Origin of the sequence: Bariatricus sp. SGI.154, assembly GCF_050313795.1 — a bacterium.
Classification (GTDB): Bacteria; Bacillota; Clostridia; order Lachnospirales; family Lachnospiraceae; genus CAMBRQ01.
In genome coordinates this window covers 1-57671 of record NZ_JBNPMC010000006.1, presented here as the reverse complement: position 1 = coordinate 57671, position 57671 = coordinate 1, and the positions used below count along the sequence as shown (strand labels likewise).

Here is a 57671-nt window from a genome sequence, read left to right as displayed (position 1 = left end):
CCGTATCATCAATTCTTGACACCATCCCCGTCAGTTTCAGATATTCATCTTTACAATAATACACCACTGTTACGATATCATTTTTCTTCACCTGACGTAACTTTCTGTCCAGTTCTTCCTGATACTCTTCTGAGAACTCCACTTTCGGCACCACGATCTTCTCTTTCTTGCGAAGTGCATCCGGATATCCCTTTAATGCAGCAAACGGCATGAATTGCTTCGCCCGATCTTCCCGGCTCATCTTATACACCACTTTTATGTCCTCCAATCTGACGATTTCTCTCCACCGTTGTTGCGCCCTCCTGCAGATTCATTCCCTTAAGGATTGCATTTTTCCCAAACTTCTCTTTGATATCCAGCATGGCTTTCTGCATCCGGTGCTCCCGCTCCATCTCTGCCGGATCTGTAAACAGATCATACTGTTGATACCTCTCATCCATTACATGATTAAATGACAGATTCACCCGGTGGATTGGCGCATACCTGTCTACAATTCGTTCATATAATTCCATTGCATACGAGATAATCCTCTTCGCCGAACTTGTTGTAACCGACATTGTCGCCGTTCCATGCACCGGCTTCTTATCAATCCGATTGGAATACCCAACATAAAGTGTAATGGAATCCGTAACCAGCCCCTTATCAACCAACTCCAGACAAAGCAGATCCACCATCTCTTTCACAACTAATCTTCCTTTCTCATATGAATAATCACACCCTAATACCTGACCACTGGAGATAGAATTCTCCTTTGGCTTATATGCTTTAATATCTGCCATCGTCGTAGTCTCTCTTCCCCAGGCATGATCAATCAAAAGTTCTGCATCAATTCCGAATAATTTATATAAAAGTGCTTCCTCCGCCTGGGCGATTTCACCCATTGTATGGATTCCTACTTGCTCTAACCGCCTGGCGATACCTGCTCCTATTCTCCAAAAATCCGTAAGAGGCTTGTGATTCCACAGACTTTTCCTGTAGGTCTCTTCATCCAGTATACCAATATGATCCTCCACATGCTTGGCAGTGATATCCAGGGCTATCTTGGCAAGATACAGATTCGTCCCGATTCCGCAGGTTGCCGTAATGCCAGTCGATTGCAGGACATCCTCCATAATTCTTATACTTAATTCCTTTGCCGTCATCTGATACATGGCAAGATAATCCGTCACATCCATGAACACCTCGTCAATCGAATAAACATGGATATCTTCTTTTGCAATGTATTTTAAATAAATAGCATAGATATTCGCTGAATAATCAATATATAACTGCATTCTCGGCGGCGCCATAATATATTCCATATTCTTCGGAATCTGGAATACCCGGCATCTGCCTGGAACTCCTTTTGCTTTCATGGCAGGTGATACCGCAAGGCAGATTGTCTTCTCTGTACGCTCCGGATCTGCAACTACAAGATTCGTTGTCATAGGATTCATTCTGCGTTCCACACATTCTACAGATGCGTAGAATGACTTTAAATCTATACATATATAGGTACGATTCTCCACTTGGTCTCACCTTCTATTCAAACTTATAACTTTCTATATAAATATTTTATCAGAACATACGTTCTTTTTCAAGGGGGGGTTTTTATACTACTTTCGTATATGCAGAAAAGCAGGTAAACATACGGTTCACCTGCTTCTGTTCATTAGACGTTCGATCTTAATTCTTCATTTTTTTCATAATATGCCAATAGTTTACAACAATTTCCCATAGTCCTCATCAGACACAGATTCGCACCATTCCGTTTTCGTCTCTTCCCCCGGAACCTCAATTGCAAGATGCTGGAACCAACTGTCTCCTGCTGCGCCGTGCCAATGTTTCACACCTGATGGGATATTTACGACATCACCTGCGTGCAATTCCTGCGCCGGTTTGCCCCATTCCTGATACCAGCCTCTTCCACCGGTTACCAGAAGGATCTGTCCGCCGCCTGATTTAGCATGATGGACGTGCCAGTTGTTACGGCAGCCTGGTTCGAACGTTACGTTTCCTACACCAACTCCTTCTGTCGTCAGCATCTTCAGATAACTTTCTCCTACGAAGAACTGTCCATATGGATTAACCTCGCCCATGTCAAATACGGCGCCACCGCCCAAATCCTGTTTTATCTGTTCTATACTCATAATCTGATACCTCCTGAAAATATAGTGTATAATGGATTTTTTTCTTTCTGTTGATATTATATTCCTAATATATCATATATGTCTAATACTTAGGTTGAATGGTTCTTCATGCCTTTTACGCATAGAAAATGAAGACTCTCCCACACGGGAGTTTGACAATTGAATATTAGGAAAAACACTTGCTTTGTACACAACTACGTATCGATTTAATCTGTCGAAAAGTGAAGGCTCAACATAAGTTCTTGAAGAATATCGCATGATTATTTACACAATGTTTGACTTTTGTTTGAGTTTTATTAATTTGCATATTCTCGATGCCACTGACAGTTCCCTCCGGATGCTATGGCAACAAAAAGCGCACCTGCCGTGAGACAAATGCACTTAGCCGTAGGCTAATACAACTATTCCAACTTCGATACCGCCTTCAGATACAACAAGACAGATACAATAATAGCAACCGTTACGATTCCATAATATACATATACAATATGAATCGCATTGATATCACTTCCTGCCAATGTATAAATCAATACCGAAAGCGTAGATGCCAATGAACTGGAAATCTGACGTATCGTGTTGAAAACCGCGCTTCCGTCTATACGGATATTTCCGGTAAGTTTGCTAAGCGCCATAGTCGTAGCAGGGGAATTCAACACAGACATCGCAATCGTCTGAAGTGCAAAGGTTACTGCAATGTATATAATTCCTGTATTTTCCGAGAAGCAGATTCCCATGACAGAGTATACTGCAAATAGAATAATACCAGCGAAAAACATAGGCTTAATCCCCATTTTATCATAGATTCTGCCTGCATACAGCGTCGTAAATACGGCCAGAATTGATCCAACAAGCGTTGCATATCCATAAGCCGAATCAGAGAAGCCACAGATAGATTTTGTAAAAATCGGCAGAATCACTCCCGTTCCCATGGCAATCAAATACAGACAAATGCTGATTACAACTGCAATCAGAAAAGAAGCTTTTTTAAATACTCGCAGATTCAACATCGGCTTTTTTGAGGTAAGCTGAAGCCTCGAAAATATAGCAAGGGAAATAACACCTATCAACATCAGTCCGCCACTTGTTAGTTTCAGAACTGAACCGCTTCCCATGTTGCTGACACCAATTAGCAGAGTGGTAAAGCCGACAGCCGAAAGAAGAACATAACCTACATTTAATTCGGCATCTGTCCGCGGGATGATATTTTTCATAAAGATACTTCCAACAACAATGAGCACAAGTCCAAACACAAACAAGGACGCAAACACACCGCGCCACCCGACTGCTTCCAGCATCAGCCCCGCATAAGTCGGACCTACCACAGTAGATACCATAGACGCCATGGAAAATGCCGCCATAACCCTTCCGTGCTTCTCAGCTGGATAGAGATTCAAAAGCATAATCTGCCCGAAAGGAATCATCATGCCGCATCCAACTGCCTGAACCAAACGACTGACAAGCAATACCGGGAAAGCCTGCGCCAAAAATGCAAATAGAGAACCCAACGTATATGCTAACATTGTCGCAAAAAAATAAATCTTGTTCGGCACCTTCTTAAGCAGAAATGCCGTAACAGGAATAATAATTCCTGATATTAATGTTGCACCGCTTGTCAGCCATTGAGCGAGATTGGCAGACACCCCAAAATATTCCGTAAAGTTCGGAATCATATTTGCCGTAACCGTAGTAGACATCGCTGTAACAAAAGTTCCAACAATCAAAGTAAGAAAAATACCCGTTCGCTGCTTTGGCGAGATTGTATTGTTTTCCAAGTTTATTCCTCCAATCTGTATCATACTTTTTGGCAATCTAAAACTTAATCGTCACGTTAAAAGCCCTATCCGGATCTGCCGCAGTCTGAATCGCCTCGGAGATCTGCTCCAACGGAAATTCCTGTGTAATAATAGATTCCAGATTCCATTTTCCACTTGCCATGATTGCCATAACATCCCGCACATCTTCTGGGAAATAACCGCCAGATCCAATAATGCTTTTTTGTGCATAAGTCATATGCAGAAGATCAAGCTGGCGTGGTTTATTGTTCACAGCCACTGCTACGAAACGACTAATGATCTTTCCATGCTGCATGAAAGAATCCAGAATGTTTTCCGCACCTGCAGCATCAATCCAGCAATCAATATTTGGTACCATGCCGGTCAGAGAAGGGGCAGTTCCAAAGTATTCCGCTGCCCTTTCCACAAAATCCTCTTTTCCCGTGTTGCAAACAGCAAATCCCAACTCCTCTGCAATCCCCAAGCGGAAATCCGATACATCACAAAGCATAACCTTATCCATTCCGAAATATTTCAAAGCAACAGCGGCAGCAATGCCAATCGTTCCGCAGCCAAACACTACGGCACTCTCTCCCTTTTGCGGCTGTCCACGGCGGGCAGCGCGGCATCCTACTGTAAAAGGTTCAATCAAACATGCCAGCCGATCTGATATTTCCTCCGGGACGGCATAAAGAGAATGGTCACGCCTGGCTTCCGGCACAAGAATATACTCTGAAAATCCGCCAATCGTACCTGCACGTTTCGTATCATTTTTCGCATTGCGGGGGTATGGATAAACACGCTCTCCCACCTTAAATCCGGTTACATTCTTACCTACTTCCACGACACGGGAAACGGTTTCATGTCCAAACTCACCTCCCACCTTGATTCGATGACCTGTGTTCGGACCTTTCACATAAACTGCCACATCAGTTCCACAGATACTGGAATAAATGTTTTGAATAATCACATCATTATCGCCGCAAACGGGATCTGGTAATTCCCGAACTTCTACATTTTCCTGTCCTAAATAAATTGTCACTTTCATCTGCATACCTCCTGATTTTTATTCTTTACTCCCAATATTACGATTCCTCCATTCTGTGCCATACCTTTTGATTGATGTTTTCCATCATCTGTTCCATCGTGCGTTCCGTCAACTGTATATCCTTTGATGAAATACCGGAACACAATGTATTGTAGAAATCACTGTGTATTTCTTTGATACGATTTACTGCCGGAATACCTTTCTCCGTAAGATACAAATGCCTGATGCGCCTGTCCTTTTCATCACTGGCTGTTTCCACATATCCGATTTCTACCAGTTTTTTAATAATCTTAGTCAATGTTGCCTTATCAACCCGTATATACTCTACCATTTCCTGCGCAGATGTCCCCGGGTGGTCGTAGATATATTCCACATAAAATTGCTGTCCCCAGCCGATTTCAAAATCCGCCAATCCGTGATCATAATACATCTTCATCAGACGGTCCAGAATAGAGATGCAGCGTCCGATATTTGGAAAAATATTATTCATGTAATTTTCACCTCCATTTTCCGCATTATAGTATAGCACAAAATAGTAGCGTTCGCCACTATTTTTGCTCCTGGACAATAAGCTGCATAAAACATTAGGGTTAAAGGTAATTGCCCCTGACGATGTTATGCTTAGTCCAAACCTCTTGAAATAAAATAGTTTAAGTACAGGCAGATTTCACTGCACCAGAATTTAGCCTTACACATAAGACATGTGTAATTTAGTCTCGCACACTATTTTCAGATGCCCGTTTTGCATGAGTAAAATTTAGTTTTTCATTTAAGTGTAGAAAAGCAGGTAAACATACGGTTCACCTGCTTCTGTTCATTAGACGTTCGATTTTAATTCTTCATTTTATTCCATAATACGCCAATAGTTTACAACAATTTCCCATAGTCCTCATCAGACACCGATTCGCACCATTCCTGATACCAGCCTCTTCCACCGGTTACCAGAAGGATCTGTCCGCTGCCTGATTTTGCATGGTGGATGTGCCACTTGTTACGGCAGCCTGGTTCGAACGTTACGTTTCTTACACCAACTCCTTCTGTCGTCAGCATCTTCAGATAACTTTCTCCTACGAAGAACTGTCCATATGGATTTTTTCTTTCTGTTGATATTATATTCCCAATGTATCATATATGTCTAATACTTAGGTTGAATGGTTTTTCATGCCTTTTATGCATAGAAAAAGGAGGATTCAAAGATCCTCCTCAATAATAAACCATGTGCAAAAAGATAGAATCGTTTAGGTTTCGCAGGCTTCTATCTCCTTAATATTTGTCTCATTCCCCTGAATCAGATACGTATTTCCTCCTCCGCAATACGGACAAGTCCTTCCATATTCAACCGTGCTGTATGTCCTCTCACAATCCTCGCAATAAGTAACTGCGGGAATCTTCTCAACGATCAATTCTGCTCCTTTTAGTAACTCCGTCCGGTCGACTGCCCATTTCCAGCACTCTGTCAGATAGTCCGATAACACCGCAGACACCTCGCCGATTTCCAGCGTAACACTGGAAATCTTACTTAAGGAGTTCTCTTTCCCCACTTCGGTCAGGCTGTCAATAATATGAAATACAATTCCAAGTTCATGCATCGGCTATTTCTCCTTCTTACCGAACCGAATCTTCAATTCTCGCTTCAGCATGTATGGCAGGATTGCTTTCATCTTATCTTCTGTCTTCACCATCTTACTGCATTCCGGATGCTCTCTGTGAAGGTGGATTGCATCGAATTCGCACTTTGTCGTACACAAACCGCAGCCAATACATTTGTTCTCATCTACCACAGACGCACCACATCCCAGGCATCTCGCAGTCTCAATCTTCACTTGTTCTTCTGTAAACGTCTTCTTCGCATCTCGGAACGAATACTTAGAATCAATCGTACGATCTAAATTTACCGTTTGACGCTCAGAATGATCATAACTGTTCACATTAATCGCAAGATTCTTCTTATCAAGTTCCACAAACTGTCGGCGATTACGTCCGATCGTCAGGCTTGCATTCTCATGTACGAAGCGATGGATCGATTCTGCTCCCTGCTTTCCTGCCGCAATAGCATCAATTGCGAATTTCGGTCCGGTGTACACATCTCCGCCAACGAAGATATCCGGTTCCGCCGTCTGATAAGTAAGCGCATCCGCTTTCGCGCCATTTCCTCTTCCCAGTTCAACCTTAGACCCTTGAAGCAAATCTCCCCACTGGATACTCTGACCAATACTTAAGAATACATGATCACATGCAACTGTAATGGTGTCACTCTCATCATATTTCGGACTGAATCTATGTTCCTCATCAAAAACAGAGAGACATCTCTTTAATACAATTCCTGTCACCTTGCCATCTTCTGTCAGGATCTCTTTCGGTCCCCATCCACAATGGATCACAACATTTTCTTCCTCTGCCTCCATGATCTCTTCCGCAGATGCCGGCATCTCTTCTCTGGACTCCAGACAATACATGGACACCTCTTCCGAACCACAGCGTCTTCCCGTACGTGCCACATCGATGGCAACATTGCCGCCTCCGATTATCACAGACCTGCCTGTCACCTTATATGTATCGTCCTCTGCCACGGTATGCAGGAACTCCACAGCACTCATAACACCTTTTGCATCCTCACCATGGATTCCGGCACTTCGACTTCCCTGACATCCGATTGCAAGATAGAATGCCTCATACCCCTGAAATCGCAATTCTTCCAGCGTAATATCTTTTCCGACTTCCACGCCGCACTTAATTTCTACACCTAATTCACGGATAATCTCTATCTCCGCATCCACCACATCTTTTTCCAATTTAAAAGATGGGATGCCATATACCAGCATACCCCCCGGACGATCATTCTTCTCAAACACGGTTGGATGATATCCTTTGGTCGCCAGATAGAACGCACAGCTTAAGCCCGCCGGTCCGGCACCAATAATCGCAATCTTCTGCGGAAATGGTCCCCGAAGTGTAGGAGTAACTACCGGAGGTATATATCTGGTCTCTGCTTTTAGATCCTGCTCTGCGATATCCCTGTACTGCAATATGTGCAGGACAGGCAGTCTTACACGGAGCGGTTCCGGTATCATAACAGTTGATTCGGTTATTGTCACGGTAATCTACATCCCATTTCTCCGGTCCCCACTTTACTCTATCCGGCAGTTCATGCTTTGGATATTCTACCGGTCCATCTTTGGTACAGAGTTTCTGACCTAATTTTACCGCGCCGGCAGGACAATATTCTACGCAGCGCCCACACGCCACACAGTTCTCCTTCTCCACTCTGGCAACATAAGCAGAACGGGACATGTTCGGTGTATTGAATAACTGTGAGGTACGAAGCGCATTACAGATTTCTACATTGCAATTACAAATACCGATAATCTTATCCTCACCGTCAATATTCGTGATCTGATGAACGAATCCATTATCTTCTGCCTTCTGGAAGATCTCAAGAACTTCTTCTCTTGTAATATATCTGCCTTTTTGTACTTCCACCATGAAGTCCGCCATATCCCCTACACCGATGCACCAGTCCTCCGGGTCATCCGCACAGCCTTCTCCCAGGACAGTGCGAGAATAGCGGCAGGAACATGGGGTTGCTGCATACTTGCCGTCGTATTTATCCAGCCAATGCGAGATGTGCTCAATACTGATAGATTTATTTTCCGCCTCGATTGCCTTCTCCACCGGGATTACATGCATCCCGATACCGGCACCTCCGGGCGGTACCATCGGAGTAATCTTTTCAAGTGGCAGGAAGGTCATACGCTCAAAGAATTTTGCCACTTCCGGATGCTCTCTGATCTGCTCCATATTCATATTCAGATATTCCGCACTACCCGGAACAAACATAGGCAGGATATACTGTTTCTCATGTCTGGGATTCTCCCATCCGAATTCAATAATTCCGATCTCACCCATTCGCTGCAGCAGATCTTTCAGATACTCTCGTTCCATCCCTGTCAGTTTTACCATCTCATCCAGGGTCTTAGGCTTACGAACACCCATCTTCAATGCAACCTCTGCCATCTCATCCGTTACGACTCCTGCCAGCCCCCAATATTCCGGATCATCTGCCGTCACTTTTACCCCGATTCGGTCAGTGATCATTTGCCCGAGTTTTAGAATCGGTTCACGGCCTTCTACTTTTTTCTTTGCCATATCTTCACTCCTCCTGCCTCTTCTACGCGTTCCACTGCGCTACTTCTCTTCGAAGCCAGTCGAACCACTGTTCCATCCCCTCGCCAGTCTTTGCACAGATAGGGATTACCGTTGCTTTCGGATTACGCATGTGCACGTACTCTTTACATTTCTCCATATCAAAGTCAAAATATGGCAGAACGTCCATTTTATTTACCAGTACCACATCACACACGCTGAACATCAGCGGATACTTAAGCGGCTTATCATGCCCTTCCGGAACGGAAAGAACCATAGCATTTTTAGAAGCTCCAGTATCAAATTCTGCCGGACAGACCAGATTGCCCACATTCTCAAGAATCACCAGGTCCAGTCCGTCCACGCCAAAGTTCTCAATTCCTTGTCTAGTCATATCAGCATCCAGATGGCACATACCTCCAGTATGCAGTTGGATTGCCTTCGCTCCCAGTTGTTCTATAGTACGTGCATCTACATCGGAATCGATATCCGCTTCCATGACTCCAATCTTCATCTCATCCCGAAGTGCCTCTATGGTTCGGCTAAGTGTCGTCGTCTTACCGGAGCCAGGACTTGACATCAGATTCAGAAGATAGACTCCCTGCTCTTTTAATTCCTTGCGAAGTTCCTCCGCCTGTTTGTCATTGTTCTCAAATATACTCTGCTTTACTTCAATTACTCTGAATTTGTCCATCTTATTCTCCTTCCTCCCTTAATATGCTTCAATACTTTTAATCGTCATGTCTGTTCCTGATATCGGCGCCAGTTTTACACTCCCGCATAACGGGCATCTGAGATTGCATGTAACCGCCCTGCATTCCTCTCCACAGTCCAAACACCGAGCAATCCCTGGAACCATCTCGATCTGGAGTTCTGTATCTTCGTATTTCGTCCGAGCAGTTACTGCTATCCAGCTATCTTCCATAAAATGTGCTTCTACACCGCTTAATTCCCCAATCTCCAGTACAATCTTATTCGCACCTTCCATACGTTCTTGCTCAAGAATGCCATCCATCATCTTGACAATGGCATCGCATAATCCTAATTCATGCATAACTTTGCCTCTTACCGTTTTACATTCTTTGCAATCATCTTGCCTGCTTTCTTTACCACATGCTCTGCCACCTTGATCGGCATCGTCTCAAAACTACCTGCCTGTACCGGACGCATTTCTCTGGTCTTTTCTAACTTGATCGCATCAAATTCACACTTTGTGGTACATAGTCCACAGCCAACACATAGATACGAATCCACCTTCGTAGCACCACAACTTAAGCATCGTGCCGTCTCCTTCTTTACCTGCTCTTCGGTAAATGTAACACGGGTATCTCCAAAACTCTTTGCCTTAGCAGAATTATAACCTGGAATCTGGCGCCTGCAGTTATCAAATGACTCAATCGGAATCAGAACATTCTTCTTATCCAGCGCACGATAATTCCTCCTGTCACGTCCCATCGTCAGAGTCTGTCCCGGCTGAACATAACGGTGCAATGATATTGCCGCTTCTTTGCCGGCTGCAATCGCATCAATCGCAAATTTCGGTCCTGTATATACATCACCTCCGGCAAAGATATCCGGTTCTGTCGTCTGGTAAGTAAGTGCATCTGCCTTCACGGTGCCATTCCGATTCAATTCCACTTTTGTCCCTGCAAGAAGGTCTCCCCACTCAATGGACTGTCCAACGGACATCAGGATATTCTCACATTCTACCGTAAGAAGGTCACTCTCGTCATACTGCGGTGCAAACCGATGATTCGCATCGAATACTGCCGTGCATTTTTTAAGGACAATTCCCTTTACTTTTCCATCTTCTGTCAGAATCTCTTTTGGTCCCCAGCCATTCTGTACCTGGATACCTTCTTCTTCTGCCTCTTTCACTTCATCTTCCGCTGCCGGCATAATATCTCTGGACTCCAGACAGAACATGGAAACAGTATCAGATCCCACACGGGCTGCCGTTCTTGCCACATCCACAGCCACATTGCCGCCACCGATTACAACTGTCCTTCCTGTCAGTGTGATATCTTTTCCAAGATTCACATCTGTCATAAACTTGACACCTGCCAGGACACCGTCTGCCTCTTCGCCAGGCACACCGACACTGCGACCTCCCTGTGCGCCAATCGCAAGATAGAAGGCCTTAAATCCTTGTGTCCTCAGTTCTTCTATCGTAATATCTTTGCCAACTTTAACTCCACATCTGAATTCCACGCCCATCTCACGCAGGATATCAATCTCTGCCTCTACCACATCCTTCTCTAACCGGAAAGACGGGATTCCATTCATCAGCATACCACCCGGACGCATAGCCTTATCGAATACTACCGGAGAATAGCCCTTTTGTGCCAGGTAAAACGCACAACTCATACCAGCAGGACCTGCTCCGATAATCGCGATCTTCTGCGGATAAGGTCTCCCAATCTGATTCACCATCGGAGGAATGTATCTGGTCTCTGCATATAGGTCATGATCTGCTATAAACCGCTTTACTTCATCAATGGCAACCGCTTCGTCCACATTTCCACGTGTACATTCCGTCTCACAGCGATGGTTACAGATGCGGCCGCATACTGCCGGAAATGGATTTTCTTTCTTAATCAAAGCCAATGCATCCTTGTATCTTCCTTCTGCTGCCAGCCTGAGATATCCCTGTACTGCAATATGTGCCGGACAGGCAGTCTTACACGGTGCAGTTCCGGTTGGCACAACATCTTCTCTATTTTCTCTGTAATCTACATTCCAGTCTTTCTTACTCCACAGGCTGTCACTCATCTTTTTATATTCCACATGTGGGAGCGGAGTTTCCGTACATAATTTCTGTCCCAGTTTCAGCGCATTGCCCGGACAGTTCTCCACACATTGTCCACATGCCACACATTTGCTCTCATCAATAACAGCCGTATAATTAGAACGGATCAAGTCTCTGGCGCCATACATCATACCGACACGAAGTCCAAAACAGGAACATGCACAACAGTTACAGATTGCCGCGCTCTCTCCTGCTTCTTCCACATTCGGAATATCATGCATCAGTCCATTGTCTTCTGCGCGTTTGATAATCTCATACACTTCTTCCCGAGATATCTGGCGAGCCCGTCCGGTCCGGATGTAATGTTCTGCACCTTTTCCCATCTGGATACACATATCTTCTTCCAGATGCCCGCAGCTATCCCCAAGAACACGTCTGGATGCACGGCAGGAACAAGGCGATACAGAGAAAATATCGTATTTATCGATATAATAGCTTAACCGGTCATATTTATGGACTCCTTTTACATTCTTTAAAGCGCTCTCCACGGGAATCACCCTCATAAGTCCATAGCCGTTCGGCATCATCGGTGCCATATTCGCCATACGAATCCGAGTGTATTCTTCAAATGCTCTTGCCACCTCCGGATGCGTCTTTAGAAGATCCTGATTATTCACCAGCATCTCCATAATTCCCGGTGCGAATATCTGCATATAATACCGGTCCTTCTTATCTATCGGATCTGTCGTCACCCGGAATACGCCAATCCATGCCAAATGCTCTGCCAGTCTATGTACTTCCTCCTCCGATTTCCCTACCTTTTTTGCAAGATACTCCACCGTACGCTCTTTTCTAAGTCCACAGGCAATGGCTACATCCGCTTCATCATCCGTTAGAATCGAGGCCAGAGAATAATATTCCGGTGCATTCTCATCAATCTTATTGACCACTCCGGTTAAGCCTCCCACGATTTTACACAATTTTACAATCTTGGGTCTCAGTTCCTGTTTTTTCATCTGTATTTCCTCCTTTACGTTATATGTGATTCCGCTCTTTACTGGAATTACCAGTAATTATATTTTGTTAAATACTTATCTAAGTTATAACATTTTTCACAAAATACAGTCAATAAAACCTACTTGTTTTGTATGATCTTTCATCCTTTTATTGCGTTTTTTTTATATTTATGCTAGACTCTGATTATCTGGTATTACCAGAGCGCCAACATAACAGGAGTGCTACTATGGGATTCAAGAAAATATCTGCCCCTTCTCTAAAAGGGCTTTTTGTAAAAGAATTAGAAAGTATGATTTTATCAGGGGAACTTCAGGTTGGAGAGAAACTGCCCTCAGAACGTATCCTTGCCGAGCAGATGGGGGTCAGCCGTACCATTGTGAATGCCGGGCTGGCAGAGATGGAAGGAAAAGGATTCCTTGAGATCCGTCCGCGTATTGGAGTCTTTGTCGCAGACTATCGGCGCAGCGGTTCCCTGACTACCCTCGTATCTATCATGAGTTATAACGGCAGAATGCTTCGTAGGGACGAGGTAAAGGCTTTGCTGGAAGTCCGGTCGGCTCTGGAAACCCTGATTTTAAAACTGGTAGTCCCGAAGATCACTATGAAAGAATTCCTGACGATGGAACAGATTCTGGAGGATATCCGTAACTGCCAGAACGGCACAGAATTCGCTGACTGCTGTTTTAGATTCGACCATGAATTATGTATTATCAGCGGGAATATCCTTCTGCCTCTGTATTACGGCTCTTTCCGGGAACCATGCTGTAATCTGTGGCTTCGGTATTATCAACTCTATGGAAAAGAACCGCTCATCCAATATAACGAGCAACTCCTTGCATTTATTCGCAGTGGAGATCTTACAAAGGCACTGAAATTGTCAGAATATCGATTGAAAGAGACGATTGATGGGGAGAGACAACTATATTATTAAAAAAAGGAGGGGAATCCCTCCTTGTAATCTCAGTTTTCTTCCTGCTTCAGACATCTCTCCAAATCCTGCTTCATATCCGCCATCGTGATAGACGCAAGTTCACGCTCCATCGCATTCTGCACTCGCACCAGCTTATCATCCAGAATATTATGGATATTCCTTCCTACTGGGCATGCCGGATTCGGATTCTCATGAAAATGAAATAATGTATTATCCTCTACACAGTCTCTCACCTCGGGGTGTTATGTTCATTGCACACCATTTTTATTCCTGCAATAGCCAATCAACTATATCGTAAATTTCAATACCTTCGTAACTGTATTTCGAATGTCGTGTCCTGGCAATGATTTTTTTGGGATAAGCATCTCGAATTTGCAGCAACGGTGAACATTCTCTTTCCAGCGTTTTCTGCTCCGAAATGTTATCACTGACCTGGATATAAATTTTCTCGCTCCCTTTTTGTGCTACAAAATCGATTTCCTTCTGATATAGTTTTCCGACATACACATCATATCCCCGGCGAAGCAGTTCAATGCAAACTATATTCTCGTATACCCTGCCGTAATCAATATTCCGGCTTCCCAGAACTGCATATCGGATGCCCGTATCACACAGATAAAATTTCTCAGAACTTTCCAGATACTTTTTTCCGCGAATATCATAGCGCTTCGTGTCATAAAAAACAAAGGCGTTACACAAATATTTGATATACCTGCCAACGGTTACATGATTGGTTGTTGTCTTGTTCGCCGTCAAAAGCTGACTTACCTTATTCGGAGACGTCAGATTACTGATGTTGTCCATGAGAAATTCACTCAATCGCTGTAAAACCAAAGTATCCGGCAGAGAATATTTCTGCACAAGATCTCTTGTGACAATCGTTTCATAAACTTCTTTAATATAATTAATTCTGTCCTGTTCCGTTCTGTAAATGTAAGAGCCTGCCAGGCCTCCCTTCATGGAATATTCATCAAAAAGTTTCTCTTTGTCACCAGTTTCACTATAATATTGGCAGTATTCCCGGAAACTAAATGGGAATACATGAATCTCTATATAACGTCCGGTAAAAAGAGTTGCCAGATCAGCACTCAATAAAAAAGCATTAGAACCTGTAACATAAATATCATATTTTTCTTTGGAGTAAAGACTGTTGATTGCCAACTCAAATTGGGGACACATCTGGACTTCATCCACGAAAAGGTAGTTCATTCTTTCCGTCTGGTAATGCTCCTCCACATAAGCATGGAGCGCGTGATATTCTTTGAGTTCTTCATATGCCAGATCCATAAAATCAACAAAAATGATATTGATATTTTCAAAATGACTTTTCAGATACTCAATATATGCCCGCATCAATTCTGACTTTCCCGAACGGCGAATACCTGTAATAATTTTAATATCCGGGGTTTGGTTTAGTTCCACGATTCTGTTCAGATACTCTGTTCTCACTATTCTTTTCATATTCTCACTCACTTTCAAAAAATGAAAATTTTTGTTTTTTTGAAACTCTCTCTTAGGATCTATTATACTATCATAAAATAGTATATGCAAGCGACCGGTTTCAAAACTATATTTTTTTTGATTTTTTGAAAGTAATTTGGCTTCTCGTGGGATACCACTCTATCCTTCTTATGCTCTCCCAGGAAAGAGGCATATTGCGCAGCCGCCTCATTCCAGTGTTCATCCTCCACAAAATACTGGTCACACCGCAGATGAGCAGGAAAAACAGATGGCTGGTAAATAACAAGTGAAACACCACCGCCAGGGTTTGTTGCAGACGCAAAATTCTAGACACAGACTTTTTTATCGTCATATGATCTCGCAGCCTCCAGGGTTCTTTTCTTGGACGCCACAATCGTCGCAGCCTTGCCTTCTCTAACCTGCTCTTCCAATAAAAGTTTACTTTGATTTGTTTTGAATAAACAACATGAATTTGTTATATTATAAGTAGTTAATTTCCAGCCCCAAGCGGTAAATCTACCGGACCTGCCACTACACAATGTACGTCTTCGGCGCGGCAGTTCCTTACGGATGCTTTGGCAACGAAAAGTTAGCACATTAGAAAAGAGGCAGGTGAATATATGCAAATCTATGTTCAGGTAAAGGCACTGGGAAAACGCCGCCCAATACTTAACAAACTCCCAAGAGAAATCCCTGACAACCTAACTTCACTTCAGGAGTTCCTGACAGAAATCGTCCGACAGGAAGTGGAAAGTTACAACCGCAAAGGCAAAGATGTACAGTTGATCCCATTTCTGACAAAAGAGGAATTGGAGAATCAGACCGAGACCGGCAAAGTAGGGTTCGGAAGAATCTATTCCGACAGAAAGGCTGATTTGGCAAAAGCCACCGAGAATGCCATTCAATGCTACAAGGACGGTCTGGTCCGAGTCTTCAGAAATGAGGACGAATTGACAGATCTGGAAGGACCACTGACCATACAGGCGGAAGATAGTTTTACATTTATACGTCTGACCTTTTTAGCCGGGCGCATGTGGTAATAACGGAGGGTGTGAAGAATGAACAAGGAAACGTTAAATATAAACCAGGATAAATGGAAAGAAGTACAGAAAAATGCAAAACGGCGCGCGCTGACAGATGGCGGTCTGGCAGATGCATTATGCAATCTGGCGGCAAACTACTATGGCGGAAATGCATTTCAATCTGTGTGGCAAATTCTGATGCGGATATATGGAAAGGCACCAAACCAAGTTAAAACCATCGAAGAATTCTGGGCATCGTCTTTGAAGAATGCGGTCATATTTCTGGTGGGGAAAGACAGACAGGCAGATATGGAAGCAATGTCGCAAATACGGCTTGAATGCCAGTTCTCAGATTCCATGTGGCGGCGCAGCTACCGGACTCAGGATGTGGGATATCACGCTGTCAATTTGATCTATTCCGTATGCCATTGGATTTACTGGACTTTCTATGAGAAATCTGTCAAAGAGATGCTGTTTTATCAGCACGACTGGATTCGCGGCTATGATATGTATCTGGCACTGGAGATCAGAAACGGGAACCTGGACATCATAGACCTGATGAAAGAAGCCATGTATGGTGATAATCAAGAAATTCTGCTGTCAAGAGTGATGATTGTTGCAATCGTCATCAGCGGTAATGAAGAATTGATCGATCTGCTGCTCAGACTCCTGGTGGCGGCAAGGCTTCAGGAGGGACTTCGTCAGCAGATTCTGGAAAGCGCCGATGCCGGAAGCACCGAAACGCTGATCAAATTCTTGAAAGTGTGTATCGAAGAAGATTTCTTCCGTTACAGCAGCACAATCCGTGCCTTTGACACATGGACAGGCCTTGGATATGGGGATGCTAAGCCTGCGGTCGTGAAGAAATGTGCCGCGTTAGCCTATGAATGCCTGACTGATAGGCAAACCAGGGAACGATATCTGAACAGCGCTAATAATCAGGAAGCCTATTTCGCATTGTGGAGTACAGGATGTTACGACATCGAGAAAACCGATTGGATGGCTTGCAGACTTCTGGAAGACGAGAAGAAATATCGCCGTATTCTCGGATGGCTGTTTGTAAGCCGCACCGACAGTTCCTCCTATCAGATGAAAATGGCAGAACGATATATCGAAGAAAGAGAGGAAGAAATTCTGGCATGGGTTACCAGTAATCTATCCGTGACACAGAAATTAATGAGCAGTTATACATACAGCCGTGACAAATGGGAATGCCTTCCTGTAGAGAATTCTAACCTGCCTTCCGACGCCAGAGAGCGTCAAAAACTTTTCTATCAGTTAAAAAGCGTGGCAGAATTTATCGGTGGCAAAAGCAAGACATTTACGGGCAATCCTTTTGAATTTACAAGCATCACGCTTGAAAATACCCGGGTAATCAGCTGCATGATGAGCCTGGCGGGTTATGATATGAATCAGCTGCTTGTAGATGAACTGGCAGCCTTAAGACAACATATGAATACGAATCAACGTCAGGCATTTTACACGAATTTCCTTGCCCCGGGGAAGAACTTCAAGCATCGGGAATATCTGCGAAGTGCTTTGGAGGACAAAAGCATCTATGTAAAAGAACTGGCAGTAAAACGACTGGCAAAATGCAATCTGCTGGATGAAGATATGGAGGTTCTTGCGGATAGCCTGCGCTCAAAAAGCAGCAGTCTGCGAAAAGGAGTTATCTTGATTCTACAGGCGCAGAGTCCTTCGAAACTGAATCCTCTTATCGGGAAGATGCTCGCTTCTGATGAAGAATACCAGATTCAGGCGGGAATCGAACTGCTTCTGTCGTTGAAAAAGGAACATCCTGAAATTCAGAATGCTCAGGAAGCGCAACTGGCAAAACTGTATGATTCAAAATTATCTACGCAAACCTCAATACTGCTGGAGCAGCTAAGATACCAGACCAAACACCTGGAAGAATCTTATACAGAAGAAAACGGATTCGGACTTTATGACCCGCAGGTGGCTGTAACACAAATAACACGCTCAAATATTCAGGAAGTTCCAGCCCAGAAACCCGGACTTCTTACCCGATTATTTGGAAAACGAAATGAGAAAGCCAGCATTTATTCTGAAAAAGAATTGAAACAAACCTTCCCGTCACAGGCGGAATTCGAAGATCTGATAGACCGTATGAATGCGGTCTTTGTAAGGCACGCAGATTACGAATATGAAGTGATTAACTGGGATAGTTCCAAAACAAAGATTTTATTTGGAGACTCCAATAACTCAACGATCCGTATCCCGGCGAAGTTTGGACGATTTCATTTTTCAGCAGAGCGGGGAGCGCTGAAACTTGAGATGATTCCGTTCTATCAAGAGTTTATTGAGGCAGCAGGCGTCTATGCCACGGATATTGAAAAACTGATGGGAATGCGTTATGTAACCTACCGCTGGAGAGGCGACAATATGTACGGACTGGAATATCTCCCGTGGTTTGAAGCGTTCCTGAAAAGGGGGCTTACTGTCAATTACAATCCGGCAGGCTATGAGAAATATAAAGGCCGATACTGGCAGATTAATGACATATTGAAACTGCTGCTTCAACTGTTTGATCCCCATGAATGCTTTACGCTTGCCATGAAATTTTACCGGAGTATGCTGCAGGTTCTTGGCGAAGAAAATCTGGGGAAAAGTTATGTGACAAAGAAAGACGACCGTACGGTTTTCTATCACAATTACAATCAATATCCTGTCAATCATAAGGTTATCGCATTCTGGAGGCAGATGATGCGAGAATCTGCCACGCAGGAGAAAGATTTTGAAGAATGGTTTCTGGAGGAGCATTGGCTGGAACGCCAGTTAACGGATCACATTGTAATAACCGGACCTGACATGGGAGATTATTTCCGGGCCGTGGATATACAACTGATACCGAAAGATGCGCTGTATAAAAAACTTTTGCTTGGGAACAACGCCGCCACCAATATCCGTATGCTGACGAACCCCACTCGCTGGCAACAGGGGCGAATCATCTATGAGACCTACCCATGGGCGAAAGACTTCGTGAACCAGATTGTGCTTCGTATTGTAGAAGTTGAGGAAAAGAGAGGCGAACTGCCGACAGCACTGACACCCGTGGCTCAGGCAATTGAACGTTTTGAAGGTGCGGAATATTTCTGCCATCTGCTTGCTGCCCTTGGCAAAGAGAATTTCTTCCGTGGCTACGAGTATTCTTCCAATACGACTAAGAAAGCCGTTTTAAGCCGCCTGCTGAAACGTTGTTATCCGTCAAAGAACGATACACCTGATAAACTGAAGCAATATCTGGCACAGACGGATATTAAAGAAAAGCGTCTTGCCGAAGCAGTCATGTATGCGCCTCAATGGGCAGGCTTTGCCGAGGAGATTCTTGGATGGCCGGGGCTGAAATGTGCAGTATGGTTCTTCCATGCTCATATTAACGAGACCTTCTCAGCTGAGAAAGAAACAGAAACAGCCATCTACTCTCCAATCTCGCCGCAGCAGTTTAATGACGGTGCCTTTGATAAGAACTGGTTTTTTAACGCATACAATAAACTGGGTGAAAAGCATTTCATGATATTATACAAATCAGCCAAATACATCACCGCCGGAAGCAACCAGCACCGCCGTTCCCAGCTTTATGCGGATGCGGTATTAGGACATCTGGATGCAGATACATTAAAGGCGGAAATAATCGCAAAACGCAATCAGGAAAAACTGCGCTGTTATCCTCTGATTCCAATTCCTGAAGATCATACAGATGAAGCATTGCACCGATATGAATTCATCCAGAAATTCCTAAAAGAAAGCAAGCAATTCGGCGCACAGCGTCGGGCAAGCGAGAAGAAAGCCTGCGATACTGCCTTAGAAAATCTGGCGATTACTACCGGTTTCATGGATGTGAACCGGATGACCTGGTACCTGGAAAGCGAGAAATTAGAAGAAATCCGCCCGCTTATGGAGCCACAGGAATTAGACGGGGTTCGTATCTGGCTGGAAATTGATGAAGATGGTACAGCAAAACTGGCGATTGAAAAGAATGGGAAACGGCAGAAGACACTTCCAAAGACTTTGAATAAGAATGAGACTGTTCTAACATTAAAAGATACAATCAAGGAATTAAAAGAACAGAAACGACGCGCAAAAGAGAGTCTGGAACGTGCCATGGTTGAAAGCACGGATTTTTCCTTAAGGGAACTTGATAAGATCAGCGATAACCCTGTACTGTTTCCGATGCTGAATGCTTTAGTATGGACAAATGGTGCAATAAATGGATTCCTGGAAAAAGAAAATGAGAAACTTGTTCTTAAGGATCTCCAAGGAAAAAAGCAACTGCTGCACTGTGAGGAACCGCTTCGGGCGGCTCATCCGTACGATCTGATGAAAGCCGGAGAATGGGCGGAGTTCATGCATTTCTTCTATGAACATAAGATTGTGCAGCCATTTAAACAGGTATTCCGGGAGTATTATCCGATGATAGACGATGAACGCCAGGAAAAGAATATTTCCAGAAGATATGCCGGACATCAGGTACAGCCTCAGAAGACGGTAGCACTTCTTAAGGGACGCGGCTGGACCGTTGACTATGAAGAAGGCTTGCAGAAAGTCTACTATAAGGAGAATCTCATTGTCCGCATGTATGCCCTTGCAGACTGGTTTTCCCCTGCCGATATCGAGGCACCCACACTGGAAACCATCCGCTTCTTTGATCGGAATACGGAGGATATAGTAAATCTAGAAGAAATCCCACCAATCCTCTTCTCCGAAGCCATGCGGGACATGGATCTGGTTGTCAGCGTTGCCCATGTAGGCGGCGTCGACCCGGAAGCAAGTCACTCTACGGTAGAGATGCGTACTGCGATTGCAGCGGAACTGGTGAAACTCTTAAAACTTACCAACGTGTCCTTTATCGGCTCTCATGCAAAGATTCAGGGAAGCCTGAACAACTATTCTGTTCATATGGGATCGGGAATTGTTCATGGAGAAGGCATTGGCATGATTGCAATTCTCCCGATCCATTCTCAGGCAAGAGGACGTATCTTCCTGCCATTTGCAGATGAAGATCCGAAGACGGCAGAGATCATGTCGAAGATTATTCTGCTGTCGGAGGATAAGAAGATCAAAGATCCTAGTATATTGAATCAGATTAGAGATTGAATCATCTTAATGCTTTCTGACAGATACTTATTCTTATGCATGATCAGATGAATCTCTCTAATTGCAGTAATCCCTTCTAAAGGCAGGATGACTAGTTCTCCTGCCTTCCATTCTTTCTCTACAACTCTTCTTGAGAAAACAGCGATGCCACGCCCTCGAATAACAGCATTCTTAATTGCCTCCGTATTGGTACTGCAAAAAGTCCTTTTCAGATGTATTCCATGCTCTTCAAATATCTTCTCTATTTGATTACGTTCTGTACTACCTCTCTCCCTACTGATATAATCCTGCCCATCCAGCATATCTAATGTGACTTTTCTCTTATCAGCAAGTCCATGATCCTTCCCACATACAACAACCAGTTCATCATCACATACCGGCATTATGTTCAGATCTTTGCTCTTAACAATTCCTTCCACAATCCCCAGATCCACTTCATTATTCAAAACAGCCTGCTCAATGTCAGCCGAATTATCAACCAGAACACTGATCTCACATTCCGGCATCCTTTCTCTGGCTTCATCCAATATATCATTGATGAGACATGTTCCAACAGTCACACTGCACCCTATGCGCAGGCTGGTCTTCTTCGAAGCATCATCCATCGCCCGTTCCATTTGCTCAAAAGAGTCCAAAATATGACGGGAAAAGGAGAGCATCAGTTCCCCTTCCCTTGTTAAATATATTTTCTGCGACAGTCTTTCAAAAAGCCTGACTCCATAATATTTCTCCAATTCAGCAATCGCCTGGCTAACCGTTGGCTGGGAGATATGCAGCCGCTTTGCCGCCATGCTCATCCCGCCTTCATCAGCCACTGTAGTAAATATCTGCAAATGACGTATCGTCATACTTCCTCCAATCTTATATCGCCCCCATCAGAGCATATATCAAAGTTCCCACTACACCGCTTCCCAGGATTATCGTGATTGCATTGGTCTTAAACTTCCTGAGTAAGAATAGCGCTACAATAAAAATTCCCAATTCAACCACTCGAAGATCACCAATCACCACATCCTGTATCTCCGCCTGAAACAGCCCAAGCATAAGAATCGATGCACCCGCAGAGCCAATCAACGCTACTACCGCTGGCCGCATCGCTCCAAGCACAATCTGCACTCCGCTCACGGTACGATATTTATAATAGAAATGCGCCAAAATCAGACAGATGCAGAATGATGGGATAATGCAGCCGATCGTACATATGAGTACTCCCGGCACTCCCGCAATCCTCATTCCTACAAAGGTCGCAGAATTAATGGAGATCGGTCCCGGAGTCATCTCTGCCACCGTAATAAGATCCGAAAATTCTTCCAACGTCATCAGCCCATAGATATTCACAATCTGCTCCTGAATCAGCGGAATCGCCGCGTACCCGCCGCCTACGCTGAATAAGCCTACCTGAATAAAAGCAAAAAATAATTTGAATAATAACATCTATGCCACCTTGCCTTTCTTCCCTTTAAGAGTAACCGCCAGATCCAAAAATCCTATTCCAAGACAAGTTAGAATCACAATCATTGCACTGACATCCAAAAGATAAGTTGCAATAAATGCTACTACCATCATCACGATATATAAAGTTCTTTTTGTTTTTAATACATTTCCCGCCAGATTAATCACTACATCAAAGATAACCGCAGCCACTCCTGCTCTCATGACCTGAAGCGCTACTGCAATATACGCATTGGTACGGAATTGCTCATAGAATATGGAAATGATGGAAATAATAATCATCGGCGGCAGAATCGTTCCCAAGATTGCCGTCAGAGAACCCACAACACCAGCCATCCGATAACCAATGATTACAGATGCATTAACCGGAAGTGGTCCGGGCGATGACTGAGTGATTGCGGTCACATCCAGCATCTCATCTTCTTCCAGCCACTGCAATTCCTCGACATATCTCTTCTTCATTAAAGAAACAATTACAAATCCGCCACCAAAAGTGCAGGCACTTAAGACGAACATAGATTTGAACAATGTCCATAGTTTACTATAATCCTTTTTCATAATGACCTCCATCGATCTTTTCTTTCTAACAAGGAGATTCTATCATGAACATTATTATTTGTAAAATACATAAGTTTTATCAGTCTTATAGGTATATGCCTATTAAAAAACTGTTGATTCATGGTAATTATCCACGTACCAACAGTTTTCTATATCATCCTCTTATATGCTATTAACTTCTTGCCAAGCCGTCAACAGATAACACTACACCTGAGATATAACTTGCCATATCACTTGCCAGGAACAAGAATGCATTCGCGATATCTCTCGGCTCACCGATTCTTCCAAGCGGAATCGTCTTAATCAATGGTGCTATCATAGCCTCCGGCAATGCTGCTACCATATCTGTCTTCGTAATTCCAGGTGCCACAGCATTCACTCTTATATTGAATGGTGCCAATTCTCTTGCCAATGAAAGAGTAAATCCATTTACCGCAAACTTACTTGTCGGATACCCAACACCTGACGGCTGTCCATACTTGCTTACCATGGAACTTGTATTCAATATCACGCCATCGTGCTGTTCCTTCATAATAGGAGTCACTGCCTTTGATACATTAAACAATGCGTTCACGTTTAAATTCATAATCTTCTCAAAATCTTCAGCAGAAAGTTCTTCAATCGGTCCTTTTTGTGAGATACCCGCATTATTTACAACGATATCGATACGTCCGTACTTGTCCTTGATCTCATGAATCACACGCTCTACTTCTTCATAATTGTTCAGGTTCGGGTAGTAGCCATCTGCTTCGATGTTCTCTTCCTTCAGGGAATTAAGCGCCTTATCCACGGTCTCCTTCCTTGAACCGAACAGAATCACCTTCGCACCATTCTCACAGAATGTTTTTACCGTCTCAAAACCAATTCCTCTCGTTCCTCCGGTAACAATAGCAATTTTTCCTTTTAACATAATGTACCTCCTTTATAATTGCAATCATAACTTTACCAATGATCAGTCAATTAATTTCTTTCTAATATTTTAGCATTTCTGGTTTGAAAACGGAACCGGATTTATATAAGTAGATTATTTAACAAAAATTGTTCTCTATCCTCATTTAACTTCTTTTATACCTTCTAATTTTCATTCACGAACCATCCTTTGCAGACATCAATCCAGCATTCAGGCACTGCAAATTTCTCTAATTCCGTATCTCCGATATGCTCCCTCACAACAACCCGATCACCCAGACCTGCCTGGTCAAAATATTTTTTTACATTCTCATATGACATTTTCCTTTACCTCCTGATTTTCCTATTCTTTAAAACACTGTAACTATTGGGTATCTTCACAGTTACAAAATTTTTTTCTTCGTTACCTCATTATAGTCTCCAATATATAATAAGTAAAACAAATAATTCTAATGCTATCATTAGGAAAGGCGATTTGTCATATGGAACGTTATCTTGCGCTACAGAAAATCATTGAAATGAAAAGTTTTACGAAAGCCGCTGAAGCACTTGGGTATACGCAGTCCTCTGTCAGCCAGATGATTGCATCTCTGGAAAATGAACTGTCCATGAAACTGCTTGTCCGTTCACGTACCGGGGTCAGGCTTACTTTAGAAGGGAAAGAATTGTACCCATTTATTGAAAGGACTATCCTCCAATATCGGGCTATGCAAGAAAAAGCGATGGAGATCAAAGGGCTGGAGACCGGGATTATACGGGTGGGCACCATCACAAGCATCACCTGCCACTGGATGCCTATGCTCATAAGAGGCTTCCAGCAACTTTATCCCAATGTCCAGTTTGTTTTTCACGATGGAGATTATACATCCATACAGGAATGGATAAAAACCGGGCTTGTTGATTTTGGTTTTATCACTCCTGACGCTGTTACAGGCTTGGAGACAATCAAAATAAAAGATGGAGAAATGCTGGCAGTTCTTCCGAAAAATCATCCATTGGCAGAAAAACCGATGGTACCTCTGCATTCTCTCACAAAAGAACCTTTCATCTTGCTGGAAGAGGGGCATTATAACGAACCGCTGGAAGCATTCCATGCTGCCGGATTGGAGCCTAATATTAAATACACGATTCACGATGATTTTGCGATCATGACCATGGTGGAGGCTGGACTTGGCGTGGGGATTCTGGCAAAACTGATGCTTAGACGCACCAATTATGATATTGTGTGCCTCCCAACCGAGCCTCCAATCTATCGGAAACTGGCAATCGGCTTCAAAGAGAAAGACAGCCTTCCTATTGCCAGTAAATATTTCATCAAATACCTGTTGGAAAATGCGGACAAACTGCCTTAAAACCAAAAGTCCGCTCTTCAAAATAAATATTTTTTATAATGTTACCCAGTTCTCTTTCCTTAAGGAGTTCAAGCACTCGTACCCCCGTAATGTTTTGCGGATACATCAACATTTTTGAGAGACATATTTTATCTAAAAAACCTCCATAATATAAATGTTTTTGATTCGTTACACTTATATTATGGAGGACATCACCTTCAACATGTTGCAGATGGTTAACTTTCAAAAAGATAAAACAATTTCACCAACTCTCTTTCCAGATATAATACCTCTGTTTTGCTCTCCTCTTTTTCCTCGTGATCAGTTTTAATCACTAGAATTTGGGTTTGACACCAGACCTTTTTATTTTCATACAGCCATTTCTTGGCATCACCTTCTTCAGGATATTCCGAAAATCTAACATCGCTGCTGCTTGCATTTACCAATTGCCACATTATACCCAACGCCTGTCTTCGCCTCACTGTCATGCTTCGGCATAGCAATGCGTAATTATCCCTATTTACACTAAGGGAAATTTTTTCATATCCCTTGTTTTTCAACAATACAATCATTTCCTGCATTAATTTACTGTCAACACCCTACTGCCGAAACTCCTTTTTTACCGAAATAGCAAACTCCGGTGTATGGTCATCCACATTTTCCACTTTATTCGGAAATCTTTCCGCAAACACTCCTGCCAGAATTCCTGCACATCTCTTTTTCCATAGTATGATAGCAAAGGAAATCTCCGTTTTCTGTTTCAATTTTTTCATACGAACTAATCAAACCACTCCCTTTCTGATATTTGCGTATGAAAAAACGAGGGTAATTAAGCCCTCGTCTTTTCATGGTATTATTTTACTTTATTTTGGAAGGCAATAGTGAGTATTCTTTCCCTTGCCTTCCTGGACAATAAGCCCGCTTCCTATCATTTTCTTCAGCAGCCGTCCGCATGTTGTCTGGCCGATACCCAGCAGTATTTCAACCTCTTTTCTTGTGACAAATCCCCGTTCCTTTGCCAGTGCAATCACTTTTTCTTCTGTCGCGTTGCTTTCGGAACCAGCATTTTCCGGTTCTTTCTGTTCCGTCTTTGCGTTCAAGTTGGGAAGAATGATCTTAAACGCATTATCGGACGTTTCAATCTTTGGCGTCATCCCGGTTCCTTCATAGGCATCCATGATTTTCAGGATTCCGGTGCCATAGGCTTCAATCAGCTCCAGACGGTAAAATACATTTGCCAGTTTTACGTTCCGGCAGACGGAAATTCCCATCGTCACATCCTTTAAGGTCACGCCGCTTACCAGACCACCTATGGACGTAAATTCAATCCGATCTGTATATATATTGATAAAGGTACTGGCACGGAAGGAATATTCACGGTGTACCAGAAGGTTCAAAAGAGCCTCCCTGACAGCCACCTCCGGGTAGTCCCGCCTGTCGATACGACGAAGTTTGTTAAAAGACGAATGGGTCTGATTGCGAAAATCAATAAAATCATAAACATCATCCATCTGCTGGAACAGGGAACCGGTAAATTCTTTCCGATCCTTAAATTGCTTCTGGTTTGTACCTTCAAAAACAGCAGCCTTGATCGTATGCACGCACTGGTCGGAAAGCAACAGCCCCAGATTCGTATAAACGCCATCCTGTGTCATAATCCCAAGAGTTTTCATTTGTGCCTGCCCAAACTTTATATTCTGATCCGCAAATTCTTTTCCGGCTTTCTCAAAGGTCAAATTCTGCTCCAAAGACCGTATTTCCTCAAAGTAATCCCCATCCGTTTCCTTAATCATGTGCCGGATCGCCGTATTGGTAGCTGGCACGGAAGAATATCCCTGACGGACATAAACTCCTTCGGGACGCAGCCCTTTTTTCGCAATATAATAAGGACGCTCCGTTCCCTGCTGAATATCAACCGCAACAATTTTCTTTCCGTCTACCATCAAGGTCTCATAATGGAGAAACATAGTTAAGTCCGGTTTGATTGCATCCCGAACCATATTTCTGACCTGCAAGGAAGCACCGTCCGGGTCGTCCAGCCCCGACACAGTTCCATCATCCTGGACACCAATGTATAGTTTTCCGCCTTCGCAATTTGCAAAAGCAATGATTTCTTTTTTGATGTCATCCACCACGATTGCTTTCAGTTCAACTGTTTCGCTTTCCTGAAAAGTCATCTGATCGCCTCCCAAATTTATTCTACCCACATTCTAACCGTTCTAACCATTCTTGTCAACCCGTTTGGTTAGAATGGTTAGAATAAATCGTGAGATATGGGAAAACGGATCCGTATATGGCCTTTTCAAGACATGTCAAAAGAATATGTCCCAAATTTTGTGCAGTATTCGGGATATATTCTAGCCACCATTCTTTTCACCAGTAGTTAGTATCGAAGTTATGTCACGCATTTTATACATTATCCGTGACATCCGTTATGCACTCGGCAGATAAATCCAGTCGTGTATCAGACACACGCTGGGTTCGTCCTCCCTGGGAACCAGCCGGTAGGTACATTCCTTTTGAAAATAGGTATGAAAAAAGAGCGTCCATCTAATCAGATGAAACGCTCTGGCTTACGGCATAGATGCCAATAATATTCAATTTTGTCTCGACTAATAACTTATCTAGAATCTCTCCAATATCCCCATTGATACAGATAGATTTCTTTTTTATCTCATCAGGAGCGTATGCCTCGCCATAATTAAGACATACATACATTGCATCTTTCCAGTCATTCGTCATGCGCCAAAAACTATATTTTACTATGGTTGGCGTGTTGAAGCCGACTGCTGCCTCTAAAAACAGCACCTTCATATTCTGATGTCTCCTCAAAAAGTCCGTATAATGCTCCGAAGCACGATGCCAGCCTTCATCTTCAACAAAGGTGTTATCTGCACGGAGATTCATGCTCATTGGTTTACCACATTTCAGGCAATATGGAACAAGTTCAGAAGGAACCTCCATCTTCGGTGTTATACCTTCAGGCAAGACCAACATACCGTTCCCGTCAATCACATATCCCTGTGCCTCGACCATTTTGCAAATCGTGTCCTCATTTTCATAAGTAGCCGTGTGACATGGATCGCTGCACTGGAACAGGCCATAATCTCCCTGGGTATAGAATAACCGGTGTTTATCAAAGCCGGCTTTCTGGAAACAATGATCTACATTGGTTGTCAACACGAAATAGTCCTTATCCTTAACCATCTCATATAACTTGTTATAAACCGATTTGGGTGCGCTCATATATCGGTTGATATAGATATAGCGGCTCCAGTAGGCCCAATATTCTTCCAATGTATTGTATGGATAAAAACCGCCGGAGTACATATCACTGAAATGATACTTTTCAGCAAAGTCATGGAAATACTTATCAAAGCGTTCTCCCGTATAAACAAAACCAGCGGAAGTGGAAAGACCAGCCCCTGCGCCGATAACCACAGCATCCGCACCGTTCAATGCTTCTCGCAGTTTATTGACGCCATCCGGAGTATCGTCTGATTTAGGAATTCTCCAGCCAAACATTACACACACCACCTTTCCTCATCAGACAGAATCAATTCTGCCTGTAATTGTTCAATCATCACTCCGATACTCATATTTTTCCTGTTTGAGATATGATTTGGATTAAGAGAAGAGCCCCGCAGGTTCATTTTTCTGCAGGGCTTCTCTTTTTTTGCCGAATAAATCAGCATTTTCTTAAAATTCATAAGGTGGATTGCCGGAAAAATCTGCGATCACACCATCAGGATTTTCCAGATAAAATACCTCAAAAATCGGGTTATCTGCGGTCTGATACTGCCCCTTGACAATCGGGTTTGCGATGCACATTTCCTTTGCTGCCATGTTGTTTTCAAACACAGCCTTGCCATGCAGACGAATCCACGCATAGGACGGACTCGAAACAGAGATCTCAATTTCAGGATTCACCTGCATATCCTTGTAAACATCCTTTGTGTTGTTGGTGCAGAACCACAGCTTATCGTCCATTTCCCCTGCAAACATGAACGGGCGGCACTTTGCTTTTCCATCACGTCCTACGGTTGCCAGATACTGAACAGGATTCTCACGTAAAAATTCGATTACTTTCTTCATTGTACTTACCTCCAAATTTGTTTATAGCCTTTCGCTTTTGTTGATTATATTGTAGCAATCCTTCTTTTTTCTGTGAAGTACGCACAATATTGTGGTATAGTTACCTATAAGATACTATGAAAGGAGTGCATTACATGGAAACCACAAAAGAAATTGCCAGTAAACCAGCAAAGGCATTACCGGATTGTCCGGTAGAGACAACTTTATCCTTAATCAGTGATAAATGGAAAGTGCTGATTCTGCGTGATTTATTACCCGGAACTAAACGCTTCGGAGAATTAAAAAAATCCATCGGACATGTGACGCAAAAAGTTCTAACTGCACAACTTCGCCAGATGGAAGAAAGTGGTCTGGTTATCCGTACCGTTTTCCCGGAAGTTCCTCCCCATGTAGAATACACACTGACAGAACTTGGATACAGCCTCAAGCCTATTCTAGATGCCATGTGGGATTGGGGTGAAGATTACAAAGCCAAAAACTCACAGTAACCAGCATCCGGCTAAAAAAATTGACGATAGAGGATACCTTCTACTAATCATAATTCTACTTTCGTCCCGTGGTTTTCACTTTTGCCACGGAGTATAGACTTTTGCCAAAAAGTACAGGGTTTCGTCCCATGGTATTCATTTTCCCAATACCACGGAACAAAACCCTGTTTGCAACTTCCCAAGAGCGCAGGTCGCCTTTACCCATTTCATTTGTGAGGGTAGAAGGTCTAGTTCCGGTTATCACGGTTGTCACATCTGCCCTTATCCTGAAAGAAAAAGCAACCATGATGTCCGGTATTGGTACAGTCCTGGCACTGATCGGACTGTTCCTTTCTGAATACAGAGGAAAGATACAAAAATAGAAGGAGATCTGAAATGGATTTACAGAATGAAAAATGCGTCATGGGCATTGACGAAAATCTGCCGCTTGGCATTATCGCAAATACGGCGGCTATCTATGCTCATATACTAACTCTACTATCCCATTGCCGCTTCTTGTCTGAACAAAATCCAATTTTACTTCATTATCAATCTCATCAAAAAGTTTTATACCGTTTCCAAGAATCGTTGGAATAACAGAAATATGGAACCTGTCAATTAATTCTTCCTGCATGAGTTGATTGATAATATTTGCTCCACCGCATATCCAAATATCTTTTCCAGATTCTTTCTTCAGATTTTTTATCAAATCACCCGGGCTGCTATTTACAAACATGATTTCCGAATTTGATGGGATTTTGTTGTGCGTAATAACATAACTTTTTAGACCTTCATATACCCACTGTTCTGGAGACAACTCCGTCACAATCTGATGGTAAGTGTTATATCCCATTACAACTGTATCAACCTTCTTAAGAAACAAAGAATAACCGTCTGCCCCTTCCATATCCTCATCACTACCATATTCATTTAACCAATCTACTTTCCCATTTTTATCTGCAATATAACCATCAAGGCTTATGGCAATGTACAAAATAACTTTTCTCATTTTCTAACCTTTCTACAAATTCCTATCCTTCTTCTTCCTCTAATCCCTGCATTCACAGCAAATAAATTCGTTCCTCCTCGTTACTTGGTACTTTTATTATATCATGAAAATCCTTGAATTTTCTATCCCTCTTTTGTATACTATAGATGTGAATGGCGGTGCGTCTCTAAGGAGCGTACTTGGGAGAATTGGATGCGTCCGGTTCTCCTTTTAATTTGCAATAAAATTTATAAGCAACAATGACATCTCAGGGGCATTGTTTTCCGCCCCCATTTCCCCTTATGTTTCCTTCTATATCTCATTTATTTTATTTCCGCCCTTTTGTAAACCCTATATAATATAGGTTGAAAAATCAAACATACTACTGCGTAAATTGGAATAAGAACGGCCACCGATGTCATAACTTTTCCACCAATCTCTACAAGTCCGGATTCCTTAATATCCAGATATATTTCCAATAACTGATCTGGGAGAAGGAACATATTTCCGGCAATGTAATGATTCTACTCAGAAATGGAAACGCACATAATACAATGAAAGGCATAACAATTGCGGCTGGCGTAGAACGGGTAAGTGCCGATACCAGCATTGCAAGTGCAGATGCAAATACAGTTCCTATATATCCTCCCAAAATAATAAAAAGATAAGCCTGTAAAAAGGTAATATTATAAACACTTCTCCACAAATCCAACTGGATAGGGCAATTCGCGCCGTCCGTCCCTAACACAAAAAGCACAATAAAAGTGTATAAAAGTACAAAAACCACATAGAAACCCGAAACAATACAAAATCCAGCCTTTATTTTTGATAAGCTGGTGCTAGAATATAATTAGTACAAGTTAGACATGGAAATTTCTTAACATAAAAGTATAATAGAAACAGATGGAGGAAAAGGACATGGCTACACAGTACACAGAAGAATTTAAGAATGATGCAGTGAGATATTGGAAGGAGCATCCTGAGTTAGGAATCGCTAAATGCGCAAAAAACCTAGGAATCAGTAAGACTGCTCTCTCGAATTGGAGAAAACTGTATGATACAAATGAGGGGACTGTTCCAACCAGAGGGCGGGGCAATTTTGAGAGTGATGAAGCAAAGGAAATCGCACGCCTGCGTAAAGAATTGAGAGATACGCAGGATGCCTTAGATATATTAAAAAAAACAATCGGCATACTGGGAAAATGACAGAGGTCCTGTTCCTGGAGACTGCCCAGTATGAGGAGAATCTTCGGGAACAGGGGGAACGCCGGCTGAATGTCTCCGGTGTGCTGAGAATACTAGGCGTTTCAAGAAGTGGATATCTTAGTTGGAAGAAAAGGCTGCCCTCAGATAGAGAGCGGAGAAAAGAATCCTTGAAAGAAAAAATCCTCGCAATTTATGAGGAATCCCATCAGAATTACGGTGCTCCCTGCTCCACTGCTGGCTCATCCCTTAAAACATCCATAATCTTTTGCATAATATGTTCTTCTGAATCAGAAAAAGTTACAACCATTATTTTCCCATGCCATCACTCCATCATTTCCTGTCCAAAGCATATTATCCTACACTGTCATTTCTTAAAGCATCCGCCAAGTTGCAGTTCAGCATCCGTTTTCCACCGATATAATAAGCTAAAGCAACAAATCCAAAAATAGCCAGAATAAATATTACAATCGGCACAATCGGAACCTTCACCAAAAATTCCATCGGATTCAGATAACTTGCCGTTATCATAAAACCAACGGACAGTACTGTGAGTGGCAAAGTAATCAGTAATGGACGGCCAGCAATAACCAGCGCTTCAATACAGAACATTTTCCGCATACTTTCTGGTGTCATGCCAACAGACATATACTGTGCAAATTCTCTCTTTCTCTGACGCAGAAATCCCAATGTATTAGAGAATACATTTGCAATTCCAATAACAGCAAGCAAAGCACAGAACGCCCCCAAAATCAACATGGCGCCTTTCTGCATATTCTCGTTTGATACTTTTTCCTGGATACGGTTTTCGCTTTCTACCTTATATTCACGGCTAATAACCTGCACGATATCTGCCTCTAATACATTCAATTCCGTAAGTGTGATTCCCTCCTCGGCAAGTACCCGGATATAGGTATCTGCCTCTGAATTTCCAATCTGTCCAGCGATTTTTTCCCACATAGATAGGGGAATAAACTGCACCAAGGCATAATTCGCATACTCTTCCCTTAAAACCGGAGTTTCCTGTGTAAACCCAAGCACCGGAATTTCTATCGAATTTTCTACCTGCCCGGCGTTCTGCAAAATGATTGTACTCTGTTCCTCTTTGATAAAAGGAACATACTCTTTGTAACGGAAATTGCTGTTTACACTGTCCCAAATACGGTTCAATACAATACTTCCGTCACCCTCTGACGTTATGCCAATCTGCTCACAATACTCTTTAAAGCCTGCATCATCCATAATCACAATAGGAGCCGTCACCAAATAGGAATCCTCTCCCACAGTTACGGAACTGCCCGCCACTGCTCCCAGACCGCCCAGTGTATTCACTTCATCACTGATATCCGTTTCTGGAATGGAACATACTGCCTCAGCTTTCTGATACACAATACTGCTCTTTACTCCCTGCACTCCCTTGATTTCTTCCGCCTGCTCTATGTTCTCTATTCCTGTGTCTTTCACTGTTACCATCACGTCCCATGCGTCCTGATATCTTTCAAAATAGGTGTGGTTTGTGCTGATACCGGAAAGGGTAAAAAAGCACAGCATAACTGTAAAGCCCAGGAATGAGAGGGTTAAAGATAGTGTGGATGTACGCAGGGCTTTCTTCTGTGCTTTCAATGCATTGCCGGCCAGTTCACCTTCCATTCCAAACAGCAATGACAGGATATGGGAATGTTTCTTCTTTTTCAACCGCAGTTCACCCATATTCCGTATCGCCTCAAGCGGCGTCAGTCTGCTTAACTTCCTTGCTGGTAACCATACAGAAATAAGTACAGTCAGAACGGATACAAAAATGGTAGCCATAAATATCAGAGGATGGTACTGGAAAACTGCTTCATGCCGTCCGGCCACATCTGCCGCCAATAGATTGATTGCCTGAATCACTCCAAAACTAAGAGCAATCCCGCCGATGCTCCCAACCAGTATCGGCACTGCACAAAGCGCTGCTGCCTCCTGCATCAGACAGGTGCGGATTTGTCCCGGTGTAGCCCCAATGCTGGAAAAAATCCCGAACTGGTGAATTCTCGCATTCATGGTCACCGCAAAAGAATTGTGGATAATCAAGATCAAGGCCAGAGACATGATAATCAGTATAACCAGATAAAACGCCATCAGAAGCGGCGGTTCTTCATCCTGCGGATCGTGGATCAGATATCTGGATAGCAGCAGTTCATGATAGGATGCCGCGTCTGCATCCAAACCAAGTTTCTCTGTTATGAGCGGCATATCCTGATAAATGGTTCTGTTATTTTGAAAATACACATCTACCACAATTTCTGGTTCTTCTGATAGTTCCTCATTGACCACCGCTTTCTCCACGTTCGCAAAATTCTGTATCATGGTCAAATCATCTTCATCAATCTCATCCGTGATACGTCCCTGCCAGTCACCTTCTTCTAAAACAATCTTTTCCACGTCATAGTTCCAGAAATTGAAAAACAAACTGCACAATAAAGACAAAAACAACGCCGAAATAAATGCCGCAACCATAATAGATACACTGGAAGCGCGGTTCTTTTTCATAAAACTTGCTGAGTAATCTTTCCACATTTTGCTTACCCCCGTTTCCCCTGAAGGATACCATGATGCCATTCGGCAGAACTGCGGAAATGATCGCTAATGATGCGCCCGTCCTCTATCGTTACAATACGGTCTGCTTCCAGTGCAATCTTTTCATCATGAGTAATCAGCAGGATTGTCTGGTTCAAATTACGGTTAGACAATTTCAGCATATCAATGATTTCCTTTGAGTTTTTCTGGTCCAGGTTCCCGGTTGGCTCATCAGCAAGTAAAAGTGCCGGACGGTAAATCAAAGACCTTGCTATGGCGGCACGCTGCTGCTGTCCGCCGGATAACTGGTTTGGAAGAAAGTCCAGCTTATCAGCAATGCCTAATGTGTTTATGACCTGTTCAAAATACTCCTGGCTCGGTTTCCTTTTGTCCAGAGAAAGCGGCATGAGGATATTTTTCCGAATGGTAATTGTCGGAATCAGATTATAAAACTGATAGACCAGCCCCACTTTCCTTCTCCGGAAAATAGCCGACTGTGTCCGGTTCATGGTAGAAATATCCGTTCCTTCCACCACAACTTTTCCCTCTGTTGGCTGATCCACGCTTCCAAGAATATGTAAAAGCGTTGATTTTCCTGAACCGGATGCGCCTACAATAGCAACAAACTCTCCTTTATCCACAGACAGGTCAATCCTGTCTAAAGCCGTAACCTGATTATTGCCCGAACCATATACTTTTCTGATTCCTTCGCATTTTAATATTTCCATGACGTCCGCTCCTTCTTGTTATAGGCTGATATTCACTGCCACTCGAAAAAATGCTTCGCATTTTCCCTCGTTGACTTGCGAAGTATGCTTTCCAACTGCAGACTCGAGAAAATGCTTCGCATTTTCCCTCGTTAAACTATCAGCTGCTTCCGCAGCTACGCTGTTCACTCCGCTCACAGTTAAAAGATGCTTCGCATCTTTTGATAGTTTACATTATAACAAAGAAAAGTGACATCTCAGTGACTGTACATAATTTCTTCGAAATCATGTGTCTCCGACGGATACGCAGCAACTTTCTGCGGTATCGCAGAAACTGCCCTGTGCGCGTAAATTCTTATTTCAAAACACGCTCCACCTGACCGCAGATTCCGGGCAGTGATATTGCCATTCTGCAGTTCGAAAATAGAATGTGCCAGGGACAATCCAATCCCTATCCCATTTCCGGCAGCACCTTTCCCTCGATAAAACCGTTCAAAAAGGTGTGGTATATCTTCTGCCTGAAAGCCCTCTCCATCATCCCATATCAGGATTTCCGCATAAAGCGGATTGCTGGAATAATCACAATGTACTGTTCCACCATATTTAGAATGTTCCATGCAATTTTTCATCAAATTCATAAGCGCTTCCATTGTCCACTCCATGTCTCCATAGATTTCAATACACCCATGATCTGGAATATCCACAGAAACATTCTCTTTTCTCAATAGGTCATTCAGATTTTCCGCTGCAAGGTGCAAAGCAGTATAGATATCCATCTGCGAAAATTCCATATGCAAAGTACCGGCATCAATCTTAGAAAGCGTCAACAATGATTCTTCTAATCTGTTTAACCGCTCCAACTGCCTCTCAATCTGCTCTCCATAAGTATTCGGTGTTGTATTCTTCATAAGCTGCAAAGAAAGAAAGGCGGCAGTAATCGGGGTCTTTAATTGATGAGCAATATTTGCCAGATTATCTGCAAAATTCATTTTTGCCTGCACCGCTGCCTCCCTTGTCTGATACAGAGATGTAACCGTCTTATACATTTCATCCTGAAGATGGGAAAATTCATCTTCTTTCGTCTGTATGACTGTTCCGGCAGCACCAACATTGACCTGCTCCAGATAACTCGTCAGTTCCGCTATTCTCATTCGATTGCGCTTATTCAGACGCCATACAGTAAACAGAAATCCACAGATCAACAGAAATATTAAAACTACAGAAAGAATTAAAAAGTTCCACGGAACACCTTCGCAGAATTCATTATTTCGATATCCATACTGCTTCAAAAACTGATTTCCTTTCACTTCCTGCTCTGCCAGCATATGATATTGTTTCAATGCAGAAAGCACCTGCTCCTCTGCTTCCGGATGATTTTCTATGATGATTTCACAAAATTTGGACACATGTTCAAAGGCAGCCCGCCGGTATTCATACTGCCAGAAAACTGTTATGCCAATGATACTGACAACACACACCAGCACTGGCACCAAAACCGTTAGTCTTTGTTTCCTTATCTCTGTCATATGCTCTCCTCCAGTCGATAACCAAAACTGCGAATGGTTTTCAGGCAGGTTGGATTGTGTAATTTCTCCCTCAGGCGCTTCATTGTCACGGTCAATGTATTGTCATTCACATAATTTCCGTTGCTGTCCCATACCTGTTCCAATAACTGTCTTCTGGTTACCGTTTTCCCTTTGTTCTCCATCAGCAGAAGGAGCAACTGATATTCCGGCTGGCTCAACAGGATTTCTTCCTGTTCCAAAAAAACAGACATTTTATCTGTGTCCAGCAAAAGATGATCGCAGAAAAGCCGGGTTTCCTTTGTCTGTCCACTCCGGCGCAGCAATGCCAGAATACGGGAATACAACACTTCCAACTCAAACGGTTTTACCACATAATCATCCGCCCCATCCTGAAATCCCTGAACAATATCTGCTGTTTCTCCCCGAACCGTTAAGTAAAGAATTGGAAGCCTGTTTCCCCATAAGTGGCGAATCCATTTACACAATTCATCCCCATTTCCATCCGGCATATTCCGATCCACCAAAAGTAGTGCCGGACGCTTTCTCAACAACGCCTGTTTCGCATCAGCGATACTATAAAATAAAGAGACTTCCATCTGCCGGATTTTCAGATATGTTTTTACATTCTCTGCGATATCCCAATCATCCTCAACATAATATATTGTAGCCATTGATTTCCTCCTTGATGGCTTTTCTTCCATTCGACTTGATTTATCTCAAGCATCAAGTCCTCATCCACATAATTCAATAGTAATAAGTATACAAATCACAATCGACATTATCCACACCACGATTTCAAATGAGTTATTTAAAAATCTCCATGAAATAAACCATGTAATGCAACAAATGATTGAACCAATTACTGCTATTGCAAGTTTTTTATTATATATCTTTTCTAATCTACTTCCCAACTTCATATCATTATTCATTTTTCCGTCATCTTAATATCCTCCTTAAGCATTTTATCGAGGAAAATTAAAGCTATCACTGATTGCTACCAATGTTAGCAAATCAGGATAGCTTTTTTCATTCTCCCAATTTGAAACTGTTTGTCTTGTTACACGAAATAATTCTGCAAATCCTTCTTGTGTCAGATTATTATCTTTTCTAATTTGTTGTATTGTCTGACCTAATTGCATTTCATTTCCTCCTTTCAGTCTCATTGTGCTAATAGTGTATTAAAATAACAAGCAACTATGGTTTGCTAAACCACTGTTTCAACGCAAATAATCTTTGCACCCTTTATTTCAAGCCATTTTAACGGATAAAATTCTTTAGGTTAAAATCGATGATGGGGTAAACGAAAAAGCAGTTTGGGCATTCCAGTGAACTGCCCCTTCGTTTACACCATTTTCGATTTGGCCTAAAGAATTTATCGAAATTTCTCTAATCTCAATAGTCCCTCTGAATCAGGTTCTTTTATTCCATTTTTATAATCATATCCCACTTTTCTATAAAATGGTGTCCCTGTAATTGACGCAGGTATCTCAATTCTTTTTGCTCTTAAAAAGTATTCGTCCTGTTCAAGAGTTTGAATAATTTTCCTTCCAACTCCCTTACCTTGATATTCAGGCAAAACAAAAATAGTGAACAGACTGCACTCGTCTTCCTTGTTCCAATATGGACCGATTGCTCCGCATCCGATAATTTTATCGTTATCACATACAACATAAAAATGTGTCCACCTTGCTCGTTCCAATATGTTTTGAGGCTGCAGCACTTTTACATCATTTTCAATATAATCTGAAGAATAATCTTTTATATTGGTTGTCCTGAGCGTTGTTGCAATCAGGGTAGAAACTTCTTCCGCATCTTTATTGTGAAATTTCCGTATGTTCATAAGATATCATCCTCCATAACTATTGGTTTCTTTGCTTCTTTGACCCTGTAAGCAGCATAATCTCATACCAATTTTTTTCTCTATAATAAATTTAACATTTCCATTAAATCTTCTTGTTTTGCTTCTCTTACCATTTTTTTATTCTCCTGCAACATTCTTCAATGAGAAATGGCTGAATTAACGGATAGGTCCATTTTTCCGGCATTTCATCCGATATTATGATGCGTTCCATCTCACTATGTAGTTCTCCAGCAAATTTTCTGATCTCTGCATAATACAGCATTCCATATGATTCCTCACCAGATTCATTTACTCTGTTTTTCCCAATAACAGAATAAACACATATTGGCTGAATGTCGAAATCAACTGCTCCCGTTTCTTCTCTCAATTCTCTTTTCGCCGTTTCTAATATAGTTTCTCCAGTTTCTCTGTGACCACCCGGCACTTCATAAGTATTTCTTTCCTTATGCTTGCAAAATACCCATCTTCCATTTGCTTTGGATACAATCACTGCAAATTTCAGAAGGCTATCCTCTGCATTTTCATAAAACTTTACTTCCATACCCACTATACTCTACCTCAGTATTTTACTTTTAATCTCTTCGACAAAATTCAGCCTTTCGCCGAAAGTCCAATTTTTCTTACCCCACCTGCTCCAAGGAAACATATCTTCAGTCCCACCAAACAGAAAACACAGAAACATATCAACCTCTAATCGCTGAAACCCTTTGATTTAGCAGGCTTTCCGGGTGAGCAAGCAAACGGTTTCAACATGACCCGTTCGACACATTTCGACAAGCCCCTTGGCAAAACTTTTTTCATTTTTTCCCGTATTTCCGGGCTTTTTCCGTTCTCTTTTTACCCCTTTTTCGCAAGTTTCGACATTTTATAGAACACAATATATTGTGTTTTCATCGCACATTTTCTCTCAATTTATGCAAGATGTTGTGTCAGAAGCATCACAGTTTCAACATGATCACAAAACGGAAACATATCCACCGGCCGTATCCTCTTCGCCTCATACCCACACTTCACCAAATACTCCAGATCTCTCTTAAGCGTCACCGGATTGCAAGACACATACACAATCTTCTCTGCCCCCAGTTTCACCACCGAAGCCAGGAACTTCTGGTCGCTTCCAGCCCTTGGCGGATCCATGAACACCACGTCTGCCTTCTGCCCCTGCGATGCCATCTTCACCATGAACTCCCCTGCATCGCCCTGACGAAACTCTACATTCGTGATCTTGTTATCCTTGGCATTCATCCTTGCATCCCTTACGGCATCCTTATTCAACTCTACGCCAATCACCTTTTTCACATATTTTGCCGCAACCAGGCCGATCGTTCCGATTCCACAGTAAGCATCTATGACCGTTTCCTTTCCTGTAAGACCTGCGTATTCAATAGCGGTTTGGTATAACCGCTCTGTCTGCACCGGATTCACCTGATAGAACGACTTCGGCGAGATTCTGAATGTGCATCCACACAATCTGTCTTTGATATATCCTTTGCCGTAGATAGGCTTCTCCCACTCTCCCAGAACCATACTAGTCTTCTTATCATTGACATTCAGAATCACTGTGGTAATCTCCGGATGGGCTTTACGCAATGCTTTAACAAAATTATTCTTAGACGGTAGGATGGGTGAACCGAGTACAAGAATCACCATGATCTCTCCTGTCTGGAAACCTCTTCGTACCATCACATGACGCAGAAGCCCATATCCGGTATCCTCATCATACGTCTTTATCTTGAAAGACTTCAGCATCTGTCGGATGGTCCGAATAATTTCCTGACTCTTCTGATCCTCAATCAGGCAGTTTTCCACCGGAATCACATGATGAGTATTCGCTTCGTATATTCCTGAGATAACATTTCCCCGGCGGTCGCGGTCGAACACACTATGCACCTTATTTCGATAGTAATAAGGATTCTCCATCCCTATGATTGGCTCTACTTTACAAAACTTTTTCAGAAGAGTTTCTTCCTGCTTTTGTTTCCTTTTCAACTGTTCCTGATAGGGAATGCCTTGATACTGGCATCCTCCGCACTTTTTTGTAACTGTACATTTCGCTGTCATATTGTTTCCCCTATTTTCCTGAACTTTTCCATGTGATACAGCCTGTCCGCATCTAATTCTTTCTTCCCATCCTTAAAATCATACCCCAGTTTGCGATAGAATTCATATGCCGTGATTGAAGCCGACAGTTCAATTCTCTTCGCTCTCAGGAAATACTCATCCTGCTCCAGAACCTCAATTATTCTTCTTCCGATTCCTAATCCATGCAGTTGAGGCAGCACAAATACAGTCATAAGATAACTTTCCTCCAGACTGCCGTTAAAACTGGAGATTGAGCCGCAAGCCGCAATCTTCTCTTCGTTTAACGCGACATACATATGCACATTCTGTGCCGTCTCTTTCACCCACTCGGCATGATGAGACGCGCACAATTCTTCCACCGTCTCTACACCATAATCCTTAATATTTACTTCCCGGAAATTTCTGCACATGAGATTCGAAACCTCCTGTGCATCCGCCTCCCTGAATCTTCGCACCACAAGTTTTATTTCCCGATACATATTTTTCAATCCTCAACAATATATAGTCTGCTATGCTTTAATCGCCCATCTCATCTTCGTTGACCTGGCTCTTGGATTCCTTGCACACTCTTCTGCAGACGGACGAATCACATCTGTCGATATCTCGCGATATCCCCCTGCCTTCTTAAGCTGCTTAAATGATTTCTTCACAAGCCTGTCCTCTCCTGAGTGGAAGGTCAATATCGCCACTCTGCCATTTGGCGCAAGTACCTCCGGTAGTTTCTCCAGGAAAGCATATAACACTTCAAACTCGCTGTTCACATCAATCCGAAGTGCCTGAAAAGTCCTCTGGCAAGATTTCTTAACCGCTTCTTTTCTCTCCGCTGCCGGAATAAAACGAAGCGCTTCTTCAATCACATCCTTCAACTGAGTCGTCGTCTCGATCTTCTCTCCTCGTTTTAACCGCAGCATCACTTCTCTCGCAATCTCTTCCGCATAAGGCTCATCAGAATTCTCGATCAGCATTCCCTGAAGTTCTTCCTGTGTAATCTCCCTTAATCTTTCTGCGGCGCTGGTCCCCTTCTCCGGATTCATCCGAAGATCAAGCGGGCCTTCTGCTTTATAGGTAAAGCCCCGTTCAGGATTGTCAATCTGCATTGAGGAAACTCCCAGATCTGCCAGCACAAAGTCGAACTTCTTTCCCGTTTCCTCAGAAACCAGATCAATATCCTCAAAGTTCTGCAGTCGAACCGTCAGAATCTCTTCCCCATATCCTTTCTGTCTCAGCCGTTCCTTTGTCTTAGCAGACTCAATTGGATCCACATCAAGCCCGTAGATGTGCCCCTGCCCCTCCAAGCATTTTAACATCTCAAGCGTATGTCCTCCATATCCAAGTGTTGCATCTAATCCTATCTGTCCCGGCTTAATCTGAAGGAAATCCAGAATCTCCTTCACACAGATGGAGATATGCATCCCCGCCGGAGTGCTTCCTTTCTGAATCACCTTCGAAATCGTATCCGCATATTTCTCTGGCTGATGCTCCTTATATTTCTCTTTATAACTCTTCGGATGTGTGCCGGAATACCGCACACGCCGCTTATGCTCCTTCTTCTCCTGCTCCATGAATATCCTCCTTTTCTCCAGGGGGGGACGGGGGTTTTTTCAATTTCCCCCGTCCCCAATTCGATTTGCCCTGTCCCTTTTTGCTTTTCTACACTCGCTCCTGATTTTTCTCCAACATTCTAAATATATTCGCCAAGACAACAACCGCCGCAATTGCCAGCACTACCTCTGCCACGAACTGTGCATATGCAAGTCCATACAATGGGAACAGGCGATTCAATACGTACAATGCCGGAATCTCCAGGATTACCTTACGCATAATTGCGAAGAGCAATGCCTCCCTGCCTTTGCCAAGTGCCTGAAATACCCCCACTGCAAGGAAATCTATGCACAAGAATGGCAGTCCCAAACAGAATCCCCGAAGGAATCTGGTCCCATAAGCCACAATCGCTTCATTGTCCATGAATGCGCTTGTAAGTGCTCCTGACATGCAATAGTATCCGATTGCAACCACAATCATAAAACCGACTGCCACTTTTGTGGCAAATGTAGTCGTCTCTTTCATTCGTTTATAATTGCCACTGGCATAATTGTAACTGATCAGCGGCATGATTCCCTGTGACAGCCCAAGCGCTACGTATAGCGGCACCATATTGATCTTCTGCGTAATTCCCATCGCCGCCACAGCATCTGCTCCGTACACAGATGTGAAGTTGTTCAGAATTGTCATCCCTGTTACGTTCAATAGATTCTGAATCGAAGCCGGAATCCCTACGCCGCATACTCCAAGTACAACCTCTGTCTTCAATGCCAGTTTCTTTGGATTCACACATACGTAAGTGTTCTTTCGCCTTACAAATAATAGCACGAAGAAATAAATACATGCCACACAGTTTGAAAGAAATGTTGCCAATCCGGCACCTTCTGCTCCCAGATTCAATCCCCAAGGCAGAATAAAGATCGGATCAAGCAGGATGTTCAGCAGACATCCGCTCATTGTCCCGATGCTTGCATGTAAGGAATTCCCCTCAGAACGCACCATATATGCCAGGACAACATTCAGGATTGCCGGCGTTGCACCGCAATTCACCGTCCACCTCATATATGCCCCGGTTGCGGCAGCCGTTCCGGCATCTGCCCCCAGAAGAACCAGAAGCGGCTGTGCAAAAAGTGTACATAGTATTGAGAATAATACTCCACAGAACAGCGCCGAATAGAAGCCGAACGCCGAACTGCGCTTAACCGTATCATAGTCTTTTCTCCCCAAAGCACGGCTCATCATACTGGAACTTCCCACGCCAAAGAGATTGTTCACCGCATTGAATGCCAGCAATACCGGCGCCGCCAGAGTCACCGCCGCATTCTGCACCGGATCATTCACCATTCCGACAAAATATGTGTCTGCCAGATTGTAGATGACCATCACCAGGGAACTAATGATGGTCGGAATCGCCAGTTTTGCTACCGCCTTAGGTATTGGCATATATTCGAACAGTTCCACCTTCTGCTTATCTTCCATATCTGTCCTTCTTTCTCTGATTCATCATCCAAATATTACTTTTCCAAAACTACTGATTTAAAATTGCTTATCTAAGACTATTTATTATTGTAACATTGTTTCTATCCCTTGCAAAACATATTCTCTGATTTATTTTACAGATTTATTTTTCAATTTACATCCGACACTTTCTACTATATACTAAATATATTCGACACAAAACACTTTTCAAAAAATATGAGGATTATAATTATGACATTATTTCATTTTGTATACAACCTGTTATGGGGCGATCTTATAACGATTCCACTCCCTGGCGGAAGTTCCGTCGGACTCTCATTACTGGTACTTATATTAATACCAGCCGGAATCTACTTTACCATCCGCACCCATTTTCTTCCCTTTCGACTCTTTCCTGAAATGCTAAGAGTTGTCGTTGAAAAGAAAACCAATTCGCAGAAAGGCTCCATCTCAGGCGTACAGGCATTGATCATCTCAACCGCAACAAGAGTCGGTATGGGTAACTTAGTCGGCGTTGTGGCTGCCATCTCCGCCGGCGGCGCAGGCGCTGTCTTCTGGATGTGGTTTACCGCTTTACTCGGGTCTTCCACTGCATTTGTCGAGGCAACCCTGGCACAGTTATATAAAGAAAAAGATCCGCTCTACGGCGGATACCGAGGCGGTCCTGCATACTATATCCATCACTTCTTTATAAAGAAAGATAGCAAACGGAATCATTCGGTCATTGCAGTTTTATTTGCAATCTCCGGGCTCATCTGCTGGTGTGGCATCAGCCAGGTAATCGGAAATTCTGTTTCTTCTGCATTTGAAAATGCATTCCAGATTCCTCCGATCTATACAACTGCGATTCTGGTACTGATCGCCGCAGTCATTGTACTACGTAAAAATGCTACCGTGAAGGTTCTGGATATTATTGTTCCGATTATGGCAGGATGCTATTTTCTGATCACGATATTCATCATTATCAAAAATATCGGACAATTGCCTTCGGTCTTCCAACAGATATTTGCAGAAGCATTCGGGCTGAGACAGGCAGTAGCTGGAGGCTTCGGCGCAGTTCTTATGAACGGTGCCAAACGCGGACTCTTCTCCAATGAGGCCGGTTCCGGTTCTGCTCCATGTGCAGCCGCGGCTGCCGATATCAGCCATCCTGCGAAAGAAGGACTTCTGCAGGCATTTGGAGTATTCATTGATACCATTGTCATCTGTAGTTGTTCCGCAATGATTATGCTGCTGACGCCAGCCAACCTCACACAAGGCTTAGTTGGCATGGATCTTCTGCAGGAATCCATGCATTATCACCTGGGAGACTTCGGAGTGATCTTTATTGCTGCTACACTTTGGCTGTTCAGTTTCTCCACATTCATCGGTATTCTGTTCTATGCGCGTCCGAATGTGGCATATCTGTTCGGGGACAACTGGCTGTCACAGACCCTGTACAAACTTCTCGCGCTGGTGATGCTCTTCATCGGAGGTTTGGCGGCTTATACGTTCGTCTGGGATCTGGGCGATATCGGTATCGGGTTGATGACAATCTTCAATATGATCGTCCTGATTCCAATGTCACGGCAGGCAATCCAGTCTCTGAACGATTATGAAAAGAATACGATCGAATAATAAACAACTCTTGACATTCGTATGACAGAAATGTTATAGTTAACTTCGCTAAAACCTGATGTGGATTTTTCTAGAGCAATCTACTTTTCGCCACACAACTATTTTCGAATAGTTGTGTGGTTTTTTTGTACGTTATCTTAATTACGAAAGGGGTCTTTAGACATGGAACAAACATTTATGAAAGAACGTCCAATATTACCACTGATGCTGTCAATGTCGCTGCCAATGGTACTTTCGATGCTTGTAAATTCGCTTTATAATATCGTTGACAGTTTCTTTGTAGCGCAGATCAGCGAGAATGCTATGACTGCTCTTTCTCTGGTATACCCTGTCCAGAACTTTATCAATGCCATTGCCATCGGCTTCGCAGTCGGCATTAACGCAGTCATTGCACTGAATCTGGGCGCACAGAATCAAGAGAGAGCAGATGCTGCTGCCACCCAAGGGCTATTGCTGAACACCCTGCACGGTATCATCATGACCATCATCAGTATCGCCGCGATTCCTCATTTCCTTCACATGTTTACTTCCGATTCGGAGGTAATTGAACTTGGGATTAAGTATTCCCGCATTGCATTCGGGTTCGCTGCCATCATCGCAATCGAACTTTGTTTTGAAAAAATATTCCAGGCGGCAGGAAGAATGACGGCAACCATGATCGCCATGCTAAGTGGAAGCATCGCCAATATCATACTAGATCCCATCTTAATCTTCGGGCTTGGTCCGGCGCCAAAACTAGGGATAGAGGGAGCCGCTATCGCTACAGGCGCAGGTCAGATAGTAACACTGATCATTTTCCTTGCGATCTATTATTCGCAAGCGATTCCTGTCCGCGTGCGTTCCAAATATCTGGCACTTGACAAGGGACTCTGTAAGAAATTATATTCCGTCGGCATCCCGGCAACATTGAATCTGGCTCTCCCCTCCCTGCTAGTGTCTTCTCTCAATGCCATATTAGCCACCTATTCACAGGCATATGTAGTTGTACTAGGTGTCTATTACAAATTGCAGACATTCCTCTACCTGCCTGCCAACGGTATTGTTCAGGGAATGCGTCCGATTATCGGCTATAATTATGGGGCAAAAGAGACAAAGAGAGTGAAGAAAATCTATCTGACAGCCCTTCTCTTAAGCACTTCGATCATGCTTTCGGGAACTGTCTTATGCCTTGCGATACCAGGACAGTTAATTGGGTTATTTACTACGAATACACAGACAATCGAAGCCGGGACAACTGCACTTCGGATGATCAGTGCCGGATTTATCGTATCGGCAGTCTCCGTCACATCCGCCGGCGCCTTAGAAGGACTTGGAATGGGGACTCCGTCTCTAATGATATCCCTGTTCCGGTATGTAGTGGTTATTATTCCATGTGCTTTTATGTTAAGCCGCTTGATTGGGGTAACAGGCGTATGGAATGCTTTTTGGATTGCAGAACTTATCACTGCAGTTATTGCATATTTTATCTATAAAAATGCTCTATCCGCTAACTGCGGATAGAGCAAAACACCTCTTCTTCGATGGAACAGTACCTAAAAACGATTCCGATTTATTCAAATGACTGCTCAGTACGATTGATAATCTCATCCTGAAGCGGTTTATCCAGGTTACGGAAGAAATCACTGTATCCTGCTACACGAACGATCAGATCCTTATAATCCTCCGGATGATTCTGAGCATCAATCAGTGTCTGCTTATCAATAACGTTGAACTGAATATGATGTCCATCCATAGAGAAATAGGAACGAACCAGACTAGCCATATTCTCAAGACCTTCCTCGCCTGCAACAACGTTCGGTGTAAACTTCTGATTCAAAAGTGTTCCGGCTGTTGCAAGATGATCCATCTTCGCACAGGATTTGATTACTGCCGTAGGTCCGTTTGTATCAGCAGATTTCTCCGGAGAGATACCTTCGGATACTGGTTTATGTGCTTTTCTTCCATTCGGTGTTGCAAGGATAACGTCACCAAAGTATACATGACAGGTGGTAGGAAGCATATCCACACCGTATTTACCACCCTTCATATTCGGACGGCCTGTGATCGTACTTCTGTAAAGTTCGAATACATCCTGCATAATATCATCAGCGTAGTCATCATCATTACCGTATTTTGGAGTCTTGTCATGAACCATATGATAGATTGCATCATATCCTTCAAAGTCATGCTCCATAGCCTCGATCAATTCTTCCATTGTGAAGTTTTTCTTATCATATACATTGTATTTAACAGCAGCAAGACAGTCAGTAATGGTACCGATACCAACACCCTGGATGTAGTTTGTATTGTATCTTGCGCCGCCTGCATTGTAGTCTTTTGCATTAGAGATACAGTCGTTCGTTACAACAGAAAGGCATGGTGCCGGCATCTCCTGCGCATACAACTGCTCGATTACGTTATTACCACGAATCTTAATATTCACAATATGCTCAAGCTGTTTCTTGAATGCTTCCCAGAGTTCATCATATGTCTTGAAGTCTTTCGCATAGCCAAGTTTCAGTCCGATCTGTTTTCCTGAATACTGATCGAATCCATTGAACAGTGTCAACTGGAATACCTTAGGAATATTCAGATATCCTGTAAGGATATAAGCTTCGCTTCCCCATGCTCCCGTCTCTACACATCCGGAAGAACCGCCGCGTCTTGCATCCTCAAGTTTCTTACCAGCATTGATCAGTTCCATGATCTGCGCCTCTGTATTATAGAATGCAGGCTGTCCCCAACCCTTTCTGGAAATCTCGCAAGCTCTCTTTAAGAACTTAACCGGTGTCTTCTTACTGATCGTTACATTGGAGTTCGGCTGAACAAGTTTCATCTCATCCATACAATCCAAGATCAGGTAACTTACGTTATTAACACCGTTACGTCCGTCTGGTGTAACTCCACCTGTGTTAATATTTGCAAAGTCTGTATATGTGGCACTTTCCTTTAATGTAATACCAACTTTAACTGGTGCTGGCTGATTATAGAATTTCACCCACAGACACTCAAGAAGTTCAAGTGCCTTCTCATCATCAAGGATACCAGCCTCTACATCTCTCTCATAATATGGATTCAGATGCTGGTCAAGTCTTCCCGGGCTGAATGCATCCCAAGGATTCAACTCTGTTGTAACAGCAAGATGTGTAAACCAGTATAACTGGATTGCCTGCCAGTATGTCTGTGGCTTATGAGCCGGAACAACCTCAAGGTTCGCAGCAATCTGAAGAAGTTCTGCTTTTCTTACTTCATTCTCTTCCTTCTCTGCCATCTCAAGAGCAAGTTTATGATAACGCTCTCCAAGGATACATACGGCATCACAGGAAATAGCCATCGCTTTTAATTCTTCGCATTTATTTACCGCTTCCGGATCATTGATATAATCCAGTTCATCCATTGTCTTCTGAATCTTCTCTTTGTAATCTAAATATCCCGTTGTGAATACCTGCTCACCGCCACATGTATGTCCCGGGCCTCTCTGCTCCATAAACTCAGTAAACATACCTGCACTATAGCATTCGTGCCATTCCGGAGTCATTCTTGCAAGAATCTTTTCTCTCATGCTTCTTCCTGACCAGTATGGGATAATCTCTTCAGCCTGAAGTTTTCTGTCTTCTTCCGTTGTCTTAAAGGATACGAGTTCACGTTCACTCATAACTACCATATCCTCAACGCTGTGGCAGCAAAGTTCCGGAAATGTTGGAGATGCCTGTGGATCTTTACCTTTTTCACCAACAATCAGTTCTCCATCTCCCAGATACAGAGTCTTCTTAGAGAAATACTCCTTAAGAACCATCGCTCTCATAACCGGAATTGAGTACTTGCCATCATTCTCTTTGTAGAAATCAGTCTCAATCTTTGCTCTCTCAAGATCAATATGAACAGGTGTCGTCACACTGAGTTCTCGGAGTTTCTGAATTCTTTCATTCATACCACGTAATTTCGCCATGTTTTTAGCCTCCTATTTTTGTGTTCTGGAATCCGGCATCTACAAAGAGCTGGACGAAACTTTCCATCTCTTCTTTATCCGGTGCATGTAAATCTGTTCCCTTATATTCCATATCCAACTTCGGATACTTGCTGCTTCCGGTGTCATGATACGGCAGCAAATTAACCTGAGGTGGATGAATATCATGTTCTTTCAGAAACGCGATCGTTTCTCTCATATTCTTCTCATTACCATTTACTTCTTTAATCGTCGGAATTCTGATGTAGATTCTTGCTCCATCCTGAGCCAAACGGACCAGATTCTCAAGAATCAACTTATTGTCCACTCCTATGTATTTCTTATGAAGTTCCGGGTCCATAACCTTCACATCGTAAAGAAATGTATTGACATATGGAAGAATCGCCTGGAACTTCTCATATGGTACATACCCGCATGTATCAATCGTAAGCGTTACATCCTGACGTTTTAGTTCCTTCGCGATTGCCAGAATATAATCCGTGTCCATCGCCATGACCTCTCCTCCGGAAAGTGTCACTCCTCCGCCGGAATCCTCATAGAAGATCTGGTCTTTCATGAGTTCCTTCACAAGTTCCTTCACCGTATACTCACGACCGACGATCTCACGTATTCCAGCCGGACAGAAGTTCTCGCATTTGCCACATAATGTACATACTTCTTTATCCAGCACCGGTCTTCCATCTTTCATCGTAAGTGCCTGGCTCGGACAGACCTTAACACAGGTTCCACAGCCCGCACATTTCCCCGCATCAAACTGTATCTCCCTTTCAAATCTCTGTGTCTCCGGATTGTGACACCATTCGCATCTCAAAGGACACCCTTTAAAAAATACCGATGTACGAATCCCATCACCGTCATGGATAGAAAACTTCTGTATGTTCGTAATATTCTTCATTACGTTTTCCTTTCATGCAAAATTGATTATACTCATTCGAGCATCCCTTTTTCCCACTTTTTAATCATGTTTTAGACTAAAGTTTAAACTATAGTATAAATGTATCATAGTGTTATTATTTTGTCAATAAATTATGCCTATAATGATGTTAGAATAACATTAGAATAACGATTAGAATATCTGTTAGAATATCTGAATTACATTATTTGCCTGTACATAGTATTTGTGATATAATTATCGAGGAAATATTTAATTAAGATTCAGGATAATGAGAACAATTATCATATAACACTGAATAGCAGAATTAAGTTTGGAGGTATTAGATGGTTCAGAAAAAAGCAACCAAAACTACAACTAAGAAAGAGACCCCATTAGAAAAAAGCACAACAAAGGCAGCAGAGGTAACAATGACGCAGACCAATGCCGAGGCTGCCAAAGAAGCAAAGGCAACAAAGGCAAAGACAAAAACTGCAACAAAAACCAGAGCTGCAAAACCAAAAACTGAGACTGCTAAGAAAACTGCAGCCGAAGAAGCAACAACTGAAGAAACAAAAACAACAACTGTCAAAAAAACCAAAACTGAAAAGCCAAAGGCTAAAACGACAAAAGCAAAAACTGCAAAAACTGCAACTGCCAAAAAGACAACAAAAAGGGCAGTTAAAACCACAGCCGCTAAAGACATCAAAGCCGAAGAACCAAAGGTCGAAACTGCCAAAGAAGTTAAAGCAGAAGAATCTAAGGTTGAAACTGCCAAAGAAGTTAAGACAGAAGAATCTAAGGTTGAAACTACCAAAGAAGTTAAGGTCGAAGAACCTAAGGTTGAAACTGCCAAAGAAGTTAAGGCAGAAGAATCTAAGGTTGAGACTGTCGAAGAAGTTAAGGCAGAATCCAAGACCGAAGAAGATACGCCAGACGTTTTAGAGGAACCAAACGTCGAAATATACACAACTCCTAGAAGAAGCATCGCATTCATAGGATCAGAATGCTATCCGTTCGTAAAGACCGGAGGGCTGGGCGACGTTATGTACGCTCTTCCGAAAGCACTGGCAAAACAGAATTGCGATGTTAAAGTAATCCTTCCTCGCTACAAATGCATTCCCTGGAAATATCAGGAGAAGATGGAATACAGAGGATCTTTCGAGATGGATCTTTGTGCCGACGGCAGATCATTCTATGTAGGAATTATGGAATATGTATGGGATGGTGTTGTATATGACTTCATTGATAATGAAGAATTCTTCAGCAGCGGCAATCCATACACCAATCTTATTGATGATATTCCGAAATACTGCTACTTTGCAAAAGCCGCATTAGCTGCACTGAATTATCTGAACTGGATTCCGGATATCATTCATTGCCATGACTGGCAGGCAGCCTTAGTTCCTGTATATCTCAGAACTTTGTTCGAGGATACAAAACTGGCTTCCGCAAAGACAATCCTCACCATCCACAATCTGAGATTCCAGGGAATCTACAATATCCCGACAATCCGGTATTGGTCAGGATTGCCCGATTATGTATTCAATAAGGATGCATTAAAAGAAGGCTACGAAGATGCGAATATGTTAAAAGGCGGATTGACATACTCCAATATCATTACTACAGTAAGCAACACCTATGCTGGAGAGATTCAGACGGAATACTATGGTGAAAAACTGGATGCCCACTTAAGATATCATTCCAGAAAATTAAGAGGTATTGTAAATGGTATTGACTATGATATCTGGAATACCAGCACAGATTCCAGGTTATATGCGAATTATGACATCACCAATGTGTTAGATCAGAAAAAGAAAAACAAACTCAACTTGCAGAAAGAATTGGGACTGGTTCAGGATGATCAGAAATTTGTGATCGGATTAATCTCCAGATTGACTAATCAGAAGGGATTAGATCTGGTTAATTCCATTATTCCTCAAGTTATTGATGGACATACACAGATTGTCGTACTCGGTACCGGCGATCCTATTTACGAAGATTCTTTCAGATATTATGAGAATGCCTATAAGGGAAATGTATGCTCGAACATCATGTATGACGAGACAAGAGCCCATAAGATCTACGCAGGTGCAGATGCATTACTGGTACCTTCACAGTTCGAGCCTTGTGGATTAACACAGTTAATCGCTATGCATTACGGTACAATACCGATCGTTCGCGAAACCGGCGGTTTGAAAGATACTGTAGAGCCATATAATATGTATTTTAATACCGGAAATGGTTTTACTTTTGATTATTATGATGCCGGCTTATTATTGGATGCGATCAACAGAGCGAAGACATTGTATTTCACAGATCGCTGGAAATGGGACGAGATGGTTCAGAGAGATATGGATAAGAACTTCTCTTGGGATAATTCTGCAAAGCAGTACAAGGATCTGTATTTGGAATTAACCTGGTAATATTCTTCCTTGTATCTCTCCCGGAACATGTTGATACAAGATTACCATCTGTCCTGCATTGTTAAACGGAATCGGCAAACTTGCCGCCAAACCAGCAAACGACCAGAATAATACATTTCTTTCTGGTTACCGATATGTTTTTCTACCGTAAAACAAAAAAGCCCGGAGCCGGACGGTTTTCACCGTGCCGTACTCCGGGTCGTATTATTTCACTTTATGTTAAGAGGTGCCGTTATCCCTCGATGGCAATGTATTTCTTTTCTTCAATCTCCGGCTTTTTCGTCTCTGCCTTCGGAATGCTCAGTTTCAATACTCCGTTCTCATACTTTGCGAGGATGTCTTCCTGTTTCACATCCTCGCCGACATAGAAAGACCGGCTCATGCTGCCCACATAACGCTCCCGACGGACGAATTTGCCTGTTTCCTTTTCCTTCTCATCTTTGTCAAGTCCTTTCGCCGCACTGATTACCAGGTAGCTGTCTTTCAGTTCCAGGGAAAGTTTGTCAATGCCACTTACTTCATTGACAAATGTTTTAACTTGATCAATGGATTTAAGCATTATATTCAACTGTTTCACAACCAATCCTCCAACCACTTCCATTTATTCATTTTTCCAATCCGCATTACCAACTTAATGGTCCACCATTCAAATACTATTAAAAATGAGAGAGCAGACTTCTTCTTTATTTGGCATAGAGCAAATTGCACCTTTCCGGGTTGTAACAATAGATGCGGCAGCATTTGCAAACAATAGCATTTGCTCCAATTGATCCTTTTTCAAATTATCTAACCCATGCTCCAGTATAAAACTAAGAACGCTGGCACAAAACGTATCCCCTGCCCCTGTAGTATCAACAGCATCTTTGCTGAAAAACGGCTGGCCAAAGATTTTTTCATTAGAATAATACGAAATGCTTCCGTTTTTACCTAATGTCACATTAATCAGTTTTGCCTTGGAATGTTCCCTTATTATCTTTACGCCCTGATCGTAATCATTTACTCCAGTGAGCCATTTTATTTCATCGTCAGCAATCTTCAGAATGTCACACTCTCTTATTCCATACCAGATAGCTGCCCTTGCCTGCTCCAAATCAGCCCACAATGGTTTTCTTAAATTCGGGTCAAAAGAAATCCATCTACTCATCTCTTTTGCATAAGTAACAGCAGCCTTTGTCGCTGAAGCGGCTGGTTCGTCTGTCAACGAAAGGGAGCCAAAATGAAAAATACGGCAATGCTCAATCAATTCCTTACAAACATCCTTCTCCTCCAGCATGATGTCAGCCCCTGGTTTTCTATAAAATGAAAAGTCCCTGTCCCCGTCTGCCATTGTATGTACAATCGCAAGCGTAGTATTCGCTCCTTTATCATAAATCAAGCCTTCATCAGAAATGCCGATTCTTTTGATTGTATTCCCAAGCATCTTTCCAAAATAGTCGTCTCCCACCTTCCCAATAAAAGCGGTCTTATAACCCAGACCAGCCAACATTGACAGCACATTACAAGGCGCTCCTCCTGGATTTGCTTCAAATACCGGATTTCCATTGGAACTGCTGCCATTTTGAGTGAAATCAATCAGCAACTCGCCTAACGCAACAACATCATACATGATTTCTCTCTCCCTTTCTTACCTGTATTTCCTGCACAATCTTATTATATGTTTTCTTATTTAAACGATAGAAATACAAGACTATAGCCGTTACAATCCAAAGTATCCCCGGAACCGTTGTAAACGAATGCTTGATAACTGACAGTACTGCTGCATTCTGCTGCTGGTTTGCAACATATCCGAACATACCCAAAATTCCTGCAAGTATGGAAGTTCCAATCGCCATTCCGATTTTGTTTCCCAGTGAAATAAACGCATACTGAAATCCGTCATTTCTAAGCCCTGTTTTCCATTCGCCATACTCCACACAGTCCGGAACAATCGCATAGATTGCAGTGTTAAAACCTGAAAAGAAAAATTGCGCCAGACAAGAGAACGCATAAAATGGAACAGGGGACTCTCCAACTGTAAAAAAGTACATACTGAACATGCTGATTCCCGTCAACAGTGCAAAAATAGATGCAGACCGACCTTTATTATTTGTAAGCCGAAATACAAACGGAAAACAGGCTGCTCCAATAATGGATGGGAGAATGATAAACATGGAATAGGTGCTGAATAACGCTTTATTTCCCTCCACATAGGTAAAATAGTATAATGCATCCGCATTTCTTCCATAAAGTGTCACACCAAACAGAAACTGTCCTGCAACAGCAATCATATACGGACGATTCTTTATCACAGCTCCTAATTGAACCTTTAAGGACATTTTTTCTTTCTCGGGTACATCCACCACTTCCTTTGTTTTCGCAAAGCAGAAGATATGACATGCCGCAAAAATACATCCATATAAAACAGCGATCAGCAAATATCCCCTTTTATCATTTCCATTACCAAGTGCCGCAATAAGCGGAACCGTCACAATATTAATAATACCAATCGCAATCATTGCGCTGACAGATCGAAATGTATTGATTTTAGCGCGTTCCTCTATATTTTGTGTCATTGCTCCGCACAGCGTGCCATAAGGAATATTCACACAAGTATAGCCTAAAACAAGAATACAATAAGTAATTGCCATATAGATAATCTTGGCAGTAGATGACCAATCCGGATGTGCCCAAAATGTCATAATCAATACGATTGCTGTCAATGGTGCCGCAATCAGCAGCCACGGCCTGTATCTCCCCCATTTTGTATGCGTTTTATCACTTAACCCACCAATAACCGGATCATTAATCGCATCCCAAAATCGTGAGAATAACATCAAGCCTGCTACGGCTCCCATACTAATCCCAAAAACGTCTGTATAAAAAATCATCAGGAAATTTCCTACAAACATCCAACTGAAATTACATCCTACATCACCCATACCGTATGCAATCTTACTAATCAACGGCACTTTTACGTTTGTATCTTTCTGATCCATTACAATCCCCCTTTACCACTTATAAATACTGGCTGAACTCTACTTTTTCCTTGTTGGGACCGGTAATTGTAAAAAATCTTACCCCTCGTTCCCAGAATGGAAGAAACTGGATTCCCTTTTCCAAAATTGAAAATCCTTTTTCCGTTGCCAATTTATATACCTCTTCAATATCTGTAACATTCAGCGCAATATGATCCAACGCACCATTTTCCAGCACTGCATGTTTATTTTCATAAGTCTCAATTACCGTATGATCCAGCTTTAAGAAAGAAACCTTCTCATCTGCTTTCTGGTTCACAGTTTCAAAAACAACTTGAAATCCAAGCAATTCATAAAAATCCTTTGTTTTTTCAATGTTATTTGTGGGGATTCCTATGTGCTGTAATCCGGTAATATACTTTTTAAAATCGTTTTCCATTTTTATTCATTTTTTCAGGCACACACCAAATGCACTCACGCAGGTGCCATGTCAACCTTTCCTGCTTTTGATTCTTCTCTTATTCTGCAATACGGATAACAGCCTTCACAATATCAGCTTTATTATTCACACTGTAATCCATTGCTTTCTGTGCCTCATCCAGTTCAAACACATCCGTTACAATTCCCTTCAGGTTTACCTTTCCTGCCGCAACCGCATCAATTGCCATCGGATAAATATGACGATACCGGAATACAGTCTTAAAGGTCAGCTCTTTATCCAGCACAAGGCTCATGGGAAGCGTCATCTCACCGCTCTTGCTATATCCTACAAGAACGATATTAGAGCCTTTTTTAGCCATATGAATAGCCTGCCTTGTTGTAATTTCTGTACCTGCTGTCTCAATTACCAGATCCATACCAGTTCCATCTGTCAGCTCCTTTACCCGTTCCAGGACATCCTCCTTTGCTCCATTGATAACTCCGGTTGCCCCCAGTTCCAGCGCTTTCTCAAGGCGTTTTTCCATAATATCCACCACATATACCTCCGATACTCCTCTGGCTTTCAGCGCCATCATGGAAACAAGACCAATGCAGCCTGCACCCATGACAACAGCCCTCTGTCCCAGATGTGCATCTCCCTGGATTGCCGCATGGAATCCCACTGCCAAAGGTTCGATCAAAGCTCCTTCCAATGTACTTACATTGTCCGGCAGTTTGAAGCACAGATCTGCTTCGTGCGCAACGTATTCCTGAAATACGCCATCTACAGGAGGCGTTGCAAAGAACACCACGTCCGGACACAGATTGTAGCGCCCTGTTTTGCAAAATTCACAATGGCCGCAAGTCTTTCCTGGCTCCAGAGCAACTCTGTCTCCGACTTTCAGATGTTTTACATTCTTTCCGACTTCAACAACCGTTCCTCCCGGTTCATGTCCCAGTACAAAGGGCGGCTCCACTACATAATCCCCGATCGCCCCTGTTTCATAATAGTGCAGGTCACTTCCGCAGATGCCCACGTATTCTAATTTTACCAGCACCTCATCATCCTTTGCTTTTGGAATGTCCCGTTCCTCAAAACCCATCTTCCCGATTCCCAGCATTACAGCAACTTTCATTTTTCCTTCCATTGTTTTCTCTCCTTTTTTATTTACTTTTATTTATACTTTATTAAATAGTTTTATTATGTTTCTTATTTTATATTTTCTCTCCAATTTTGTCAATACACTCCTAATAATCAAGTATCATTTCGTCATTATATTCAAAAACACATCTT

The 57671-nt window shown here is 42.7% G+C and carries 50 protein-coding genes and 4 pseudogenes (1 of these 54 running past the window's edge); 10 read left to right on the top strand and 44 right to left on the bottom strand.

Annotation, left to right across the window (positions count from 1 at the left end):
- The 12 genes and pseudogenes from ACQRBN_RS04870 to ACQRBN_RS04815 form a co-directional block, all read right to left on the bottom strand.
- A protein-coding gene (locus ACQRBN_RS04870) for a YolD-like family protein (protein WP_427737897.1) crosses the window boundary here: on the bottom strand, window positions 1-241 show its 5' portion. It extends 65 nt beyond the left edge of the window; 241 of the gene's 306 nt are visible here — the first part of the coding sequence; its start codon is at window positions 239-241; its stop codon lies beyond the left edge, outside the window.
- A 1-nt stretch (window position 242) separates the two neighbouring features.
- Window positions 243-1508: a DNA repair protein gene (locus ACQRBN_RS04865; protein ID WP_427737856.1), complete on the bottom strand. Its 1266-nt coding sequence runs from the start codon at window positions 1506-1508 to the stop codon at window positions 243-245.
- A gap of 192 nt (window positions 1509-1700) precedes the next feature.
- On the bottom strand, window positions 1701-2129 hold the full coding sequence (locus ACQRBN_RS04860) for a cupin domain-containing protein (protein WP_427737855.1): 429 nt from the start codon (window positions 2127-2129) through the stop codon (window positions 1701-1703).
- Between the two features lie 401 nt (window positions 2130-2530).
- On the bottom strand, window positions 2531-3901 hold the full coding sequence (locus ACQRBN_RS04855; protein WP_427737854.1) for an MFS transporter: 1371 nt from the start codon (window positions 3899-3901) through the stop codon (window positions 2531-2533).
- A gap of 37 nt (window positions 3902-3938) precedes the next feature.
- Window positions 3939-4949: a zinc-dependent alcohol dehydrogenase gene (locus tag ACQRBN_RS04850; protein WP_427737853.1), complete on the bottom strand. Its 1011-nt coding sequence runs from the start codon at window positions 4947-4949 to the stop codon at window positions 3939-3941.
- Window positions 4950-4986: 37 nt separating this feature from the next.
- Window positions 4987-5439 (bottom strand): MarR family winged helix-turn-helix transcriptional regulator, encoded by a 453-nt coding sequence (locus ACQRBN_RS04845; RefSeq protein ID WP_427737852.1) that lies wholly within the window; start codon window positions 5437-5439, stop codon window positions 4987-4989.
- Between the two features lie 419 nt (window positions 5440-5858).
- A pseudogene (locus ACQRBN_RS04840) lies at window positions 5859-6071 on the bottom strand (cupin domain-containing protein); the annotation flags it as partial.
- A 116-nt stretch (window positions 6072-6187) separates the two neighbouring features.
- Complete coding sequence (locus ACQRBN_RS04835) at window positions 6188-6538, bottom strand: hydrogenase maturation nickel metallochaperone HypA (RefSeq protein WP_427737851.1); 351 nt, start codon at window positions 6536-6538, stop codon at window positions 6188-6190.
- Between the two features lie 3 nt (window positions 6539-6541).
- A pseudogene (locus ACQRBN_RS04830) lies at window positions 6542-9095 on the bottom strand (FAD-dependent oxidoreductase).
- 22 nt (window positions 9096-9117) lie between these two features.
- A complete protein-coding gene (hypB, locus tag ACQRBN_RS04825; RefSeq protein ID WP_427737850.1) occupies window positions 9118-9786 on the bottom strand; it encodes a hydrogenase nickel incorporation protein HypB in 669 nt (222 codons plus the stop codon).
- Window positions 9787-9804: 18 nt separating this feature from the next.
- Entirely contained in the window at window positions 9805-10146 is a 342-nt protein-coding gene (locus ACQRBN_RS04820) for a hydrogenase maturation nickel metallochaperone HypA (RefSeq protein ID WP_427737849.1), read from the bottom strand.
- 11 nt (window positions 10147-10157) lie between these two features.
- On the bottom strand, window positions 10158-12857 hold the full coding sequence (locus tag ACQRBN_RS04815) for an FAD-dependent oxidoreductase (RefSeq protein ID WP_427737848.1): 2700 nt from the start codon (window positions 12855-12857) through the stop codon (window positions 10158-10160).
- Between the two features lie 227 nt (window positions 12858-13084).
- On the opposite strand from ACQRBN_RS04815, the gene ACQRBN_RS04810 reads away from it, so the two are divergent.
- On the top strand, window positions 13085-13789 hold the full coding sequence (locus tag ACQRBN_RS04810; protein ID WP_427737847.1) for a FadR/GntR family transcriptional regulator: 705 nt from the start codon (window positions 13085-13087) through the stop codon (window positions 13787-13789).
- A gap of 29 nt (window positions 13790-13818) precedes the next feature.
- On the opposite strand, the gene ACQRBN_RS04805 is transcribed toward ACQRBN_RS04810, so the two are convergent.
- A complete protein-coding gene (locus ACQRBN_RS04805) occupies window positions 13819-14022 on the bottom strand; it encodes an Rrf2 family transcriptional regulator (protein WP_427737846.1) in 204 nt (67 codons plus the stop codon).
- A 31-nt stretch (window positions 14023-14053) separates the two neighbouring features.
- Complete coding sequence (locus tag ACQRBN_RS04800; protein WP_427737845.1) at window positions 14054-15250, bottom strand: ATP-binding protein; 1197 nt, start codon at window positions 15248-15250, stop codon at window positions 14054-14056.
- A 620-nt stretch (window positions 15251-15870) separates the two neighbouring features.
- Here ACQRBN_RS04800 and ACQRBN_RS04795 point away from each other — a divergent pair.
- Window positions 15871-16290 carry a hypothetical protein gene (locus ACQRBN_RS04795; RefSeq protein WP_427737844.1) on the top strand — a complete coding sequence of 140 codons (420 nt, stop codon included), beginning with the start codon at window positions 15871-15873 and terminating at the stop codon, window positions 16288-16290.
- Window positions 16291-16308: 18 nt separating this feature from the next.
- Window positions 16309-21387, top strand: coding sequence for a DUF4132 domain-containing protein (locus tag ACQRBN_RS04790; RefSeq protein ID WP_427737842.1), 5079 nt, complete (start codon window positions 16309-16311; stop codon window positions 21385-21387).
- On the opposite strand, the gene ACQRBN_RS04785 is transcribed toward ACQRBN_RS04790, so the two are convergent.
- From ACQRBN_RS04785 to ACQRBN_RS04765, 5 genes are all read right to left on the bottom strand, one after another.
- A complete protein-coding gene (locus ACQRBN_RS04785; RefSeq protein WP_427737841.1) occupies window positions 21372-22235 on the bottom strand; it encodes a LysR family transcriptional regulator in 864 nt (287 codons plus the stop codon). The two genes, ACQRBN_RS04790 and ACQRBN_RS04785, sit on opposite strands and share 16 nt — an antisense overlap.
- Before the next feature lie 13 nt (window positions 22236-22248).
- Complete coding sequence (locus ACQRBN_RS04780; RefSeq protein ID WP_427737840.1) at window positions 22249-22821, bottom strand: chromate transporter; 573 nt, start codon at window positions 22819-22821, stop codon at window positions 22249-22251.
- On the bottom strand, window positions 22822-23397 hold the full coding sequence (locus ACQRBN_RS04775) for a chromate transporter (protein WP_427737838.1): 576 nt from the start codon (window positions 23395-23397) through the stop codon (window positions 22822-22824). It lies immediately after the preceding gene.
- A gap of 172 nt (window positions 23398-23569) precedes the next feature.
- Window positions 23570-24307, bottom strand: coding sequence for an SDR family NAD(P)-dependent oxidoreductase (locus tag ACQRBN_RS04770; RefSeq protein WP_427737837.1), 738 nt, complete (start codon window positions 24305-24307; stop codon window positions 23570-23572).
- A 164-nt stretch (window positions 24308-24471) separates the two neighbouring features.
- Window positions 24472-24627: a hypothetical protein gene (locus ACQRBN_RS04765; protein WP_427737836.1), complete on the bottom strand. Its 156-nt coding sequence runs from the start codon at window positions 24625-24627 to the stop codon at window positions 24472-24474.
- Window positions 24628-24788: 161 nt separating this feature from the next.
- On the opposite strand from ACQRBN_RS04765, the gene ACQRBN_RS04760 reads away from it, so the two are divergent.
- Entirely contained in the window at window positions 24789-25658 is an 870-nt protein-coding gene (locus ACQRBN_RS04760; protein WP_427737835.1) for a LysR family transcriptional regulator, read from the top strand.
- Between the two features lie 215 nt (window positions 25659-25873).
- Here ACQRBN_RS04760 and ACQRBN_RS04755 read toward each other — a convergent pair whose 3' ends face one another.
- The 6 genes from ACQRBN_RS04755 to ACQRBN_RS04730 all read right to left on the bottom strand — a co-directional run bounded on the left by ACQRBN_RS04755 (window position 25874) and on the right by ACQRBN_RS04730 (window position 29732).
- The gene (locus tag ACQRBN_RS04755) at window positions 25874-26092 is read right to left on the bottom strand and encodes a hypothetical protein (RefSeq protein WP_427737834.1); all 219 of its coding nucleotides are present in this window, start codon (window positions 26090-26092) and stop codon (window positions 25874-25876) included.
- A 144-nt stretch (window positions 26093-26236) separates the two neighbouring features.
- Window positions 26237-26410: a hypothetical protein gene (locus ACQRBN_RS04750; protein ID WP_427737833.1), complete on the bottom strand. Its 174-nt coding sequence runs from the start codon at window positions 26408-26410 to the stop codon at window positions 26237-26239.
- 90 nt (window positions 26411-26500) lie between these two features.
- Window positions 26501-27814: an RNA-binding domain-containing protein gene (locus tag ACQRBN_RS04745; protein WP_427737832.1), complete on the bottom strand. Its 1314-nt coding sequence runs from the start codon at window positions 27812-27814 to the stop codon at window positions 26501-26503.
- 373 nt (window positions 27815-28187) lie between these two features.
- Window positions 28188-29162, bottom strand: coding sequence for an SIR2 family NAD-dependent protein deacylase (locus ACQRBN_RS04740; RefSeq protein ID WP_427737831.1), 975 nt, complete (start codon window positions 29160-29162; stop codon window positions 28188-28190).
- The gene (locus ACQRBN_RS04735) at window positions 29162-29347 is read right to left on the bottom strand and encodes a hypothetical protein (RefSeq protein ID WP_427737830.1); all 186 of its coding nucleotides are present in this window, start codon (window positions 29345-29347) and stop codon (window positions 29162-29164) included. Before ACQRBN_RS04735 ends, ACQRBN_RS04740 begins: the two co-directional genes overlap by 1 nt.
- A complete protein-coding gene (locus ACQRBN_RS04730; protein ID WP_427737829.1) occupies window positions 29337-29732 on the bottom strand; it encodes a pyridoxamine 5'-phosphate oxidase family protein in 396 nt (131 codons plus the stop codon). Before ACQRBN_RS04730 ends, ACQRBN_RS04735 begins: the two co-directional genes overlap by 11 nt.
- Window positions 29733-29866: 134 nt before the next feature.
- Here ACQRBN_RS04730 and ACQRBN_RS04725 point away from each other — a divergent pair, with 134 nt between their 5' ends.
- Together ACQRBN_RS04725 and ACQRBN_RS04720 are read left to right on the top strand one after the other, a co-directional pair.
- Window positions 29867-30220 (top strand): winged helix-turn-helix transcriptional regulator, encoded by a 354-nt coding sequence (locus ACQRBN_RS04725; RefSeq protein WP_427737827.1) that lies wholly within the window; start codon window positions 29867-29869, stop codon window positions 30218-30220.
- Window positions 30221-30595: 375 nt separating this feature from the next.
- Window positions 30596-30676, top strand: a pseudogene (locus ACQRBN_RS04720) (DUF2000 domain-containing protein); the annotation flags it as partial.
- Here ACQRBN_RS04720 and ACQRBN_RS04715 read toward each other — a convergent pair.
- On the bottom strand, window positions 30672-31208 hold the full coding sequence (locus ACQRBN_RS04715) for a dihydrofolate reductase family protein (protein WP_427737826.1): 537 nt from the start codon (window positions 31206-31208) through the stop codon (window positions 30672-30674). The pseudogene ACQRBN_RS04720 and the gene ACQRBN_RS04715 sit on opposite strands and share 5 nt — an antisense overlap.
- An 897-nt stretch (window positions 31209-32105) precedes the next feature.
- On the opposite strand from ACQRBN_RS04715, the gene ACQRBN_RS04710 reads away from it, so the two are divergent.
- On the top strand, window positions 32106-32393 hold the full coding sequence (locus ACQRBN_RS04710; protein WP_427737825.1) for a transposase: 288 nt from the start codon (window positions 32106-32108) through the stop codon (window positions 32391-32393).
- Window positions 32394-32744: 351 nt separating this feature from the next.
- Here the strand turns inward: ACQRBN_RS04710 and ACQRBN_RS04705 are convergent, their stop codons facing one another.
- From ACQRBN_RS04705 to ACQRBN_RS04655, 11 genes are all read right to left on the bottom strand, one after another.
- Window positions 32745-34946, bottom strand: coding sequence for an ABC transporter permease (locus ACQRBN_RS04705; protein ID WP_427737824.1), 2202 nt, complete (start codon window positions 34944-34946; stop codon window positions 32745-32747).
- Window positions 34947-34951: 5 nt separating this feature from the next.
- A complete protein-coding gene (locus tag ACQRBN_RS04700; RefSeq protein ID WP_427737823.1) occupies window positions 34952-35674 on the bottom strand; it encodes an ABC transporter ATP-binding protein in 723 nt (240 codons plus the stop codon).
- 236 nt (window positions 35675-35910) lie between these two features.
- Window positions 35911-37179 carry a sensor histidine kinase gene (locus ACQRBN_RS04695; RefSeq protein ID WP_427737822.1) on the bottom strand — a complete coding sequence of 423 codons (1269 nt, stop codon included), beginning with the start codon at window positions 37177-37179 and terminating at the stop codon, window positions 35911-35913.
- Window positions 37176-37850 carry a response regulator transcription factor gene (locus tag ACQRBN_RS04690; RefSeq protein WP_427737821.1) on the bottom strand — a complete coding sequence of 225 codons (675 nt, stop codon included), beginning with the start codon at window positions 37848-37850 and terminating at the stop codon, window positions 37176-37178. Before ACQRBN_RS04690 ends, ACQRBN_RS04695 begins: the two co-directional genes overlap by 4 nt.
- A gap of 291 nt (window positions 37851-38141) precedes the next feature.
- Complete coding sequence (locus ACQRBN_RS04685) at window positions 38142-38318, bottom strand: helix-turn-helix transcriptional regulator (RefSeq protein WP_427737820.1); 177 nt, start codon at window positions 38316-38318, stop codon at window positions 38142-38144.
- 233 nt (window positions 38319-38551) lie between these two features.
- A complete protein-coding gene (locus ACQRBN_RS04680) occupies window positions 38552-39019 on the bottom strand; it encodes a GNAT family N-acetyltransferase (protein ID WP_427737819.1) in 468 nt (155 codons plus the stop codon).
- Window positions 39020-39146: 127 nt separating this feature from the next.
- Window positions 39147-39581: an NUDIX hydrolase gene (locus ACQRBN_RS04675; protein WP_427737818.1), complete on the bottom strand. Its 435-nt coding sequence runs from the start codon at window positions 39579-39581 to the stop codon at window positions 39147-39149.
- A gap of 371 nt (window positions 39582-39952) precedes the next feature.
- Window positions 39953-41101, bottom strand: coding sequence for a 23S rRNA (uracil(1939)-C(5))-methyltransferase RlmD (gene rlmD / locus ACQRBN_RS04670; RefSeq protein ID WP_427737817.1), 1149 nt, complete (start codon window positions 41099-41101; stop codon window positions 39953-39955).
- Window positions 41098-41601, bottom strand: coding sequence for a GNAT family N-acetyltransferase (locus tag ACQRBN_RS04665; RefSeq protein WP_427737816.1), 504 nt, complete (start codon window positions 41599-41601; stop codon window positions 41098-41100). Before ACQRBN_RS04665 ends, rlmD begins: the two co-directional genes overlap by 4 nt.
- A gap of 30 nt (window positions 41602-41631) precedes the next feature.
- A complete protein-coding gene (gene rsmH / locus ACQRBN_RS04660) occupies window positions 41632-42684 on the bottom strand; it encodes a 16S rRNA (cytosine(1402)-N(4))-methyltransferase RsmH (protein ID WP_427737815.1) in 1053 nt (350 codons plus the stop codon).
- An 88-nt stretch (window positions 42685-42772) separates the two neighbouring features.
- A complete protein-coding gene (locus ACQRBN_RS04655) occupies window positions 42773-44143 on the bottom strand; it encodes an MATE family efflux transporter (RefSeq protein ID WP_427737813.1) in 1371 nt (456 codons plus the stop codon).
- Window positions 44144-44374: 231 nt separating this feature from the next.
- On the opposite strand from ACQRBN_RS04655, the gene ACQRBN_RS04650 reads away from it, so the two are divergent.
- Both ACQRBN_RS04650 and ACQRBN_RS04645 read left to right on the top strand, forming a co-directional pair.
- Window positions 44375-45760 (top strand): alanine/glycine:cation symporter family protein, encoded by a 1386-nt coding sequence (locus ACQRBN_RS04650; protein ID WP_427737811.1) that lies wholly within the window; start codon window positions 44375-44377, stop codon window positions 45758-45760.
- A 162-nt stretch (window positions 45761-45922) separates the two neighbouring features.
- Window positions 45923-47260 (top strand): MATE family efflux transporter, encoded by a 1338-nt coding sequence (locus ACQRBN_RS04645; protein ID WP_427737809.1) that lies wholly within the window; start codon window positions 45923-45925, stop codon window positions 47258-47260.
- Between the two features lie 49 nt (window positions 47261-47309).
- Here the strand turns inward: ACQRBN_RS04645 and hypD are convergent, their stop codons facing one another.
- Both hypD and ACQRBN_RS04635 read right to left on the bottom strand, forming a co-directional pair.
- A complete protein-coding gene (gene hypD / locus ACQRBN_RS04640) occupies window positions 47310-49688 on the bottom strand; it encodes a trans-4-hydroxy-L-proline dehydratase (RefSeq protein ID WP_427737808.1) in 2379 nt (792 codons plus the stop codon).
- 4 nt (window positions 49689-49692) lie between these two features.
- The gene (locus tag ACQRBN_RS04635) at window positions 49693-50601 is read right to left on the bottom strand and encodes a trans-4-hydroxy-L-proline dehydratase activase (RefSeq protein WP_427737807.1); all 909 of its coding nucleotides are present in this window, start codon (window positions 50599-50601) and stop codon (window positions 49693-49695) included.
- Window positions 50602-50924: 323 nt separating this feature from the next.
- Here ACQRBN_RS04635 and ACQRBN_RS04630 point away from each other — a divergent pair, with 323 nt between their 5' ends.
- Window positions 50925-53003, top strand: coding sequence for a glycogen/starch synthase (locus ACQRBN_RS04630; protein ID WP_427737806.1), 2079 nt, complete (start codon window positions 50925-50927; stop codon window positions 53001-53003).
- A gap of 232 nt (window positions 53004-53235) precedes the next feature.
- Here the strand turns inward: ACQRBN_RS04630 and ACQRBN_RS04625 are convergent.
- The 5 genes and pseudogenes from ACQRBN_RS04625 to ACQRBN_RS04605 all read right to left on the bottom strand — a co-directional run.
- Window positions 53236-53508: pseudogene (locus ACQRBN_RS04625) on the bottom strand (Hsp20 family protein); the annotation flags it as partial.
- 141 nt (window positions 53509-53649) lie between these two features.
- On the bottom strand, window positions 53650-54609 hold the full coding sequence (locus ACQRBN_RS04620) for a carbohydrate kinase family protein (protein ID WP_427737805.1): 960 nt from the start codon (window positions 54607-54609) through the stop codon (window positions 53650-53652).
- On the bottom strand, window positions 54602-55978 hold the full coding sequence (locus ACQRBN_RS04615) for an MFS transporter (protein ID WP_427737804.1): 1377 nt from the start codon (window positions 55976-55978) through the stop codon (window positions 54602-54604). Before ACQRBN_RS04615 ends, ACQRBN_RS04620 begins: the two co-directional genes overlap by 8 nt.
- A gap of 19 nt (window positions 55979-55997) precedes the next feature.
- Window positions 55998-56396 carry a VOC family protein gene (locus ACQRBN_RS04610; protein ID WP_427737803.1) on the bottom strand — a complete coding sequence of 133 codons (399 nt, stop codon included), beginning with the start codon at window positions 56394-56396 and terminating at the stop codon, window positions 55998-56000.
- 79 nt (window positions 56397-56475) lie between these two features.
- Window positions 56476-57525 carry an NAD(P)-dependent alcohol dehydrogenase gene (locus tag ACQRBN_RS04605; RefSeq protein ID WP_427737802.1) on the bottom strand — a complete coding sequence of 350 codons (1050 nt, stop codon included), beginning with the start codon at window positions 57523-57525 and terminating at the stop codon, window positions 56476-56478.
- Window positions 57526-57671 lie beyond the last annotated feature (146 nt).

Excerpts from the sequence above, each read along its gene's own strand:
- ACQRBN_RS04820 (WP_427737849.1), bottom strand. The coding sequence starts at position 10,146 with ATGCATGAATTAGGATTATGCGATGCCATTGTCAAGATGATGGATGGC.
- hypB (WP_427737850.1), bottom strand. The coding sequence starts at position 9,786 with ATGGACAAATTCAGAGTAATTGAAGTAAAGCAGAGTATATTTGAGAAC.
- ACQRBN_RS04695 (WP_427737822.1), bottom strand. The coding sequence starts at position 37,179 with ATGACAGAGATAAGGAAACAAAGACTAACGGTTTTGGTGCCAGTGCTG.
- rsmH (WP_427737815.1), bottom strand. The coding sequence starts at position 42,684 with ATGGAGCAGGAGAAGAAGGAGCATAAGCGGCGTGTGCGGTATTCCGGC.
- ACQRBN_RS04735 (WP_427737830.1), bottom strand. The coding sequence starts at position 29,347 with ATGAATTTTAAGAAAATGCTGATTTATTCGGCAAAAAAAGAGAAGCCC.
- ACQRBN_RS04745 (WP_427737832.1), bottom strand. The coding sequence starts at position 27,814 with ATGACTTTTCAGGAAAGCGAAACAGTTGAACTGAAAGCAATCGTGGTG.
- ACQRBN_RS04850 (WP_427737853.1), bottom strand. The coding sequence starts at position 4,949 with ATGAAAGTGACAATTTATTTAGGACAGGAAAATGTAGAAGTTCGGGAA.
- ACQRBN_RS04675 (WP_427737818.1), bottom strand. The coding sequence starts at position 39,581 with ATGGAAGTAAAGTTTTATGAAAATGCAGAGGATAGCCTTCTGAAATTT.
- ACQRBN_RS04615 (WP_427737804.1), bottom strand. The coding sequence starts at position 55,978 with ATGGATCAGAAAGATACAAACGTAAAAGTGCCGTTGATTAGTAAGATT.
- ACQRBN_RS04860 (WP_427737855.1), bottom strand. The coding sequence starts at position 2,129 with ATGAGTATAGAACAGATAAAACAGGATTTGGGCGGTGGCGCCGTATTT.
- ACQRBN_RS04725 (WP_427737827.1), top strand. The coding sequence starts at position 29,867 with ATGGAAACCACAAAAGAAATTGCCAGTAAACCAGCAAAGGCATTACCG.
- hypD (WP_427737808.1), bottom strand. The coding sequence starts at position 49,688 with ATGGCGAAATTACGTGGTATGAATGAAAGAATTCAGAAACTCCGAGAA.
- ACQRBN_RS04765 (WP_427737836.1), bottom strand. The coding sequence starts at position 24,627 with ATGTCATATGAGAATGTAAAAAAATATTTTGACCAGGCAGGTCTGGGT.
- ACQRBN_RS04665 (WP_427737816.1), bottom strand. The coding sequence starts at position 41,601 with ATGTATCGGGAAATAAAACTTGTGGTGCGAAGATTCAGGGAGGCGGAT.
- ACQRBN_RS04630 (WP_427737806.1), top strand. The coding sequence starts at position 50,925 with ATGGTTCAGAAAAAAGCAACCAAAACTACAACTAAGAAAGAGACCCCA.
- ACQRBN_RS04610 (WP_427737803.1), bottom strand. The coding sequence starts at position 56,396 with ATGGAAAACGATTTTAAAAAGTATATTACCGGATTACAGCACATAGGA.
- ACQRBN_RS04685 (WP_427737820.1), bottom strand. The coding sequence starts at position 38,318 with ATGCAATTAGGTCAGACAATACAACAAATTAGAAAAGATAATAATCTG.
- ACQRBN_RS04645 (WP_427737809.1), top strand. The coding sequence starts at position 45,923 with ATGGAACAAACATTTATGAAAGAACGTCCAATATTACCACTGATGCTG.
- ACQRBN_RS04790 (WP_427737842.1), top strand. The coding sequence starts at position 16,309 with ATGAACAAGGAAACGTTAAATATAAACCAGGATAAATGGAAAGAAGTA.
- ACQRBN_RS04730 (WP_427737829.1), bottom strand. The coding sequence starts at position 29,732 with ATGAAGAAAGTAATCGAATTTTTACGTGAGAATCCTGTTCAGTATCTG.
- ACQRBN_RS04705 (WP_427737824.1), bottom strand. The coding sequence starts at position 34,946 with ATGTGGAAAGATTACTCAGCAAGTTTTATGAAAAAGAACCGCGCTTCC.
- ACQRBN_RS04775 (WP_427737838.1), bottom strand. The coding sequence starts at position 23,397 with ATGAAAAAGGATTATAGTAAACTATGGACATTGTTCAAATCTATGTTC.
- ACQRBN_RS04605 (WP_427737802.1), bottom strand. The coding sequence starts at position 57,525 with ATGGAAGGAAAAATGAAAGTTGCTGTAATGCTGGGAATCGGGAAGATG.
- ACQRBN_RS04715 (WP_427737826.1), bottom strand. The coding sequence starts at position 31,208 with ATGAGAAAAGTTATTTTGTACATTGCCATAAGCCTTGATGGTTATATT.
- ACQRBN_RS04690 (WP_427737821.1), bottom strand. The coding sequence starts at position 37,850 with ATGGCTACAATATATTATGTTGAGGATGATTGGGATATCGCAGAGAAT.
- ACQRBN_RS04810 (WP_427737847.1), top strand. The coding sequence starts at position 13,085 with ATGGGATTCAAGAAAATATCTGCCCCTTCTCTAAAAGGGCTTTTTGTA.
- rlmD (WP_427737817.1), bottom strand. The coding sequence starts at position 41,101 with ATGACAGCGAAATGTACAGTTACAAAAAAGTGCGGAGGATGCCAGTAT.
- ACQRBN_RS04655 (WP_427737813.1), bottom strand. The coding sequence starts at position 44,143 with ATGGAAGATAAGCAGAAGGTGGAACTGTTCGAATATATGCCAATACCT.
- ACQRBN_RS04620 (WP_427737805.1), bottom strand. The coding sequence starts at position 54,609 with ATGTATGATGTTGTTGCGTTAGGCGAGTTGCTGATTGATTTCACTCAA.
- ACQRBN_RS04755 (WP_427737834.1), bottom strand. The coding sequence starts at position 26,092 with ATGTGGCAATTGGTAAATGCAAGCAGCAGCGATGTTAGATTTTCGGAA.
- ACQRBN_RS04750 (WP_427737833.1), bottom strand. The coding sequence starts at position 26,410 with ATGAAAAAATTGAAACAGAAAACGGAGATTTCCTTTGCTATCATACTA.
- ACQRBN_RS04815 (WP_427737848.1), bottom strand. The coding sequence starts at position 12,857 with ATGAAAAAACAGGAACTGAGACCCAAGATTGTAAAATTGTGTAAAATC.
- ACQRBN_RS04680 (WP_427737819.1), bottom strand. The coding sequence starts at position 39,019 with ATGAACATACGGAAATTTCACAATAAAGATGCGGAAGAAGTTTCTACC.
- ACQRBN_RS04785 (WP_427737841.1), bottom strand. The coding sequence starts at position 22,235 with ATGACGATACGTCATTTGCAGATATTTACTACAGTGGCTGATGAAGGC.
- ACQRBN_RS04740 (WP_427737831.1), bottom strand. The coding sequence starts at position 29,162 with ATGTTTGGCTGGAGAATTCCTAAATCAGACGATACTCCGGATGGCGTC.
- ACQRBN_RS04835 (WP_427737851.1), bottom strand. The coding sequence starts at position 6,538 with ATGCATGAACTTGGAATTGTATTTCATATTATTGACAGCCTGACCGAA.
- ACQRBN_RS04780 (WP_427737840.1), bottom strand. The coding sequence starts at position 22,821 with ATGTTATTATTCAAATTATTTTTTGCTTTTATTCAGGTAGGCTTATTC.
- ACQRBN_RS04635 (WP_427737807.1), bottom strand. The coding sequence starts at position 50,601 with ATGAAGAATATTACGAACATACAGAAGTTTTCTATCCATGACGGTGAT.
- ACQRBN_RS04710 (WP_427737825.1), top strand. The coding sequence starts at position 32,106 with ATGGCTACACAGTACACAGAAGAATTTAAGAATGATGCAGTGAGATAT.
- ACQRBN_RS04800 (WP_427737845.1), bottom strand. The coding sequence starts at position 15,250 with ATGAAAAGAATAGTGAGAACAGAGTATCTGAACAGAATCGTGGAACTA.
- ACQRBN_RS04700 (WP_427737823.1), bottom strand. The coding sequence starts at position 35,674 with ATGGAAATATTAAAATGCGAAGGAATCAGAAAAGTATATGGTTCGGGC.
- ACQRBN_RS04650 (WP_427737811.1), top strand. The coding sequence starts at position 44,375 with ATGACATTATTTCATTTTGTATACAACCTGTTATGGGGCGATCTTATA.
- ACQRBN_RS04795 (WP_427737844.1), top strand. The coding sequence starts at position 15,871 with ATGCAAATCTATGTTCAGGTAAAGGCACTGGGAAAACGCCGCCCAATA.
- ACQRBN_RS04770 (WP_427737837.1), bottom strand. The coding sequence starts at position 24,307 with ATGTTAAAAGGAAAAATTGCTATTGTTACCGGAGGAACGAGAGGAATT.
- ACQRBN_RS04845 (WP_427737852.1), bottom strand. The coding sequence starts at position 5,439 with ATGAATAATATTTTTCCAAATATCGGACGCTGCATCTCTATTCTGGAC.
- ACQRBN_RS04760 (WP_427737835.1), top strand. The coding sequence starts at position 24,789 with ATGGAACGTTATCTTGCGCTACAGAAAATCATTGAAATGAAAAGTTTT.